Origin of the sequence: Pseudomonas entomophila (genome assembly GCF_018417595.1) — a bacterium.
GTDB lineage: Bacteria > Pseudomonadota > Gammaproteobacteria > Pseudomonadales > Pseudomonadaceae > Aquipseudomonas > Aquipseudomonas entomophila_C.
Map to the genome: position 1 here is coordinate 1392634 of NZ_CP070982.1, position 56716 is coordinate 1449349.

The following is a 56716-nucleotide window of genomic DNA, read 5'->3' on the forward strand; positions in this document are numbered from 1 at the left end:
TGGAGGGTGAAAGGTCGACGTTCCTGTCCATGTACGGGCGACTCCTTCGACAGCCGTCTTCCGCCCGAGCCTGGGGGAAGGTTCACTCAGGATAGGCCAGCCTGAGCGTCGTGGCGCCGCCGCGGGCGAAATTGACCTGATCGCGCCCCTGGTGCTTGGCCGCATAAAGCGCTCGGTCAGCCTCCGCCAGCCAGTGCTCCGGGGCGGGAAGTCCTGGTTGAAATGCCGCCAGACCGATACTCAAGCTGATGCGCAGGTCCGGCAGTTGCGGGTTGCGGTAGTCACCCACACGTTCGCGCAGGCGTTCCATGGCCTGGCAGGCATGGGCTTCCTGTGTGCCGGGGAGGATCACGCAGAACTCGTCGCCACCGTAGCGTCCGGCCAGGTCATCCTCGCGCAGGCTGCGCTTGAGCTCCTGGCTGAGTTGGCGCAGCACGCAGTCGCCGACCACATGGCCGTAGGTGTCGTTGATGGTCTTGAAGTGGTCGATATCGATCAGGGCGATGACCGCTGGCAGTTGCTGCTGCTGGCAGATCTGGAACTTGAGCAGCAGCAGGTCCTTCCACGAACCATGGTTGAGCAGGCCGGTAAGGCTGTCGGTGCGGCTCAGGGCGCTCAGGCGGCGCTTGTGCTCGGCCAGCTTGATCGCCAGCTGGTAGCACACCCAGCCCAGGGCCAGCGGGTAGAGCGTGAGCATGGGCAGGCAGGCGAACACCTGCAGCTGCGTGGCTTGTGGCTGATAGCCGGTGCCCAGAAGGGCGCTGGCCAGCAGCATCCCGCATGACTGGGCCAGCAAGCCCCGCAGCAGCAGGTGTTTGCCACCGGCGGCGACGTTGTTCATGGTCATCATCGACAGGATGGTGACTGTGGGCAGCGGATTGAAATGCATGGCCGCGGTCCAGAAGCCGCCCATGAGCGAATCGATCAGCAGGTTGCGCTGTTCGGCCTGGTAGGGGGTGACCGAGCGCAGTGCCCATTGGTAGGCCACGTGCGGCCATGCCAGGCCGTTGAACAGCAACAGCGCCCAGGCCCAGTGCGGCAAGGCCAGCGGTGCGACGGCGGCCATCACGCTGAACAGGCCGATGCCCAGGCCGATGATCCGCGGCAGATAGATGCGCCTGACGAATGAAAGCCCCTTGCCGCTGCGGTTGTCGATCATGGTTGTCGTTCTTCTGTGAGGCGCCGTTTATCGCATAAGTCGTGTGAATATTGTTGAGCAATCGTTCATCGGCGAAAAATGACCTTGCAAGCCAATTCACGGTTGATCCGATCCCTGGGCGGTAACGTGAAGGCTTTCTTTTTGCTCGGAATGCTCTCGCTCATGGCCCCCTGGCTATCCACCCCTGGCGAGTCGGCACCGCGCCGAGATGGACGTTCCAGCAACTCGGCCGCGGCACGTCAGGTGTCGTTTTTCGAGGGTTTTGCATCCTTCGACAGCTTTGAAGGCGGCTTGCCGCTGTCACTGCGGACCTGGGCGTGGCTGATGAGGGCGAAGATGAAACTGCCGCCCATGATATTGCCGGCCAGGGTGGGCAGGGCGAAGTCCAGCCAGAATGCGCGCCAGCTCTGCTCTCCGGCCCAGACCAGGTAAGACACCTCCACCGAGCCCACTACTATATGAGTGAAGTCGCCCAGTGCCATCAGGTAGGTGATCATCAGGATGATCCAGATCTTGGCGTGCTCCATGGACGGTATCATCCAGACCATGGTGGCAATCATCCAGCCCGAAACGATGCCCTTGGCGAACATCTGGAAAATGCCGTTCTCCATCACCTTGCGCCCCACTTCAAGGAAGGCGCTGTCGGTCTTGGCATCGAAGATCGGCAGTTCGAGCATCACCCAGGCCACCAGCAACGTGCCCGCCAGGTTCCCCAGCAGGACGATGCTCCATAGACGCAGCAAGCGGCCAAGGTTGGCCAGGGTAGGGGTGGTCATGACCGGCAGTACCGCGGTCAGGGTGTTTTCAGTGAACAGTTGCTGGCGAGCCAGGATCACCGCGAGAAAACCCGCGGCATAACCCAGGCTGGCAATTACCTGGGCGCTGTCGCCTTCTGGCAGGCGGGCATAGAACAACCCCATGGCCATCAACGACAGGCCCATGGTCAGGCCGGCCGCCAGCGCCGACCACCATAATGCGGCGAGGGTACGTTCCAGTTCCTGATCGCCCTGGGAGCGGATGATCTCGTGCAGCACCGCAGCCCTGGGGGGTTGATTGTGGCTGACTTCCTGCTCTTCGTCCGCCGATAGCCCAGGGGTCTTTTCGCTTTGTGCATCGCTCATGGCCATGGCGCTCCGCTTAGGTGTTTCTCTACAGATCAGAGGTCATGGCGAATAGTTGCCGAAGGGGCGCCAAACGGCGATTTAAAGTTTTTTAGATCAAGGTGTTGACTCTGATTTCAAACGGCGTATTATTCGCCTCCTCGCAGCGTTGAACGCGACGAGGCAAGCGGTAAGTTGTTGAGGTTGAAGGTGTTTTTTAAAGGCAGCTTCGAAAAAACTTCGAAAATAACGCTTGACACGAAATGAGGCTGGCGTAGAATGCGCGCCTCGGTTGAGACGAAACGCTCTTAACCAATCGCTCTTTAACAAATTGAATCAAGCAATTCGTGTGGGTGCTTGTGAGTACGGACTGATAGTCAACAAGATTATCAGCATCACAAGTGGCCATGCGAGAAATCACATAGTCATTTGAGATTGCTGAGCCAAGTTTAGGGTTTCTTAAAAACCCAAGCAGTATTGAACTGAAGAGTTTGATCATGGCTCAGATTGAACGCTGGCGGCAGGCCTAACACATGCAAGTCGAGCGGATGACGGGAGCTTGCTCCTTGATTCAGCGGCGGACGGGTGAGTAATGCCTAGGAATCTGCCTGGTAGTGGGGGACAACGTTTCGAAAGGAACGCTAATACCGCATACGTCCTACGGGAGAAAGCAGGGGACCTTCGGGCCTTGCGCTATCAGATGAGCCTAGGTCGGATTAGCTAGTTGGTGGGGTAATGGCTCACCAAGGCGACGATCCGTAACTGGTCTGAGAGGATGATCAGTCACACTGGAACTGAGACACGGTCCAGACTCCTACGGGAGGCAGCAGTGGGGAATATTGGACAATGGGCGAAAGCCTGATCCAGCCATGCCGCGTGTGTGAAGAAGGTCTTCGGATTGTAAAGCACTTTAAGTTGGGAGGAAGGGCAGTAAGTTAATACCTTGCTGTTTTGACGTTACCGACAGAATAAGCACCGGCTAACTCTGTGCCAGCAGCCGCGGTAATACAGAGGGTGCAAGCGTTAATCGGAATTACTGGGCGTAAAGCGCGCGTAGGTGGTTCGTTAAGTTGGATGTGAAAGCCCCGGGCTCAACCTGGGAACTGCATCCAAAACTGGCGAGCTAGAGTATGGTAGAGGGTGGTGGAATTTCCTGTGTAGCGGTGAAATGCGTAGATATAGGAAGGAACACCAGTGGCGAAGGCGACCACCTGGACTGATACTGACACTGAGGTGCGAAAGCGTGGGGAGCAAACAGGATTAGATACCCTGGTAGTCCACGCCGTAAACGATGTCAACTAGCCGTTGGAATCCTTGAGATTTTAGTGGCGCAGCTAACGCATTAAGTTGACCGCCTGGGGAGTACGGCCGCAAGGTTAAAACTCAAATGAATTGACGGGGGCCCGCACAAGCGGTGGAGCATGTGGTTTAATTCGAAGCAACGCGAAGAACCTTACCAGGCCTTGACATGCAGAGAACTTTCCAGAGATGGATTGGTGCCTTCGGGAACTCTGACACAGGTGCTGCATGGCTGTCGTCAGCTCGTGTCGTGAGATGTTGGGTTAAGTCCCGTAACGAGCGCAACCCTTGTCCTTAGTTACCAGCACGTTATGGTGGGCACTCTAAGGAGACTGCCGGTGACAAACCGGAGGAAGGTGGGGATGACGTCAAGTCATCATGGCCCTTACGGCCTGGGCTACACACGTGCTACAATGGTCGGTACAGAGGGTTGCCAAGCCGCGAGGTGGAGCTAATCTCACAAAACCGATCGTAGTCCGGATCGCAGTCTGCAACTCGACTGCGTGAAGTCGGAATCGCTAGTAATCGCAAATCAGAATGTTGCGGTGAATACGTTCCCGGGCCTTGTACACACCGCCCGTCACACCATGGGAGTGGGTTGCACCAGAAGTAGCTAGTCTAACCTTCGGGGGGACGGTTACCACGGTGTGATTCATGACTGGGGTGAAGTCGTAACAAGGTAGCCGTAGGGGAACCTGCGGCTGGATCACCTCCTTAATCGACGACATCAGCCTGCTGATGAGCTCCCACACGAATTGCTTGATTCAGATGTAAAGACGATCAAGACCCAAAGTTTTGCCTTACTAGGTCTGTAGCTCAGTTGGTTAGAGCGCACCCCTGATAAGGGTGAGGTCGGCAGTTCAAATCTGCCCAGACCTACCAATATGCGGGGCCATAGCTCAGCTGGGAGAGCGCCTGCCTTGCACGCAGGAGGTCAGCGGTTCGATCCCGCTTGGCTCCACCACTTTCGCAGTTGTGTCACTTGATCAGAACTTAGAAATGAGCATTCGTTGATGAATGTTGATTTCTGGCTTTTGTCAGATCGTTCTTTAAAAATTCGGATATGTGATAGAAATAGACTGAATGCCAGTTTCACTGCTGGTTATTCAGGCTAAGGTAAAATTTGTGAGTTCTGCTCGAAAGAGCGACGTGCGAATTTTCGGCGAATGTCGTCTTCACAGTATAACCAGATTGCTTGGGGTTATATGGTCAAGTGAAGAAGCGCATACGGTGGATGCCTTGGCAGTCAGAGGCGATGAAAGACGTGGTAGCCTGCGATAAGCTTTGGGGAGTCGGCAAACAGACTGTGATCCAGAGATCTCTGAATGGGGGAACCCACTCAGCATAAGCTGAGTATCTTGTACTGAATACATAGGTGCAAGAGGCGAACCAGGGGAACTGAAACATCTAAGTACCCTGAGGAAAAGAAATCAACCGAGATTCCCTTAGTAGTGGCGAGCGAACGGGGACCAGCCCTTAAGCTGGTTTGAGATTAGTGGAACGCTCTGGAAAGTGCGGCCATAGTGGGTGATAGCCCCGTACACGAAAATCTCTTGCCAGTGAAATCGAGTAGGACGGAGCACGAGAAACTTTGTCTGAACATGGGGGGACCATCCTCCAAGGCTAAATACTACTGACTGACCGATAGTGAACCAGTACCGTGAGGGAAAGGCGAAAAGAACCCCGGAGAGGGGAGTGAAATAGAACCTGAAACCGTATGCGTACAAGCAGTGGGAGCCTACTTTGTTAGGTGACTGCGTACCTTTTGTATAATGGGTCAGCGACTTATATTCAGTGGCGAGCTTAACCGAATAGGGGAGGCGTAGCGAAAGCGAGTCTTAATAGGGCGCTTTAGTCGCTGGGTATAGACCCGAAACCGGGCGATCTATCCATGGGCAGGTTGAAGGTTAGGTAACACTGACTGGAGGACCGAACCGACTACCGTTGAAAAGTTAGCGGATGACCTGTGGATCGGAGTGAAAGGCTAATCAAGCTCGGAGATAGCTGGTTCTCCTCGAAAGCTATTTAGGTAGCGCCTCATGTATCACTGTAGGGGGTAGAGCACTGTTTCGGCTAGGGGGTCATCCCGACTTACCAAACCGATGCAAACTCCGAATACCTACAAGTGCCGAGCATGGGAGACACACGGCGGGTGCTAACGTCCGTCGTGAAAAGGGAAACAACCCAGACCGTCAGCTAAGGTCCCAAAGTCATGGTTAAGTGGGAAACGATGTGGGAAGGCTTAGACAGCTAGGAGGTTGGCTTAGAAGCAGCCACCCTTTAAAGAAAGCGTAATAGCTCACTAGTCGAGTCGGCCTGCGCGGAAGATGTAACGGGGCTCAAACCATGCACCGAAGCTACGGGTATCACCTTTGGTGATGCGGTAGAGGAGCGTTCTGTAAGCCTGTGAAGGTGAGTTGAGAAGCTTGCTGGAGGTATCAGAAGTGCGAATGCTGACATGAGTAACGACAATGCGAGTGAAAAACTCGCACGCCGAAAGACCAAGGTTTCCTGCGCAACGTTAATCGACGCAGGGTTAGTCGGTCCCTAAGGCGAGGCTGAAAAGCGTAGTCGATGGAAAACAGGTTAATATTCCTGTACTTCCAGTTATTGCGATGGAGGGACGGAGAAGGCTAGGCCAGCTTGGCGTTGGTTGTCCAAGTTTAAGGTGGTAGGCTGAGATCTTAGGCAAATCCGGGATCTCAAGGCCGAGAGCTGATGACGAGTGCTCATTAGAGCGCGAAGTGGTTGATGCCATGCTTCCAAGAAAAGCTCCTAAGCTTCAGATAACTGGGAACCGTACCCCAAACCGACACAGGTGGTTAGGTAGAGAATACCAAGGCGCTTGAGAGAACTCGGGTGAAGGAACTAGGCAAAATGGCACCGTAACTTCGGGAGAAGGTGCGCCGGTGAGGGTGAAGCACTTGCTGCGTAAGCCCACGCCGGTCGAAGATACCAGGCCGCTGCGACTGTTTATTAAAAACACAGCACTCTGCAAACACGAAAGTGGACGTATAGGGTGTGACGCCTGCCCGGTGCCGGAAGGTTAATTGATGGGGTTAGCGCAAGCGAAGCTCTTGATCGAAGCCCCGGTAAACGGCGGCCGTAACTATAACGGTCCTAAGGTAGCGAAATTCCTTGTCGGGTAAGTTCCGACCTGCACGAATGGCGTAACGATGGCGGCGCTGTCTCCACCCGAGACTCAGTGAAATTGAAATCGCTGTGAAGATGCAGTGTATCCGCGGCTAGACGGAAAGACCCCGTGAACCTTTACTATAGCTTTGCACTGGACTTTGAGCTTGCTTGTGTAGGATAGGTGGGAGGCTTTGAAGTGGGGACGCCAGTTCTCATGGAGCCATCCTTGAAATACCACCCTGGCAACCTTGAGGTTCTAACTCAGGTCCGTTATCCGGATCGAGGACAGTGTATGGTGGGTAGTTTGACTGGGGCGGTCTCCTCCCAAAGAGTAACGGAGGAGTACGAAGGTGCGCTCAGACCGGTCGGAAATCGGTCGTAGAGTATAAAGGCAAAAGCGCGCTTGACTGCGAGACAAACACGTCGAGCAGGTACGAAAGTAGGTCTTAGTGATCCGGTGGTTCTGTATGGAAGGGCCATCGCTCAACGGATAAAAGGTACTCCGGGGATAACAGGCTGATACCGCCCAAGAGTTCATATCGACGGCGGTGTTTGGCACCTCGATGTCGGCTCATCACATCCTGGGGCTGAAGCCGGTCCCAAGGGTATGGCTGTTCGCCATTTAAAGTGGTACGCGAGCTGGGTTTAGAACGTCGTGAGACAGTTCGGTCCCTATCTGCCGTGGACGTTTGAGATTTGAGAGGGGCTGCTCCTAGTACGAGAGGACCGGAGTGGACGAACCTCTGGTGTTCCGGTTGTCACGCCAGTGGCATTGCCGGGTAGCTATGTTCGGAAGAGATAACCGCTGAAAGCATCTAAGCGGGAAACTTGCCTCAAGATGAGATCTCACTGGGATCTTGAATCCCCTGAAGGGCCGTCGAAGACTACGACGTTGATAGGTTGGGTGTGTAAGCGCTGTGAGGCGTTGAGCTAACCAATACTAATTGCCCGTGAGGCTTGACCATATAACACCCAAGCAATCTGCACACGAAGCAGATTGTGGTGGTGAAGATGATACGAACCGAAAGTTCGCAACGAACCACAAAGATCACATATCCGAATTCGCTGGAGTATCCATCTGGATCTTCTGGCAACAGAATTTCTTGACGACCATAGAGCATTGGAACCACCTGATCCCATCCCGAACTCAGCAGTGAAACGATGCATCGCCGATGGTAGTGTGGGGTTTCCCCATGTGAGAGTAGGTCATCGTCAAGATTCATTTCGCAAAACCCCTATCTGCGCGAGCAGGTAGGGGTTTTGTCTTTTCTGCGTTCCCAAAACCAACACCGCCCCCCTGTAGGAGCGGCCTTGCCGAGGCGTCGGACCGGCCGGAAAGGGCCGCAAAGCGGCCCCAGGATTTATGCATCAAGCAGATATCGCCGGGGCTGCTTCGCAGCCCATTCGCGACACAAGGCCGCTCCTACACGGGATCCGTTTGCTGACGATCATGCAAATCTCCTTTGCTCGTCGGCTACCTCACATCGCCTCGTCACAGGTGCGACAATATTGCCGTCACAATTACGTGACTTCCCCGTACCTACCCTGCGTCAAGGCTTAGGTTCGGGGCAATCCTGGCACCCGGACCGAGCGATGCCAGCGTACCGTGCTGCGCATTCCTGGACTTTCACCGTCCTATTACTTGAGGTTAGAAGCAAGATGGCCAAGGCCGCCGATGTCGTTGTGCAATGCCTGGAAAACGAAGGTGTCGAGTATGTGTTCGGCATTCCTGGTGAGGAAAACCTCGACCTGCTCGAGTCCCTGCGCAAGTCGAAGATCAAGCTGGTACTGACCCGCCACGAGCAATCCGCAGGCTTCATGGCTGCCACCTACGGCCGCCTGACCGGCAAGACCGGTGTCAGCCTGTCGACCCTCGGCCCTGGCGCGACCAACCTGGTGACCGCCAGCGCCTACGCCTACCTGGGTGGCATGCCGATGATGATGATCACCGGCCAGAAGCCGATCAAGAAGTCCAAGCAAGGCCGTTTCCAGATCATCGACGTGTGCGGCATGATGGACCCCATCACCAAGTACACCCACCAGTTCGCCTCGGCCGACAACATCCCTGCCCGTATGCGTGAGGCTTTCCGCCTGGCCGAGGAAGAGAAGCCGGGCGCCGTGCACCTGGAACTGCCGGAAGACATCGCCGCCGAGCAGACCGACGCCCTGCCGATCCCGCGCAGCCTGCACCGTCGCCCGCTGGCCGAACACGTGGCCATCGAAGCCGCCGTGCAGAAACTGCAGAACGCTCGCAACCCGATCCTGGTGATCGGCGCCGGCGCCAACCGCAAGATGACCGCCAAGGTCCTCAAGCAACTGATCGACAAGACCGGCATCCCGTTCATCACCACCCAGATGGGTAAAGGTGTGGTCGACGAGCGCCACCCGCGCTTCCTGGGCAACGCCGCGCTGTCTTCCGGTGACTTCGTTCACCGCGCTGTCGAAGCTGCCGACCTGATCGTCAACATCGGCCACGACGTGATCGAGAAACCGCCGTTCTTCATGGTGCGCGGCGGTACCGAGGTCATCCACGTAAGCTTCCGTTCGGCAGAGGTGGATGCCGTTTACTTCCCGCAGGTGGAAGTGATCGGCGACATCGCCAACGCTGTGTGGCAGATCAGCGAAGCGCTGACCGACACCAGCCACTGGGACTTCACTCGCCTGATGGCCATCCGCGAAGCGAACGAAGCGCAGATCGCCGAAGGCGCCGATGACGACCGCTTCCCGGTCTACCCGCAGCGCATGGTCGCCGATATCCGTCGTGCCCTGCCGTCCGAAGGCATCGTCGCCCTGGACAACGGTATCTACAAGATCTGGTTCGCTCGCAACTACAAGGCGCACAAGCCCAACACCGTGCTGTTGGACAACGCCCTGGCGACCATGGGCGCCGGCCTGCCTTCGGCCATGGCCTCGCACCTGGTCTACCCGGACCGCCCGGTGATTTCGGTGTGCGGCGACGGCGGCTTCATGATGAACAGCCAGGAGCTGGAAACCGCTGTGCGCCTGGGCATGCACCTGACGGTGGTGATCCTGCGTGACGACGGCTACGGCATGATCCGCTGGAAGCAGGCCAACATGGGCTTCACCGATTTCGGCCTGGACTACGGCAACCCTGACTTCGTCAAGTACGCCGAAGCCTATGGTGCCAACGGTCACCGCGTGGAAAGCGCCGAAGGTTTCTTGCCGCTGCTCGAGCACTGCATCAAGACCCCGGGTGTGCACGTGATCGACTGCCCGGTGGATTACAGCGAGAACGACCGCATCCTCAACAGCGAGCTGCGTGAGCGCGCGCTGGCGGTCTAAACGCTGACGACCCATCGCGGGATCAAGCCCGCTCCCACGCCATCCGTTCCCATAGCGTTATTACAGGCCTGTGGGAATGGGGGGCGGGGGAGCGGGCTTGCCCCGCGATAGCGTCAGTACAGGCAACGACACACGCAGCACCACCATACACATCTACCGTTCCCCACCTCCCTGCTCTCGGCATGCTCAGGCTCCTCACCCACCCTGAGAACCCGAGACCATGACCATCGGATCAACGCACAACCATCCCGCCGACCTGGCCGTCGAGCCACACCCCCCAGTGCTGCCATGGGCCGCACGATTCCCGAATCCGCCTGACCTGTGTTTCGACTACCGACGTCTTGTCGAACAGCAAGGCGGCATTGCCCAGGTTGCTCGTCCTGCACATCGCATCTGCATTGTCGGTGCTGGCGTCACCGGCCTCACCGTCGCACGTGAACTGCTGCGCTGTGGTTTCACCCAGATCACCCTGATCGAGCAAGCCCGGCGAATCGGGGGGCGTCATCTCACCGTGTCATCCTCTGCTGACAAGCCAACAGCACACACCGCTCCCTTCGAGATGGGCGCCATGCGCATGCCGTTCTTCAACCGAACCGGTGAACCGCCCAAGGCAGGCCGTTCATTGATGGCGTATTACGCAGATCTGTTCGACCTGCGGCTTTCCGACTTCCCCAACCCTGGCACGCCCTGGGTCAATGCGACAGGTATCTACCTGCGTGAAGGCCAACTTGAAGGGGAGGGTGATCCGAAGCTGCTGATCTGGAAGAATCCCGAAGGCCACACCCCGCCACCTACTGCGGTACTACAGAGGATTCATGGCAAGTGGCGGTGCTTTGCCGAGCGTTTCGCCGAACAGGTGGCCGCCATCTACGGCACAGAAGGCTGGCTGGCGATGTGGTCGGCAATCGTCGAGCGATATCACAGGCTGTCGTTCCGTGACCTGGTACTGCTGCCGATCCGGGAGGCTTGGGACCCTGGCAATCCAGGCGATTTCGGCGGCCTTGGCATGGACCGTGACGAGTCGGCGATCTTCTATGCAATCGGCATCGGTGATGGCAGCTGGGGCGCCTTCTACGACGTGTGTTGCCTCTATCCGCTGCGTACCGCCATTTTCGGGTTCAGCAGCCACCTGCAGCTTGTGCATGGGCGTGTAGATGAAAAGGGGCGAGTGTTTGCAGCACCCTATCAGGATGTCGAGACTGTGCCCGACAGCAAAGGCCTGTATTTCCAGGCGCCTGCCTACCTGGGGATCGCCGCGTTGGATGAGGCCCTGCTGTTCATGGACATCGCTGGCCTGGGCGAATCCTTGTACAGCCAATGCGTGGCGCGTAAGGATGGCCTGCTGACGGACAGCTCGGTTCATGGCCTGCACAAATTGGCCGATGGCCGCATCCGCGTCGATTACCGTTGGCGGCACAGCGATGACGCCAAGGCTCAGCCGATGAGCGATGTGTTCGACAGCGTGGTGCTTACCACGCCGTCCTGGTTGATCGAAACAGGGATGCGCCTTGAGGGCTTCTCCCGGAGCATGCTGCCACCGGCCATTGTCGAGGCCTGGAAGCATGCCCATTGGGAGACCAGCTGCAAGGTGTATGCGCCGCTGCGTAAAAGCTTCCTCGACCAGCATCCCCACCTGCCGCAGATCCTGGTCACCGACAGCTTCGTGCACGATGTCTATGCCTACCGTTACAACAATCAGCACACCCGCGATTGCATCTTGCTCAGCTACACCTGGGAGGACGATGCCACCAAGCTGGCGGCGTATTCAGACGCGGAGCTTGTGGAAAAATGCGTAGCGGAACTCGATCGGATTCTGTTGCGTTGCACCAACATCGGCGAACCCATCTCGCCCCATATCGATCTTGGAAACACCCGCATACAAAGATGGATGACAGACAGGAATGCACTTGGCTGTGCGAAATTGTACCGGGCGGGCACCTATTACGACGCGGTAAGCCTGATGAAGTACAACCGTGACCGGAGTGTCCATTCAGGGCTTTACCTCGCCGGGGAGTCTTTCTCTGTCGATGCCGGCTGGACCGAGCCGTGTCTGCGCACCGCCATCGACACCGTGATCAACCTCTGCAACAACACCGGCGCACATTTCAAGGGGGGCTTCAGCCTCGAGCACTATCCGCATTATCAGGTGCCTCGACAGGCGCTTTGAAACAACTTTGTAGGAGTGCTCCTCCACGTATTTTCGCAATCTCCCTCAGTTCCAGAGGATCCTGCTGACTGTCGCCCCACCTGCCATGCCCGTTCTACTGGCGGCCTTCCACAACTACCAGAACAGGAAGCCGCCATGCAGGAACACACCACTCCCGTCAGCCCCGTACGCATTGCCGTCATCCAGTACGACCCGCAGGTCGGCCTGGACCATTGCGATGGCAACCTGAGCCGTGGCTTGGCCCTGGCCCGCCGCGCCGCGTGTGAAGGGGCGAACCTGATCGTGTTGCCGGAGCTGGCCAACACCGGCTACACCTTCAACTCCCGCGCCGAGGCCTATGCCCACGCCGAGACGCTGGAGGATGGACGATGCCTGCAGGCCTGGGCGGAGTTCGCCCGTGAGCAGCAGGTGTATCTGGCCGCAGGCTTCGCCGAGCGGGACGGCCTCAAGCTCTACGACAGTGCCGTGCTGTTCGGCCCGCAGGGGCGGCTCGGGCATTACCGCAAGGCGCACCTGTGGAACCAGGAAAAGCTCTGGTTCACTCCCGGAGACCTGGGCTTCCCGGTGTTCGAAACGCCCATCGGCCGCATCGGCCTGCTGATCTGCTGGGACATCTGGTTCCCGGAGGTGCCACGGCTCATGGCCGCGCAGGGCGCCGACATCATCTGCAGCCTCAACAACTGGGTCTGGACACCGCCGCCGCTGTTCGACGAGGCCGGGCGCTGCATGGCCTCGTACCTGACGATGACCGCGGCCCACGTCAACAATGTCTATATAGCCGCCGCCAATCGCATCGGCTGCGAACGGGGCGGGCGCTTCCTCGGTTGTTCGCTGATTGCCGGTACCAACGGCTGGCCCATCGGCGAGGTGGCCAGTGCCGAGGAGGAATGCATCCTCTACGCCGACGTTGATCTAAGCGCCGCCCGCTCGGCGCCGATCTGGAACAGCCTCAACGACCTTCCGCGTGACCGGCGCACCGACCTCTACGACGCCACCCTGGGGTATCGGCTGCATGCGCCGATGCCACGTTGAGGAGGCGTCATGGAACAGCGCCTTTCCTTACCGCGACAACGGTCGTCGTCGCTGACACTCCTGGGCCTCGCGCTGCTTTGCGGTGCCAGCCTGATGTTGGGTGGATGGCCCGACTATGCGCAGCTCGTTGCAACCCTCGACCAGCCGTTGAGCAGGCTGCGCTGGATTGTCGGTGATATCAGCGAGGTCGCTTTCTACAAGCACGAGTTGCCGGCACTGGGGCTGCTGCTGGGGGCGAGCCTCGCGCATTGGGCCCAGCAGCGCGGGTATCGTTGGCAAGGCTTTGCCATCTGCTACGGCACTGGTCTGTGGCCCTGGCTGATCATCAGCTCGCTGCTCGGCCTGCTGCTCAGCCATGCGTTGTGGGGCTGGACGCTGGAGGGTGGTACCTGGCAGCCGACCTTTGTCGCCTTCGTCTCGCTGCCGGCGGCCATGGTCCTGCTGTTTGGCGGCGGTTGGCGCGTCGCGATCAATGGCGCGCTGCTCGGTGCCGTGCTGGTGACGCCGGCCAGCCTGCTGCTGGTCAACTACCTGTGCTACCCGCTGCAGTTGCCGGTGGTGATCGGCAATGTCAGTGGCATGGCCCTGGCCAGTGTGCTGGCATTCCTGCTGTGCAAGCGCTGTCCGGTGCTGGTTCGCGATGGACAGCACCCAGTGGTCGCCGTGACGGCCAGCCAGCCCGACTATGGTGTGGTCTGGACCCTGCGTCGGGTACTGGCCGATTTCAGCGAAGCGCCGTTCTTCGGCAATGAGCTGGCCAGTCTCGGCTTGCTGCTCGGCGTCTTGCTGGCTTATGTATTAGCCCCGGCGGCACCGGCCTACGGCTCGCAACTGGTGCTGCAGATGGTGGCCGGGCAGGCATTGGCATCGCTGGTCGGTGTGCTGTTCTGGCGACGGCAATGGCAAGAGCGGGGCTGGTATCCGACCTATATTCCCATCGTGTCGATCGTGCCCGCGGCCGTGCTGACACTGGGCGGCAGCTGGCAGGTGATCGTCGCCAGCGCCGTGCTCGGCGCGCTGATCGCACCACCGCTTGCCGTGGCCATCAGCCAGCGCTTGCCGGGCTATATGCACGGCTATATCGGCAATGTCCTGTCCATGGCCATCAGCACCCTGGGCATCGTGCCCCTGGTCGGCCTGCTTGCGGGAGGTAACTCATGACATCACCACGTGTTTCGATCGCCAGCCTGGGCGGCACGGTCAGCATGCAGTCCGCGGCGCCGGGGCAGGGTGTGACCCCTCGGCTCGATTGCGCCGCGCTACTGGCGTCCCTGCCTCAATTGCAGGCACTGGCGCAGATCAGCACCGCCACGTTGAGCCTGGTGCCGAGCGCCTCGCTGGCGTTCAGCGACATGCTGGATGTGCAGGCCTGGGCAAGCGCGCAAGTGCACGCGGGGGCTCAGGCCGTGGTCCTCACCCAAGGCACCGATACGCTGGAGGAGACCGCGTATTTCCTCGACCTGCTCTGGCCCCATGACACCCCGCTGATCCTGACCGGCGCCATGCGCTCGGCCAGCCAGCCGGGCGCGGATGGTCCGGCGAACCTGCTGGCGGCGGTGCAGGTTGCAATCGCCGATGGCAGTCGGGGGCGTGGCGTGCTGGTGGTGATCAACGACCAGATCCACCTGGCCGCGCGGGTGCGCAAGACTACCAGCCTGGCGATGGCGGCCTTCGAGTCGCCCGGCGCTGGGGCGATAGGGGAGGTCGTGGAGGGTAGACCACTTTATCGCCAGGCTGCCACGCCACGGCGGGTGTTACCCCTGCCGGTGCAGGTGGATCACCAGGTCGTCTTGCTGGAGGCCTGTCTCGATGCCGATACGAGGCTGCTGCAAGCGCTCGGAGGCCTGGGCTATTCAGGGGTGGTGGTTGCCGGCTTTGGCGCAGGTCATGTCTCTGAAGCCTGGGCCGAGGCGTTGGGGCGCATCGCCGGCAACATGCCGGTGATCATCGCCACCCGCACCGGCAATGGCCCGACAGCCCTGGGAACCTACGGATTTATCGGCGGCGAGATCGACCTGCAGAACCGGGGCCTGCACATGGCCGGCTGGCTCTGCCCGCGCAAGTGCCGACTCTTGCTGTGGCTGCTGATCGGCACCGGGCGGCAGGCCGACCTGGCGCACTGGCTGCAGCAATAGTCCGATGCCCGTTCCCGTGATGGGAGCGGGCAGGCGTTGCCTGTGCTAGGGTGCACGCAAATTTCCGCCCTAGGACACCCGCCCATGCTCCCCGCGCTCAGCGAAAAAGAACTCGACCGCCTCGAAGACCTGCTGATCACCTACGGCAACGACTATTCGGTGCTCAACCTCGCCGAGCTCAACGGTTTCTTCACCGCTCTGGCCAGCTCCCCTAGCAAGGTCAATCCCGAGCAATGGCTGCCCTCTGTCGCTGGTGGCAAGGTGCCGAAGTTCAAGAAGCCCGCCCATGAAGAGGCCTACACCGCGTTGATGCTGCGTTACGCCAGCCAGGTGGCGGAAGAGCTGGCCGACGACATTGAGCACTTCGAACCGCTGTTCGAGGAGAGCGAAGGCGAGGAAGGCCCGGCGATCATTCTCGAGGAATGGTGCTTCGGCTACATGCGCGGTACCCAGGTGGCCGAGTGGAGCGAGCTGCCGCCGGAGCAGGATCGTCTGCTCAAGGCCATTTCCCTGCATGGGTTGGAAGACAATTTCGAGCTGCTCGATTCGATGAGCTTCGATGAGCTCCAGGCTTGTGTACCGCTGGTAGTCGAGGCGGCGCGGGGGTTGTATCAGTACCAGAAACAGCACCGTCATTGAGATCGCCACCGCGGGCGTGTAGCAGCGGGCTTGCCCCCGCGAGTGTGATTATTCCACCTGCCGAAATACTGGATTGCTCCCAGCACCGATTCTGCTGTCGGACGATCCAGTGCAGCATGTCCTCCAGCAGCGCCACTCCCGGCGCTGACCAGGAGCCCCGCACATGCCAAGCCCGATCAAGCTCTACAACTTCCCCAAGTCCGGCCACGCCCACCGCATAGAGCTGATGCTGTCGCTGCTCGAACTGCCTACCGAGCTGGTATTCGTCGACCTGGCCAAGGGCGAGCACAAGCAGCCAGAGTTTCTCGCCATCAACCCCTTCGGCCAGGTGCCGGTGATCGATGACAACGGCATCGTCATCGCCGATTCCAACGCCATCCTGGTCTACCTGGCCAAGGCCTACGGCGGTGAGCGCTGGTTGCCTCAGGATCCGGTCGGTGCCGCCCGAGTGCAGCGCTGGTTGTCGGTGGCGGCCGGTCCCCTGGCCTTCGGCCCGGCGGCGGCACGTCTGGTGACGGTGTTCGGTGCCTCGTTCAACACCGATGAAGTCATTGGCCGCGCTCACACCCTGCTCAAGGTGATCGACGCCGAACTGGCCAAGGGCCCGTTCCTGGTCGGTGACCAGGCGACCATCGCCGATATCGCCAACTACTCGTACATCGCCCACGCGCCGGAAGGCAACGTGTCGCTGGAGCCGTACCCCAACGTGCGCGCCTGGCTGGCCCGTGTCGAGGCGCTGCCGGGCTTCGTGCCGATGCCGCGTACGGTCATCGGTTTGCAGACCACGCTCTGACTCCCGAGGGATGCCGCCATGCAATCGCCCTGGCATGCAGGTGAAAAACAGCTGCAGGAGCACGTCGGTGTTGCAGAGCGCATGGAGGCGTTCGGGCAGAAGGTCATTCGTGACTACATGCCCGACCAGCATCGCACGTTCTACCAGCAGTTGCCGTTCATGGTGGCCGGTGCCGTGGACGCCGCAGGCAAACCCTGGGCGACGCTGCTCGAAGGCCCGGAAGGCTTCGTCAGCTCGCCCGATCCACGGCAGCTGCTGATCGGCACCGATCTCGCCAGCGACGATCCAGCCACGCCCGGCCTGGTGGCGGGCGGCGCCATCGGCCTGCTGGGGATCGAGCTGCACACGCGGCGGCGCAATCGCCTCAATGGCCTGATCCGCAGGTCCTGCGCCGGCCAGCTGGAAGTGGTGGTCGAGCAGTCGTTCGGCAACTGCCCGCAGTACATCCAGCTGCGCGAGTACACCCGCGTCGACGAGCCGCCGCAGGGGCGCCGGGATTCAGTGGCGCTGGATGTCGCAACCCGCGCCTTGATCGAGAGCGCCGACACCTTCTTCGTCGCCAGCTACGTCGATCAGGATGGTGGCCAGCGCTCGGTGGACGTGTCCCATCGCGGTGGCCGGCCCGGTTTCGTGAGGGTCGAGGGCAATCGCCTGACGATTCCTGACTACGCCGGCAACCTGCATTTCAACACCCTCGGCAATCTGCTGGTGAACCCGGTCGCCGGCCTGCTGTTCGTCGATTTCACCACGGGCGATATGCTGCAGGTTTCCGGGCGCACCGAGATCATCCTCGACAGCCCGCTGATCAGCGCTTTCGAGGGCGCCGAGCGGATCTGGACCCTGGACATCGAGCAGGTGGTGCTGCGTCCCGCTGCCTTATCGCTGCGCTGGGCCTTCCAGGAATTGGCACCCACCAGCGTGATTACCGGCACCTGGCGCGAGGCCGAGCAACGCCTGCAACAGCGCGAACGGCAGCGCCAATGGCTGACCTGGCGGGTACTTCACATTGAGCAGGAGAGCCGCGATATCCGCTCGTTCCATCTGCAACCCGAGGATGGCGCCGCGGTGGCCTTCGCACCTGGCCAGCACATCCCCGTGCGTTTGCGCATCGATGGGAAGACGCCGCTGATCCGAACCTACAGCCTGTCCAGCGCGCCGTCCGATGGCTTCCTGCGCATCAGCGTAAAGGCGCAGGGGCCGGCGTCACACTATCTTCACCAACAGGTGAAGGTCGGCGATCATCTGGAGGTGCGCCAGCCCATGGGCAGCTTCATCCTGGATCAGCACAGCGACCGGCCCCTTGTGCTGATCGGTGCGGGCGTCGGCATCACCCCGTTGATCGCCATGCTTCGCGAGCAACTGGCCAAGGGGCAGGGGCGGCGAATCCACCTGTTCCACGGCGGGCGCACACTCGCCGACCTGCCGTTCCAGCAGGAGCTTGCCGCGCTCCAGCAACAGGCCAATGGCTTGCTGAGCATCCATCGTGCCCTGAGTCGGCCCGAACCGCAGGCTGTGTTGGCGCATGACTACGATTTCGCCAGCCGCCTGGGTATCGAGCAGGTCAAGGCCACGCTGGCATTGGATGATTACGACTTCTACCTCTGCGGCCCGGCCAACTTCACACAGGACTTGTACGAAGGCCTGCGCGGCGTGCATGTGCCCGACGCCCGTATCCATGCCGAAGCCTTCGGTCCTTCGACCCTGCGCCGCCACACCGACGACAACCAGCCCACGCTGCAACAGCCCCCACCCGCCAGCGAGCCGGTGCCGGTGTACTTCGCCAGCTCCGCGAAGGAAGCGCGTTGGGCGCCGGACAGCGGCACCCTGCTGGAACTGGCGGAAAGCCGTGGCCTGTCGCCGGACTTCAGTTGCCGAGGGGGCTCCTGCGGTACCTGCAGGACCAAGCTGGTCAGCGGCCAGGTCCACTACCCGAACCCGCCCGCCGAGCTGCCCGAGCCCGGCAACGTGCTGATCTGCTGCGCCATCCCCGCCCAGGCCGAGGACGGTGTGCAGCCCCTGGTACTGGAGCTCTAGCGTGACCACGGCGATAATCGCCCCACGACAACGCGTGGGGCGCGGCATGGACCAGATTCACCTGATGAAAGTGTTCGTGGCCGTGGGCGAGCTGGAAAGCTTCGCCGCCGCCGCACGCCGCCTGGCCATCTCGCCAGCGGCGGTGACCCGCGCCGTCAGCGCCCTGGAGGAACAGCTCGGGGTCAAGCTGCTGCTGCGCACCACTCGCAGCGTGCGCCTGACCGAGGCCGGCGGGCGTTACCTGGAGGATACCCGGCATATCCTCGCCAGCATCGTCGAGGCCAACGAAGCAGCCGCTGGCATCAATGCCGCGCCCAAGGGCGACCTGGCGGTGACCGCGCCGATCCTGTTTGGCAAGAAATTCGTCATGCCGTGCATCGTCCGTTACCTGCAGCAGTACCCCGAGGTGGATGTTTCGGCATATTTTCTCGACCGCGTGGTGAACCTGGTGGAGGAGGGCATGGATGTGGCGGTGCGCATCGGCCAGTTGCCCGATTCGGGGCTCAAGGCGTTGCGCGTGGGCAGGATGCGCCGATTGCTGTGCGCCTCGCCCGAGTACCTCGAACGCCACGGCACGCCGCGCCACCCTTCGGAGTTGCAAAAGCACGAAGTCATCGCCGCCGGGACCCTGTCGCCACGCACGGACTGGCGCTTCGGCGCCATCGACGACCCGACGCTGATCCGCATGAAGCCGCGCCTGACCGTGACCAGCAACGACGCCGCTATCGCCGCGGCCAGCGCCGGGCTCGGGATTGCACGGCTGCTGTCGTACCAGGTGGCGGATGAAGTGGCGGCCGGGCGCTTGCAGGTGATCCTGGCCGAGTATGAGGAAGCGCCGTGGCCGATCCATATCCTGCATCGGGAGAGCAAATATGGCTCGACCAAGGTGCGGACCTTTATCGATATGTTGGCCGAGCATTTGCGCAGCCAGGCACATCTGGCTTGATTCCGGACCCTGGGGCTGCTGCGCAGCCCTTTCGCGACACAAGGCCGCTCCCACATGGACCGCGCCAAGCCTGAGCTTCACTCCAAACCCGTAGGACCCCAGTTTTTCTGGCGATGCCCGGCATGGCCGGGTCAGCTTCCACAAAGAAGACAGTTGTTCCCACAGGAGCACGTATTCCCCTTTGGGAGCGGCCTTGTGTCGCGAAAGGGGCGCGCAGCGCCCCCAAGTGCCTCAAGCGTAATCAAGACCTCGAAAGCGCCGCACACTCCGCCACCACCCTCAACCCGCCCATCACCTCCGGCGTTATCACCCGCCCCAGGCATACCCGCAACCCAGTGCCGCATTCCCCATCGGCAAAGAACATCCCGCTGGCGCCGACATTGCAGCCACGCGCCGCCGCAAGCTGTTGCAGCGCCACCATGTCCGTCCCTTCCGGCAATTCGACCCAATGGATAAACCCACCCTGCGGCGCCCCATACCGCGTCCCCAGCGGAAACACCGAGCGCACCAGCGTCTCCATCACCCCGGCCTGCGCCGCCAGCCGCCCACGCAGCTTCGCGCAGTGCTCCTCCATGTACCCCCGCCCGATAAACTCATCCAGCACCCGCTGGGCCAGGCTCGACACCGCCAGGTTGCGCGAAAACAGCTGGGCCAGGATCGCATCCCGGTAGCGCCCCGCCACGCACCAACCCACCCGATACCCCGGCGCCACGGTCTTGGAGAACGACGAGCAATAGATCGTCTGCCCGGTGCTGTCGTAGTGCTTGATCGCCTTCGGCCGCTGCGCCTCGTCCACCAGGTCGAAGAAGATATCGTCCTCGATGATCGGCACATCCGCTGCCTGCGCCAGCTGTGAGAGCCGTGCCCGCGCCGCGTCGGGCATGATGAAGCCCCGTGGGTTCTGCAGCGTCGGGTTGAGGAACACCACATCGACCTTACCACGCTTGAGCGCCCATTCCAGGTGCTCGAGGTCCATGCCGCTGTCGGCGTGGGTGCGGATGGGCAGGGCGCGCATCCCCAGGCGTTCGATGGTCTGCAGGATGCCGTAGTAGGTAGGTGTCTCGATGGCCACCGTGGCGCCCGGCCGGGCGACGGCTTCGAGGGCCAGTTCCAGGGCCACGGTGTCGCCCGAGGTCACTAGGATGTCGTCCGGCCCGCAGGCCACGCCGCGTTGCAGCATCAGCCCGGCGATGCGCCGGCGCAGCGAGGCCAGGCCCGGCGGAGCGATCAGGCCGGCTAAGGGTAGGCCGGCCTTGGCGGCCAGCGTCGCCAGGCACTTGTTCAGCAGCACCTGGGGCGTGAGCTCGTCGTGCAGCACTGCCGAGCTCAACGACAGCGCGGTGTTGCTGGCCGCCTGGGCGAGCATGGCGACCACCGCGTGGTTGACGTTGACGGTGACACTGGCCAGGTCGAACCCCTGTACCTGGGCCGCGCCCTTGGCGACGAAATAGCCGATCCGCGGCGTGGCCTGTACATAGGCATTGGCCTCCAGCTCCGCCAGGGCCCGCTGCACGGTGGCGATGCTGCTGTCGAACAGCCGCGCCAGCTCGCGCACCGAGGGCAGTTGCGTGCCGCTGGGCCATTCGCCGCTGTCGATCTGGCGCAGCAGCCAGGCGTTGACGGTGTGCCAGCGTTTGTCGGGCTTGGGGTTCCGGTCCATGGGGGCCTTGTGTCGTGTCAGGCGGGAGCTCCCGAAAGGTAGAGCAAAAGCACGCCGGTTGCAGCCACGATGACGATATTCAGCAGCACCAGGGCGAAGCCGAAGCGGATCAGCCCAAGCTCTTCCTCACGGTCGGCCCCGGCCAGCCCGATGACCAGCGACAGGATCGACAACGAGCCCAACGCGCCATGCCCCGCGGCGCTGTTGGCCATGGCTGCCAGCCAGGGGCCATGGGCGCTGGATAATGCCGCAATGGACGGCATCACCAGCGTGGTGCCGCCGACATTGGAGCCTGTCACGTAACCGGCCAGCCCGGCCAGCAGCGACACCGTCGAAGCCAGCGACACCCCCGACATCGTTTGCAGCGCGCGTTGCGCCTCGACCAGGAAACCGGCCTTGACCATCACCTGGGAAAGCAGCAGGAACAAGAAGATCGTCGCCACCGGAAACTGCGCCCGGGTGACCAGCGCCTGCCATGGGAAGCCCGCGCCCTGGCGCCCGACCATCATCAGCACCACCAGCAGCAAGGCCAGCCCCGGCGAAGCCAGTGGCTTCCACGACACGTTGGTGCCATGCACCACCCATAGCCCGTCCCAGCCCGACAGCAGGAACAGCCCCCGGGAGGCGATGATCACGGCCAGCAAGGCCAGGTACGGCCACGCTGCCTGCGGCCAGCGCACCAGCGCCCCGCGCCGCGCCCAGGACATCCCCAGGCCCACGCCAGCCACCGCCAGCCCGGCCAGCACGCCCGACGCCTCCGGCCCGATCCAGCGGTTGACCGCATACAGCACCGCGCTGAACAGCAACGAGACCAGCGCCAACCCCAGCCAAGCCTGCAGACTGCGAATCCCCGTCAGCACCAGCGCCACGGCGGCCAGGCCGAGGAACACCGGTGCGCTGACCAGGGCCGAATGGCTGCCCAGTTCCTGCGCCGGCACATGGGCCAGCAGCGCGCCGATCACCGTGGCCAGCCCGAGGGTGCCCCAGGGCATCACCACCATGCCGGCCAGGGCCATCTTCATACCGATCTGGCGCGAAAACAGCCCCATCAGCAGCGGCACCGTGGCGATCAGCGACACGCCGAACCCGGTCATTGCCTCCAGCAGCGGCGCCAGGCCCAGCACGATGAAGATCACCTGCATCGGCGGCGTCCAGCCCAGCTCCCGCACCCAGGCGCCGATCGCCTGCGGTGCGTTGGCGCGTTCGACCAGGATGACGAAGGCCAGCCCCGGAACGATCACGCAGGCGGTGCTGAGGAACAGGATCAACGTGTCTTGCAGGATGGCGCCGGACACCGCCGCCGACAGCGGCTGCGCGGCGCCCAGGCCCCATAGCAGCAAGACACCGGCCACGCCGGCCAGCGCGGCCTGCACGGGCGGGCGGCGCAGCAGCAGGATCAGGGCGATCACCAGGCCAATGGGGGACATTTGCAGCAGCAGCGCAGCCATGATGCGGGTTCCTTCAGCCATCCAGGGAGTGAGGTGGAGGGTGAAGGGCGGGCGCCTGCTGAAACAGATACAGCGCCCGGGCGATTTTCAATACAGCCCGGGCGGGGTTACTGCGGTGTCAGCAACCGGTCCCGGCAGGCCTGGAGAATGTCGTCCGCCAGCGGCGAATCGTCCGGGCAGGCGCGGGAGAGCGTGATGGCGCCCACCAGGGTGGCGATCACGCCCAGGCGCCGGGCGCGTTCGGCCTGCTCGTCGGCGGCATCCGTCGGCTCGCTGGCGGCCTGGAGCGTTGCCAGCAAGCGCTCGAGCCCGTCGGCAAACACCGTCTTCACGGCGTCGGGCTGGCGCGCGGCATCGCTGGCCAGCGCCGCCAGGGTGCAACCTGAGGCCGGGTTGTCGCGGTGCTCCCTGGAGAGGTACTGGCGCAGGTAGTCCGCCACACCGCCACTGTCGGTGCCGGAGGTGTTCTGCGACAGCCCGCAGGCCGCCGCCTCGGCCATGAGGTCGGCCTTCGAGCCGAAATGCTTGTAGAAGCCGCCATGGGTGAAACCGGCGGCCGCCATCAACTCGGCGACACCGACCCCGTCGTAGCCGCGCTGGCGAAACAGCGAGGACGCCGTTTCGACGATATGGGCGCGGTTGGCCTGGGCTTGTGCCTTGGTGACTTTCATGTGGGCAACTCCTGCACCGGGGTGGTGGTGTTCATCATACATTGATGTCGTTCATCATCAAAATGTTGACTTAGTTAGATTATGGTCGTAATCATAATGGCCAGGCACGCCACTTCCGGGTGCCCCAATCGACATTGAGGATCTACCCATGAGTGCCTTGCCTTCCGTTCTTGTCACCGGCGCCTCCAGCGGTATCGGCGCCACCTATGCCGAGCGCTTCGCCCAGCGTGGCCACGACCTGGTGCTGGTCGCCCGTGACCAGGCGCGCCTGGAGACCCTGGCCGCTCGTTTGCGTGAGCGGTTCGAGGTGGCGGTGGAGGTGCTGGTCGCCGACCTCACCCAGGGCGATGCCCTTGCTCGGGTCGAAGCGCGGTTGCGTGAAGATGTGCGTATCGGCGTGCTGATCAACAACGCCGGGCAAGGCCAGTCAGGGGGCTTCCTGGGACAGCACGGCGAAGGCCTCGAACGCCTGATCGGGCTGAACGTCACTGCGGTCACCCGGCTGGCAGCCGCCATTGCACCGCGCCTGGCCGAGCAGGGCAGTGGCGCGATCGTCAACATCGGTTCGGTGGTGGGGCTGGCGCCGGAACTGGGCATGACCGTGTATGGCGCCACCAAGGCGTTCGTGCAATTCCTGTCCCAGGGGCTGGCGCTGGAGCTGGGGCCCAAGGGGGTCTATGTGCAGGCCGTGCTGCCGGCAGCCACCCGTACCGAGATCTGGTCCCGTTCCGGGTTGGACATCAACACGCTGCCTGAAGTGATGGAGGTGCAAGACCTGGTTGATGCCGCACTGGTGGGTTACGACCGCCGCGAAGCGATCACCATTCCGCCCTTGCAGCATGCCGAGCGCTGGGCCGCGCTGGATGGCGCCCGGCAGTTGCTGATGGGGGACCTGAGGCAATCCTTGGTTGCCGAGCGCTATCGCAGTGCGCAGTGAGTCACGGGAGACTTCAATGAAAGCGTTCATCATCGACCGTTACGGCAAGGATGCAGTGGGGCGTATCGCTGAAATGCCCGTGCCCACCCTGGGGGATGACGATGTGCTGGTGCAGGTCCACGCCGCCGGAGTGAACGCCCTGGACGTGAAGCTGCGTAACGGCGAGTTCAAACGGGTGCTGCCGTACCGCCTGCCGCTGATCCTGGGCAACGACCTGGCCGGTACCGTGCTGCGTGTAGGTGCCCGTGTTACCCGCTTCAAGCCCGGCGACGAGGTCTATGCACGGCCCGGGCAGGCACGTATCGGCAGTTTTGCCGAACAGATCGCCGTCACCCAGCAGGCGCTGGCGCGCAAGCCCGCCAACTTGAGCATGGAGCAGGCCGCCGCGCTGCCCATGGTGGCCTTGACCGCTTGGCAGGTATTGGTGGAAACCGCCCCGCTCAAGCCGGGGCAGAAGGTGCTGATTCATGCGGGCTCTGGTGGCGTAGGCAGCATCGCGATGCAGCTGGCCAAACACTTGGGTGCGTTCGTCGCCACTACCACCAGCACGGGCAATGTCGAATGGGTGAAGGCCTTGGGCGCGGATGTGGTCATCGATTACAAGCGCCAGGATTTCACCCGGGAATTGCGCGACTACGATGTGGTGCTCAGCGGGTTGGAGGCAGGCACCTTGGAGCGCTCGGTGCAGATTCTCAAACCGGGTGGCCAGCTGATTTCCATTTCGGGGCCGCCCACGCCTGAGTTCGCGGCCGAGCAAGGGATGGCTTGGCCATTACGGCAGGTACTTCGCCTGCTCAGCCGCCGCATCCGCAAGCGTTGTGAGGCCCAGGGCGTGCGTTATCGGTTCGTGTTCATGCGCGCCGATGGTCGACAGTTGGAGGCCATCACCCGGCTGGTGGAGGAGGGGATCCTGACGCCGGTGCTCGACCAAGTGTTCGCCTTCGAGGCTACCGCACAGGCGCTGGCGGCGGTGGCAGGTGGGCGGAGCAAGGGCAAGGTGGTGGTGCGGGTGGCTTGAGCTGCGCGTTCAGCCCTCGGGAGGGGCTTTTATTCAAAGCCCCTCGCCAAGATACAGGCGGTGTACTGCACCGATTCGCTTACTGGCTGAGATTGGTACCCCTGCGTCCTGGGCAAACTGCGGCCATTGTGCGATGGCTTCGCAGACTTCCTTGATGATCCGTCGTGCGTCCATGCCACGAACTTGGCTGGCAACGCTTAACAGATCGTCGAGGGTGAAGTCGTCGCGTTTGCCGTTCACGGTCATCTGGTGGGTATCGACCCAGAAACTACCTGGCAGGTAGGAGTAGGAGACGTCATAGGCTGGCGTGAGGTACCAGGTGCCGTCGGTGTCCATCATGAAGGCCGTATTCTTGGTGTGGTCGTCCTGGTTGCGTGCCACCAGGTTGAAGACCATGCGGCGGTAGAACTGTTCGGCGCCGTCGCGGGAAATCCGCAGTGCGCGCATCACCGCGAAGGCCTCGGCATAGGAGTATTGGCCAGGCTTGCGGAAGTCGGCGTGGTCGAGTGCGCACAAGGTCGCCACGTGGATCTTTTCACCTTCGGTCGTGCGGTCGAAGCGCCGGGTCATGAAGTGAGCGCGTCCACCTTCCTCCAGCAATCGGCACTCGGTCATGGTGATGCCGGCCGCCTTGGCCATCAGGTGGTAGGCGTACTCGATGCGCCCGTAGCCTTGCGAGTCCGCCAGTACGGTCGAGTCCTTGGCCACATCGAACTTGAGCAACCAGTACTCGAAGCCCGGCGGCGCGGTGACCTGGCCCGAACGGATCTCGCCTTCGGCATTCATGGCGATCACCGCCTTGGCCCGGGCACCGCCCGCGCTGGTACCGATCTGGATGAGGTGCTGCAGGGCGCTGTCGTCCAGCGACGGGTCATTGGCATCCAGGCGCTCGGCGATCGACTCGCGTTCGGACAACACCTCGCTGGCCAGGCGCACCAGGGCATCGATATGGATGCTCTCCCCCTTGTCCCGCTCGGTGGCCATCGCCGGACGATACTCCAGGGCGCCCATGCCGCGCTTGCCCTGGTACAGCAGGCGCTCGACCGGGGTAAACGTTGCCTTGTCACGCCCCTGCTGGGCCAGCCAGGCATCGATCAGCGCGTTGCCGAAATCATCGGGCAGGGAATCGGCGAGGATCGAGGGCAGGCCCTTGAAGGTTTCGCGGTCCAGCCCCTGGAACACGTAGGTGTAGTCCTGGCGCAAGGGCATATGGACCGGCGAGATCTCAAGGCCGGTCCTGACGAACTCGGGGGTGTATTCGAACTCTCCGATCTGGGTCTGCGTGTTCCAGTTGAGCGCGCCTACATACACATCCCAGAGATAGATCCGTGCAATCACCAGCTGTCATCCTTGTCGGGTTTCGGGCCACCAATGAGCGTGGGCTTGCCGATAGGCGTCCTGATTCCGTGTTCAGGCGCCGGCGGTGTAGCCCGTGTGACGGTCGCCCGCATCCGCTGTTTGCCCTGCATTTTCGCCAGTTGCACGGGGCTGGTCCTGACGTCCTCGATGAGGGAGGCGAGACGATCAAGCTCTCCCAGCACCCGCAGGACGGCAATCACGTTCACCAGGGTGCCTTTGCCTGCCGTGAGCTTGCGGTAGGTCTCCCGGGAAATCCCGGCTTCATGGGCGACGATGTCCTGGCCAATATTACGCTTCAGGCGGATAGCCTCAATGCGTTGGCCGATCTCGTTGGCGATAGCGTCGTCAGTCATTGATATGGCTTTCATAACGCCTGGGATCCTATGCTTAAAACGCCGTTATTGACCTGCATGCCTAGGATTCTAGGCTTTGTATAGTGTGCTTTAAAGAAAAATCCGCTACTGGATAAAGACTAATTTTCTAGGCGTTGAGTGTACATTTTAATTTTTATGCCAAGATTTCTAGGCGTTGTCAATCCTCGTTTTCGCGGCGGATTTCAGCGATTGGTTTACCACATTTCTTTTCGCGCAGAACGGGCTACCGCATCGAATGTCCCGAAGTGACCAGACCTGCCAGCACCTTCTCCAGTTTCACCACCGCTTCCCTCATTTCAGCGGGTGTCAGTGCCGCAAAGCCCATCAGCAAGCCGGCATCGTTCCTCGGCACCGCGTACAAGCTGCCCAGCCCCAATAGATCGATGCCCACCCCGCGTGCCGCCCTGACCACGGCGTCTTCAGACAGGGCCTGCACGAAATGGCAGGGCATCTGCAGCCCGCCGGCGGGCACCTGCGGCACGAGAAACGCCCCCAGGTGCCTGCGCAGCAGATCCGCCAGCACATCCCGGCGCTCGGCGTAGAGCGCGCGCATGGCCCGCACATGGGCGTTGAAGTGGCCGCCTTCCATGAACCGGGCCAGGGTCAGCTGGGCGATGGAGGCGTTATGCCCATCCTGCAGCGTGCGGGCGGCGGTCATCGGCGCGACGAGCTGGGGTGGCAGCAGCAGGTAGCCGATGCGCAGGCCGGCGAACAGCGATTTGGTGAAGGTGCCGATGTACAGCGTGCGGTCGTGTGGGTCCAGGCCCTGCACGCAGGCGGTGGGGCGGCCGGCGTAGTGGAACTCGCTGTCGTAGTCGTCCTCGATGATCCAGGCGCGTTGCTGGCGCGCCCATTCGATCACCAGCAGGCGCCGGTCCAGCGCTAGGGTCGCGCCGGTCGGGTACTGGTGCGAAGGGGTGAGGAACACCGCCCGGGCATCCGGTGCCAGCCGGGCCATGGCGTCCACCTGCAGGCCGTGTGCGTCCACCGGGACCGGCACGCATGCCAGGCCGGCGGCTGTGACAGCCTTGCGGGTGCCCTGGTACAGCGGGTCTTCGACCAGCACCTGGTCGCCTGCGTCCATGAGCACCTGGGCGCACAGGCCAAGGGCCTGCTGCGAGCTGGTGAGGATCAGGATGCGCTCGGCGGATGCCTGGGCCCCGCGCTCGAGGTTGAGGTAGTCGGCGATTGCCCTGCGCAAGGGGGCCATGCCCTGCGGCTCGCTGTGTTCCAGCGCCCGCGTGCCGTATTCCTTGTACACCTGCCGTTCCAGCTTCTCCCAGATGGCCAGGGGGAAGTGCCGGGTTTCGGCCACGCCCGGGGCGAAGGGGCGGGGCGACTGGAAGTTGTGGACGCCACCACTGTGCAACACCGCTTCACCTCGGCGGCTCAACTGCACGGGGGCCTGCTGATGCGCCGGTCGCTGGCGCTTGCGCGACGGCAGGCATCGGGCCCGTTGCGACACGAAACTGCCGCTGCCCACGCGCCGTTCGATAAAGCCCTCGGCGTGCAACTGGCTGTAGGCCGACTCCACGGTATCCCGCGAAACGCCCAGGGACTGGGCCAGCGGGCGCGAGGCGGGCAACGCCTTGCCCACCGGCAGTGCGCCGTCGAGGATCAACTGACGGATCGCCCGTTGAATACGCACATGCAAGGCCAGCGCGGCGTGTGCCGGGTCGTTGATCCAGGCTTTCACCGATTCCAGCTGCGCGTGTTTGAACATTGGCCTGATTCCCTGGCTGATGGACCTGATTAATGGCTGCCAATGCTGGGGCCGCTTCGCGACACAAGGCCGCTCCAGTCGACCGCGATCCCCTGTAGGAGCGGCCTTGTGTCGCGAAAGGGGCGCAAAGCGCCCCCGGCAATCTCAAGCCTTACCCCTATCCAGAACCTCAAAATGGTCTGGCTATTACCAATCAATTGGCAGGTAAAAACCAACCATTTATCCGCTATAAAACCCAAGCCCGCAAGCAACCACCAAGGAAGGCAAGCGCTACGGGCAGGGCGGCCCCCTCACTCATCCACACTGCTTTGCCCAAAAAGGGGTTCCACTAATGACCACCACCCAACTACCTGTCTTCATCCGCGAAGTGAAGCAAACCGACCTCCAGCCCTGGCGTGACTACTGGTCGCAATACCAGGCCTTTTACCAGGTAGACCTGGGCCCAGCCATCAACGAGCGCACCTGGGCCCGCTTCTTCGACCCGGCCGAACCCATGCACTGCGCCGTGGCCACGGACGGCGAACGGCTCTTCGGCTTCGTCCACTATGTGTTCCACCGCTCGACCTGGGGGCGCAACGACTTCTGCTACCTGGAAGACCTGTACGTGTGCCCGAGCGCCCGAGGGCGGATGATCGGCAAGCAACTGATCGAGTTCGTCCAGGACCAGGCCCGGCAGCAGCAGTGCGACCGGCTGTACTGGCATACCCAGGAGACCAACCGGACTGCGCAGCGGTTGTATGACTGGATTGCCGAGAAGCCGGGGGTGATTGAGTATCGGATGGCGCTGGATGTTGCTCACTAAGGCCATTGTGAGCAGATGAGGGCGTGGGAGCGGGCTTGCCCCGCGAAGGATGGCACCGGCTTCGCGGTGTAACCCCCTGCGGCGTGGCGCCGCTCGCACGCCTCATTCATCAGAAATTGTCCTCGGACACTTTCTTAAGACGCACTCGGTGCTCAGTGGCGAAGGAAGCGGGGGAGGACATCGGCACATCCTGGAACACCTCATCAAGCAAACCCAGATGCCACAGCGCGATCATGTAGCTGCGCATCTCTACAGTAGGTGTACCTGCCTCGATTTTAGCGAGCGTGGTGATGGACAACCCGGATTGGGCGGCGAGATCTTTCTGGCGAATCTTTCGCTCAAGACGCCTGGTTCTGGCCAGAAGCCCTATTTTCATTAGCCTGTCGGCGCATGCCAATGGAAAAACGTTCATCTTAAGATCTTCTATAGCAGTGCTTACGAGTCATAAGCACTATTTTAGCAGCGCTTATGAGTCATAAAAATCAGGGTTTCTGAAACCACTCCCAATGCCCGAATCGGGAAGTGGGAGGTATGGCACCGACTTTGTCGGTGAAGTCGTGAGCCAATCTACTTCTATAGGTCCGAGTAGGAAAAAGCTCGAGATACGTAAATTAAATCCATTTTTTTATGTGTTAAATGAAGGTTACCTAGATAATGACAAAAATATAGGAATTAACTCCTAAGCATCCTGCTCAATAAAACCTATAATCTGTGCTTTAAGCGTCGATTCGCAGGTTAAGCCTCGTCATGTTGGATTTAAGCTTCAGCAAGCCCAGTGAGATCGTCAAACGACTCTGCGAGCGTCTTCGCACCGAGCGCCTTGCGCAACAGATGACCCAGGCCGATGTGGCAGGCCGGGCCGGTATTGCCACCAACACGGTCTCCAATCTGGAAGCCGGACGTAATGTCGGTTTCGAAAACCTGGTCAGGGTGGCGATGGTGCTGGGCCGTGGCAAGGAGTTGGAAAACCTGTTCGTGCCCAAGCTGGACAGCCTTGCGGACCTGCAACGCTATGAAGAGGGCGCCAAGCGTCAACGCATCAGGAGAAAACACGGCGATGCCTGAAAAAGTGCGTGTGTACTACGAGGGCTGGGGCGAGCGCTGGCTCTGGGGCACTCTGGCGACTTCCACCACTGTCAGCCAGCGCCCACAGATCATCTTCGAATACAGCCCTGAGGCCAGACAGCGGGGCTTCGAACTGTCATCCCATCTACTGCCCCTGCAAGGCGATGCAGTGCGCAGAGGCTTCCCCGGGCATCAGATCGGTGTACCGGGGCCAGTCTATGATGCGCTGCCGGACGGCTGGGGCATGTTGCTGATGGACCGACTGTTCAAACGTCGTGGCCTGAATGCTGCCCGCATAGGCCCCCTGGAGCGGTTGGCGTATATCGGTGACAACGCCATGGGCGCCATGTCGTTCGAGCCGGTGGCACCCGAAGGTTTGATAGCGCAAGACCACATCCCCCTGGAGCAACTGGCGGCCGAGGTGCAGGATGTGCTCAAAGGGGAGGGTGGGGCGTTTTTGCAACAACTGTTGTTGGTAGGCGGCTCCCCGCAAGGCGCGAGACCCAAGGCGCTGGTGTATCGCGACCCGCACACCAATACGTTCACCACCTTGGCCAAGCCAGAGCTTGAGGCCTGGCTGATCAAGTTTCCTGCTCGGGAAGAGCATCCCGAGGTCTGCGCCATCGAGATGGTCTATGCAGAGTGCCTGCGCCTTTGCGGCATCCCGACACCGGACACCCAGCATTTCAGCCTGCCCAACGGGTTGGCGGCCTTTGCCAGCAAGCGCTTTGATCGACAAGGTCAAATACGCGTGCCCATGCAAAGCCTCGCGGCGTTCACCGGTGCGGATTTCCGGTCACCTGGCGCACTGGATTATGTGAATTTCCTGCGCGCAACTCATCTCTGCACCAACGACCTGCGCGAGAAAGCACGGGCATTTGAGCGTGCGCTGTTCAATGTGGCCTTCAACAACCGCGACGACCACCCCAAGAACTTCGCTTACCTGATGTCGCGCACGGGGCAGTGGACGCTGGCGCCGGCCTACGATGTGACCTTCTGCGAAGGCCCTGGGGGGTATCACCAGATGGATGTGATGGGCGAGGCCCTGGCGATTGATCGCTCGACGATGCTGGCGCTAGCCAGCGAAGCAGAGATTTCACCAGCGGCTGCCGAACAACTGATCGAGCGCATATGCGGGGTAGCCAGCCAGTTTGCCGCATTGTCTGAGAAGCACTATCCGCGGATGATCAGCTCGGAGACGCTTCGTACCGTACAAGGCCGGATCGATGAGAACATCGCCCTGCTTCTCTGAAAATGTATAGGCGCAGGTCAGTCACTCGTTCAGGCTGCGTTGTCGGCGATAAGGTAGGGGCGTGGAAGCAATCTCACCCGCGATCACTGGTGAAACCGGCCCCATCCACCATCTTGCGCATCCACCGAGGCATCCTGCAGCGCATCAAGCTCTCTGCCTCCCCGGTATCGAGCCTGGACAGAATCGTCTGAACCATCGCGCCCGTCAGTTCGCGTCTGCCGATATAGAAAAGCGCACACAGCGCCAAGCCGGCCTGACTACCTGCACATTGCAGCTTATCCGCTGATACATGCCGCAAGTGGACGACCGCATCACCCACCCGTAGATCACGACTGGAGCCACTGGTGTAGTACATCGGCCGCACCTGAACCTGCGTGCTGAGCCTGAACCATCGAACTGCTTCGGCCCCATGCACTTGGATGATCTCGCCGCGTGCCTTGGCCATTGCCATCCTCACGGTGACAGGTCCCGGTCGCATCTTGCCCACATAGGGGCTGCTCTTTGGGCGTATGTACACACCTCGCGCCACCCGCTCCAAGGCGCCCGCCCGGACAAGGCGGGCCAGAGCCTTGTCCACGGCGGAGCGTGATCCGAACTTCGTGAAGTGTTGAACAGAGAACGGCTTGCCTCGGGCCAGATAACGAATGTGGCTGGCAATCGCCTGCGCTACCGACACGCTTGCCTTCTCATCGGCTTGGGTTGAAGCCTCCAGCTGGTCAATCCCCCACCCCATGCAACCGCAACGCCCGCTGCGCACATTCCTTCCAGCTCAGCTTGCGCCGCTCGGGCACCACCACGGGCTTCTCCGCTGCCATCACCACCGGCATATCCCGCATTCGTACCCAAGGTTCACTCTGCCAATACAACAGACTCGCCGTATGCCCACCCGGCCAGCACATCCTGCCCAGGCGCGGCAGGTCTTCCAGCGCCGAGTCCTGCCCATCGCGCAGCACCGCCACCACCTCATGGGTCAGCCAGTGGCGCAGGTGGCGGTTTTCCGGAATGTGATGATGGGCCAGCAGGGTATAGGCACCGGACTCGCTGACCATCGTGGTCTCGCTGTACTGGCCGTAGCGCAGCAGCTGCACGGTGCGATGCTGGTCCGGGTCGAGCTTGCGGATGCAGTGTTCGTCGAAGAAGCGCCCGGTCAGCCGGCCGAGTTCGTGGGCGCAGAACCAGGCTTGGGATTCGAGCCAGAGGGGGTGGAGGGGGCGGTTGTGGCGGGTGAAGAGGGTGGAGGAGTAGCGAATCATGAAGGGCTATCCAGATCAGGAAAAGCCGTTTCTAACGGGAACGGGGTTCCGCTGCGTGAGCGTTCTTAGCGCTGTAGACACGTTACCGTGATCTGTTCGAGACAAACAGCGCTGGGCTCGTAGGACGATTCCGTTTTTGGGCAGCTTTGAAAATAGGTGCTTAATGATTGACCGGGAGGTCACTATCGATCTGCGTCGAGAGCAGTGGGATAGGCTCGAAATCTTCAGTGTCTTTGAGATCGAGCGTCGCCCGCGCGGCGCTCGATTTGCGCATCGCCAAAAAATCCGAGACAGGCACCTGGCAGGGGACTGTCAGATTTTTTGTGTGCGGGCCGGTAACGGCCTGCCGTCAGGCAGGCCCTGATTCTCACCAGGTCGGCCTGATGAACCGATCTCCGTACAGAATCGCAAATTGATTCATCGCGCTTTTCCAATCATGGGCCGGTTTTCCCCAATTGGCTGTTATGTTGCGCAATCCCAGCCAAATCAGTTTGGTCGCTGCGTCATCATTCGGGAAATGCCCGCGAGTCTTGATGACCTTGCGTAGCTGGGCGTTGATGCTCTCGATGGCGTTGGTGGTGTAAATCACCTTTCTGATGGCCGGTGGGAAGACGAAAAATGGAATCACTCGATCCCAGGCGCGTCTCCAGGCAGCCACCACCGTTGGATATTTCTCGCCCCACGGCCCGTTCTCAAACTCATCGAGTGCTTGCTCAGCCGCTTCAGCATTAATGGCTTGGTAAATCGGCTTCAGCTCCTTGGCCAGAGCCCGCCGCTTGTCCCAGGCCGCGAAGTCGAGGCTGTTGCGGATCAGGTGCACGATGCACGTTTGCAACGTCGTCTCTGGAAACACGGCACTGAGAGCCTCTGGCATACCTTTGAGGCCATCGGTCACGGCAATCAGCACATCTTCGACACCGCGCGTCTTGAGATCGTTAAAGACCTTCATCCAAAACTTCGCGCCCTCGGTGTTCTCGATCCAGATGCCCAGGATATCCCGCGTCCCGTCGGGGAGGACGCCCAGGGCCAGGTAAATGGCCTTGTTGCGCACCAGGCCCTCTTCGCGGATCTTCACCCGCAGTGCATCGAAGAAAATGACCGGGTACATCGGCTCCAGTGGCCGCTGTTGCCACGCGCCAATCTCGTCCATGACCTCGTCTGTCACAGAGCTGATGAAGTCGGGTGAGACCTCTGTTCCATACTGCTCGGACAAAAAGGCTCGGATCTCTCTGACCGTCATTCCACGGGCGTACATGGCGATGATCTTGTCATCGAAACCGGTGTACCGCCGCTCGTGCTTGGGGATCAGAATGGGCGAAAAACTGCCGTCTCGATCGCGAGGAATTTCCAGCCGCAGTGGGCCATCCCCCGTTAAAACCGTCTTGCCACTCTTGCCGTTACGCTGGTTGGTTTCATCCTCTGGGCGCTGCGCGCCCGGCGGATAGCCCAGGTGGTGGCCAAGCTCGGCATGCAGAGCGCGTTCGATCAGGGCCTTCTTGAACGCCGCAGAGGCATCCTCGATAGCTTCTGCGGTCATCAGGCCCTCACCGAACTGCTCCAGCAGCTCTTTGGGGATTTTGGGCAGGTCACGCAAGGGTTTCTTTTTGGTTGGCATACATGCACCTCTTACTCATGTTATGCCCGAACACAAAATTTCTGACACCCTCCCTGGCAGCCATCACTCAACTTTTCGAGCGTAGCCAATCCTCTCCAGAATTTCGTGACGGCCCATAAAAAAAGGCTGCCCAGAGGCAGCCTTTTTGGTTAGCTGGATGATCAGTCCCAGCTCAGAGCACCACCAGTCTGGTACTCGATAACGCGCGTCTCAAAGAAGTTCTTCTCCTTCTTCAAGTCCATGATCTCGCTCATCCAAGGGAACGGGTTAGTAGTCCCCGGATACTCTTCCTTCAACCCAATCTGGGTCAGTCGACGGTTGGCAATGAACTTGAGGTAGTCCTCCATCATCGCCGCATTCATGCCCAGCACGCCGCGTGGCATGGTGTCACGGGCGTATTCGATCTCCAGCTGGGTACCCTGCAGAATCATCTGGGTAGCCTCTTCCTTCATCGCGGCATCCCACAGGTGCGGGTTCTCGATCTTGATCTGGTTGATCACGTCGATGCCGAAGTTCAGGTGCATGGACTCGTCGCGCAGGATGTACTGGAACTGCTCGGCGACGCCGGTCATCTTGTTGCGGCGGCCCATGGACAGGATCTGGGTGAAGCCGCAGTAGAAGAAGATGCCTTCCAGGACGCAGTAGTAGGCGATCAGGTTGCGCAGCAGCTCTTTGTCGGTCTCGACGGTGCCGGTGTTGAACTCCGGGTCCGAGATGGCGCGGGTGTACTTCAGGCCCCAGGCTGCCTTTTTGGCGACCGATGGGATCTCGTGGTACATGTTGAAGATCTCGCCTTCATCCATGCCCAGCGACTCGATGCAGTACTGGTAGGCGTGGGTGTGGATCGCCTCTTCGAAGGCCTGGCGCAGGATGTACTGGCGGCACTCCGGGTTGGTGATCAGGCGGTACACGGCCAGGGCCAGGTTGTTGGCAACCAGGGAGTCGGCGGTGGAGAAGAAGCCGAGGTTGCGCATGACGATGCGGCGCTCGTCTTCGGTCAGGCCGTCCATGCTCTTCCACAGGGCGATGTCGGCGGTCATGTTGACCTCTTGCGGCATCCAGTGGTTGGCGCAGCCATCGAGGTACTTCTGCCAGGCCCAGTCGTACTTGAAGGGTACGAGCTGGTTGAGGTCGGCGCGGCAGTTGATCATGCGCTTTTCGTCAACGGCGACGCGGGCCGAGGAGCCTTCCAGCTCGGCCAGGCCTTCGGCGATGTCCAGGGCGTCCAGCGCAGCCTTGGCGCGCTTGACGGCGTCGGAGTCAGAAGCGGTAGCGGCGCGGGCTTCCAGGGCGGCGGCACCGCCGGCGCTGTCGAGCTTGTCCAGGGTGGTGGTGGCAGCGGCCTGTGCGGCGGTGTTGCCTTTGGCGGCGACTTCGCCGTCTTCTTTGTCGAATTCGTCCCAGCTCAGCATGGTGAGATCTCCTGCTTGAGGGCCATCAATGAGTATGGCCGGTGGATCTTGGTTGCGATGCGGTGCACGCAAATCTGGAATGCCCGAGGGAGGGCTGACCGGGGCGTTGGGCCCCGGCTTGTTATGTCTGGCTGTGGGGAGGTGCTGGCAGTGCCGGCCTCATCGCTGGCAAGCCAGCGCCCACAGGGTTCTGCGCTGTGGCGCAGAAAAGAGGCTACCCGGGGGTAGCCTCTGCGTGCCTTATTGGCAGGCTTCGCAATCCGGTTCGTCGATGGCGCAAGCCTTCGGTACCGGGGCAGGACCCGCCGCCTGGACCGGGGCGCTGTCGCCGCCGCTCGACACGGCGTTGAGCTTGCCGGTGTTGATGGTCGACTTCTCGGTGCTGGTCGCGGCCAGGGCACGGAGGTAGTAGGTGGTCTTCAGACCACGGTACCAGGCCATGCGGTAGGTCACGTCCAGCTTCTTGCCCGAAGCGCCGGCGATGTACAGGTTCAGCGACTGGGCCTGGTCGATCCACTTCTGGCGACGGGAGGCGGCATCGACGATCCATTTGGTTTCGACTTCGAACGCGGTGGCGTACAGGTCTTTCAGCTCTTGCGGGATACGCTCGATCTGCTGCACGGAACCATCGTAGTACTTCAGGTCGTTGATCATCACCGAGTCCCACAGGCCACGGGCCTTCAGGTCGCGGACCAGGTACGGGTTGATCACGGTGAACTCGCCCGACAGGTTCGATTTCACGTACAGGTTCTGGTAGGTCGGCTCGATCGATTGCGACACGCCGGTGATGTTGGCGATGGTCGCGGTCGGCGCGATGGCCATGATGTTCGAGTTGCGAATACCTTTCTTGACGCGCTCGCGCACCGGTGCCCAGTCCAGGCTCTCGGTCAGGTCGACGTCGATGTACTTCTGGCCACGGGCCTCGATCAGGATCTGTTGAGAATCCAGCGGCAGGATGCCCTTGGACCACAGCGAACCCTGGAAGGTCTCGTAGGCGCCGCGCTCGTCGGCCAGGTCGCAGGAAGCCTGGATCGCGTAGTAGCTGACCGCTTCCATCGACTTGTCGGCGAACTCGACGGCAGCGTCCGAACCGTACGGAATGTGCTGCAGGTACAGTGCGTCCTGGAAGCCCATGATGCCCAGGCCGACCGGGCGGTGCTTGAAGTTCGAGTTGCGCGCTTGCGGCACCGAGTAGTAGTTGATGTCGATCACGTTGTCGAGCATGCGCACGGCGGTGTTCACGGTGCGTTGCAGCTTGGCGGTGTCCAGCTTGCCGTCGACGATGTGGTTCGGCAGGTTGATCGAGCCCAGGTTGCAGACCGCGATCTCATCCTTGTTGGTGTTCAGGGTGATCTCGGTGCACAGGTTCGAGCTGTGGACCACGCCCACGTGCTGCTGGGGCGAGCGCAGGTTGCACGGGTCCTTGAAGGTCAGCCATGGGTGGCCGGTCTCGAACAGCATCGACAGCATCTTGCGCCACAGGTCTTTGGCCTGGATGGTCTTGAACACCTTGATCTTGTTGTACTCGGTCAGGGCTTCGTAGTACTCGTAGCGCTCTTCGAAGGCCTTGCCGGTCAGGTCGTGCAGGTCAGGCACTTCCGATGGCGAGAACAGGGTCCACTTGCCGTCATCGAAGACGCGCTTCATGAACAGGTCAGGGATCCAGTTGGCGGTGTTCATGTCGTGGGTACGACGACGGTCATCACCGGTGTTCTTGCGCAGCTCGATGAATTCTTCGATGTCGAGGTGCCAGGTTTCCAGGTAGGCGCACACGGCGCCCTTGCGCTTGCCACCCTGGTTCACGGCGACGGCGGTGTCGTTGACCACTTTCAGGAACGGCACGACGCCTTGCGACTTGCCGTTGGTGCCCTTGATGTACGAGCCCAGGGCGCGCACCGGGGTCCAGTCGTTGCCCAGGCCACCGGCGAATTTCGACAGCATGGCGTTGTCGTGGATCGCGTGGTAGATGCCCGACAGGTCGTCCGGCACGGTGGTCAGGTAGCAGCTCGACAGCTGCGGGCGCAGGGTACCGGCGTTGAACAGGGTCGGGGTCGAGGCCATGTAGTCGAAGGACGACAACAGGTTGTAGAACTCGATCGCACGGGCTTCTTTATCTTTCTCTTCCAGCGCCAGGCCCATGGCCACACGCATGAAGAACACCTGCGGCAGCTCGAAGCGCACGCCATCCTTGTGGATGAAGTAGCGGTCGTACAGGGTCTGCAGGCCCAGGTAGGTGAACTGCTGGTCGCGTTCGTGGTTGATCGCCTTGCCCATGCGCTCCAGGTCGTAGCCTTTCAGCGCTGGGTCGAGCAGTTCGAACTCGACGCCTTTCTCGACGTAGGCCGGCAGCGCTTTGGCGTATAGGTCGGCCATCTCGTGGTGGGTGGCGCTGTCGGCGACGTTCAGGAAGCCCAGGCCTTCGGCGCGCAGGGTGTCCATCAGCAGGCGGGCGGTGACGAACGAGTAGTTCGGCTCACGCTCTACCAGGGTGCGGGCGGTCATCACCAGGGCGGTGTTGACGTCTTTCAGGGCCACGCCGTCGTACAGGTTCTTCAGGGTTTCGCGCTGGATCAGCTCGCCATCGACCTCGGCCAGGCCTTCGCAGGCTTCGCTGATGATGGTGTTCAGGCGGGCCATGTCCAGAGGGGCCAGGCTGCCGTCGGCCAGGGTGATGCGGATGCTTGGGTGCGGCTCGACCACGGCGTCGGTGTTGGCGCGGGTGGCGCGCTCTTTGGCGCGCTGGTCGCGGTAGATCACGTAGTCGCGGGCGACTTTCTGCTCGCCGGCACGCATCAGGGCCAGTTCGACCTGGTCCTGGATTTCTTCGATGTGGATGGTGCCACCCGATGGCATGCGACGCTTGAACGTGGCGGTGACCTGCTCGGTCAGGCGCGCGACGGTGTCGTGGATGCGCGACGAGGCGGCGGCGGTGCCGCCTTCAACTGCGAGGAACGCCTTGGTGATGGCCACGGTGATCTTGTCGTCGGTGTAGGGGACGACAGTGCCGTTGCGCTTGATCACGCGCAGTTGGCCCGGAGCGGTGGCAGCCAGATCCTGGTTGGATTCGGCCTGCGGCGCCAAAGCCTGCGGGTTCTCGCGAGTCGTGTCGGTTTGCATGGGTGGGTGTCTCCACAGTTTCTAGTTTGTTCAGGCGCTTTATAAGGCGCCCACCGTTCCGTCCACTTGCTCGATGGCCCGGGCGGGGACGCGCGTGAAACACACGCATCCGCCCGCTCGGGCATACCGACTTCGGGACAGACTCAGGAATAAGGGGCAATAACCTGCCGCTCCCTGGCCGAAGTCAAAGGTTCTGGGCGTACCCAAAATCTGTTGCTGAATGAGTGCGAGGTGGTGCCTGCAACACTCATACCCGAACAAGGCCGTCTTGGGGCTTGCATCGGTGGCCTCCGCAGGAGCGGTTTGGCTGCTGGAATCACGTTAAGTTCAGTCGGTAAATTCGCTTGAATTTGCCTGTTGACTTGTGTTTGTGATTTTGCACGAAACCCAACATCTAGTGGTTCGCTGCGATAGGGATACAAGATAATGCGGTCTGGGGGGCTTTGCAAGGCGAGCGCCTGTGGATAACTTGTGGGTACTTTGTGGGTTTTTGCTGTAAGCCTTATCCCAAGAGGTTTGCACTATTTTTTACCTGTGCTACGTCTCTGCGCAGAATTTTGCGGGCGCGAACCCTATCACAAAAAACGGTTCAGTCGAGGGGCGTTTTGCGTGGTTGGCAGGGGTGGGGGCGGGACGTAGTATCCGCAAGCCATGTTGCGCTTTGGTTAAGGTGGATTCTCGCTGGAATCAAAGGGTTGTGGAGCCAGTACCGGCCTCTTCGCGGGCAAGCGTAGCCAACAGAAATACCCGACCAGAATCACAAATCTAAGAAAGGGTAAGGCCATGGACCAGCCAGCAAACCGTATCCTCATCGTCGAGGACGACCAGCGCCTCGCCGAGCTCACCGCCGAATACCTCCAGGCCAACGGTTTCGAAGTGGCGGTGGAAGGCGATGGTGGCCGTGCCGCGCGGCGCATCATCGACAGCCAGCCAGACCTGGTGATCCTCGACCTGATGCTGCCCGGCGAGGACGGCCTGAGCATCTGCCGGCGCGTGCGTGGCCAGTACGCCGGCCCCATTCTCATGCTCACCGCCCGCAGTGACGAGCTCGACCAGGTCCAGGGCCTGGACCTGGGCGCCGACGACTACGTCTGCAAGCCGGTACGCCCACGCCTGCTGTTGGCGCGCATCAGTGCCCTGCTGCGCCGCAGCGAGGCCCCCGAGCGGCGCCAGGACCTGACCTTCGGCCCGCTGCATATAGACAGCCGCCAGCGCGAGGCGCATCTGGACGGCCAGCTCATCGAACTGACCGGCGCCGAATTCGACCTGCTCTGGCTGCTGGCCAGCAACGCCGGGCGGGTGCTGTCCCGCGAGGAGATCTTCACCTCGCTGCGCGGCGTCGGCTACGACGGGCAGGACCGCTCCATCGATGTGCGCATCTCCAAGATCCGCCCCAAGATCGGCGACGACCCGATCACCCCACGCCTGATCAAGACCTTGCGCAGCAAGGGCTACCTGTTCGTCGGCGAGGCGTCATGAACTCGATCTTCCTGCGCATCTATGGCGGCATGCTCGCTGTGCTGGTGCTGGTGGCCGTGCTGGGTGTGCTCAGCCTGCACCTGGTCAACGAGATCCGCGCCGGCCAGCACCGCGAGCGCCTGGCCCAGGGCACCTTCAGCCTGATGGCCGACAACCTGGCGCAGCAGAACGCGGTGGAGCGCACCCGTTCGCTGGTGATCTGGGAGCGTTTGCTCGGCGTGCCGCTGGACCTGCAGCCGATGTCGGGGTTCACCCTCGACGGCGGGCAGCGTGCGCGCCTGTACCGCGACTTGGTCGTGGTCGAGAAGACCGGCCCGCATGCCGCCCGGGTACTGCGCCGGGTCGGCCACGAAGATGTGCTGCTGGTGGCAGAGGTGAAACAGATCAGCGAGCAGTTGGCCCGCGCGACCCTTTATCTATTGGCCGATGAACTCGTGCGCTACCCGGTGACCGAGCAGCAAGCGCGCCTGGCACAGCTCAGGCAGAGCAAAGGCTTTGGTTTCGACATCGCCTTGCAGCGCATCGAGCGGGCGGCGCTGGACGACGATCAGCGCCGCCGGGTGGAGGAGGGCGATACGGTGATGGCGCTGGGCAAGGACGGCGACTCGATCCGCGTGTTCTCGGGGCTTGCCGGGTCGCCCTGGGTGCTGGAGATCGGCCCGCTGTACCAGCTCAACCCCTATCCGCCGCAATTGCTGATCCTGATCGCCTTCCTCGGGCTGTGCCTGATCGGGCTGGTGGTCTACCTGCTGGTGCGCCAGTTGGAGCGACGCGTGTCGGGCCTTGAAGTGGCGGCTTCACGTATCGCCCAGGGCAGCCTGGATACTCGGGTACCAGCGGGCGACGCCGACTCGGTCGGGCGCCTGGCCGCGGCCTTCAATGGCATGGCCGAGCACTTGCAGCGCTCGCTGACCATGCAGCGCGAGCTGGTGCGGGCGGTGTCCCACGAACTGCGCACGCCGGTGGCGCGGCTGCGTTTCGGCCTGGAGATGATCGAGAGCGCCAGCACCGAGCAGGCCCGGGCCAAGCACCTGGCCGGCATGGATGGCGATATCCAGGACCTGGACCGGTTGGTCGACGAGATGCTCACCTACGCCCGCCTGGAGCAAGGCGCGCCGGCCCTGCATTTCCGAGTAGTGGACCTGGACGAGCTGCTGGCGCGGGTGATCGAGGAGCTGGCGCCGCTGCGGGCCGAGGTGAGGGTGGTGCGGGGGGAATGCCAGGGCCTGGAAGGCAGTGATGCCCGAGTCGAAGCGGAACCGCGCTATCTGCACCGCGCCTTGCAGAACCTGGTAAGCAATGCCATGCGCCATGCCGAATCCGAAGTGCGCCTGAGTTATCAGATCGGCCAGCAGCGTTGCCGCATCGATGTCGAGGACGACGGGCCGGGGATTCCGGAAGGTGTCTGGGACCGGATTTTCACCCCGTTCACCCGCCTCGACGACAGCCGTACCCGGGCATCGGGCGGGCATGGGCTGGGCTTGTCGATCGTGCGCAGGATCATCTACTGGCATGGCGGCCGCGCCTTGGTCGGGCGCAGTGAGCAGTTGGGCGGCGCCTGTTTCAGCCTGAGCTGGCCGCGTGAGCAGCCACGCGACTAGACGCTGACCAGGCTGAGCAGGTGGCGATCCTGCACGCAGAACTGGCCATCAAGCTCGACGCCGTGGTGCCACTCGGCTGACAGGTCGGTAAGCAAGCGCAGGCGCGCATGGCCGTCGGCGGACCAGGCCAGCAGTTCGGCGTGCTCGAAGTAGAAGCGCTGTTTGGTCAGCGGATAGAGCGTCTTGAACAGGCTCTCCTTGAGCGAGAAGGTCAGGGTCACGACCAGGGCCTGCTGGCTGCGGTCCAGGCGCTCCATCTCCGGGGGCGTGAGAATTTCGCCGGCCAGGCGTTCGGCGCGCTCCTCGCTCAGCAGGGTTTCCTGGTCCAGGCCCAGGCCACGGCACTGGCCATCGGCGGCGACCACCGCCGCAGCCCAGCCTTGGCCGTGGGTGATCGAACCATGGATGCCGGCCGGCCAGATGGGAGAGCGGTCCTCGTGGCTGGCCGGCGCATGGTCTCGGCCGTCCAGGATCCTCAGGGCCTCGCGGGCGCAGACCCGGCCGGCCAGATATTCGGCCTGGCGCTTGGCAACAGAGCGCTGCAGGCTGGCGGTCTGGGTGATGCCGGCGCGCTGGAAGTCGTCGGGCGCAAGGTTGGCCGGGTCGAAGGCGCAACTGACCAGCACCGCGCCAGGGACCGGGTGGGGCAAGGGCCAATGGTGTTGAAGGGGGGCGCAGCAGGTCGGGAGTCTGTTCATGGTGGGTATTGTGCCAGTCGCGACAGCCGGCGCAAATCATGGCGAGGTCATCGCGGGGCAAGCCCGCTCCCACGACCCGGACGTGCGTATCTTGGCGTGGGAGCGGGCTTGCCCCGCGATGGGGTCAATCGAACGCGGCCTTGAGGAACGCCTGCATATCCTTCCACGAGCTTTCATCCGCCGCCTTGTCATAGCCGATATCCGGCCCGCCATGCCCGCCATGGCTCAAGCGGTCGGCATCGGGGTTGGTGAACCCGTGCTTGGCCCCCGGAATCCCGACGAACTTGTAGTCCGCCCCGGCCGCATCCATTTCTGCCTTGAACGCCGCCACCTGGTCCGGCGTGACCATGCTGTCGGCCTCGCCATGCTCCACCAGGATCTTCGCCCGGATCACCCCCGGCTTGGCCGGTGTCTGGGTCACCAGCGCGCCATGGAAGCTCACCACGGCATCGAGCTTCTCGCCCCGGCGCGCGGCGTCGAGCACCACCTTGCCACCAAAGCAGTAGCCCACGGCGGCCAGCTGGTGTTGCCGGGTGTTGGGCTGCAGTTTCAATAACTCCAGCCCCGCATCGAAGCGTTTGGCGGCCGCCTGTGGGTCCTTCATCGCCGCTGCCATGAATGCCTGGGCGTCGGTGGGGTGTTCGGTGTGCTTGCCATCGCCATACATGTCGATGGCCAGGGCGTTGTAGCCCAGCGCGGCGAGGTCACGGGCGCGGCGCTTGGCGTAGTCGTTCAGCCCCCACCATTCATGCACCACGACCACCCCTGGGCGCTTGCCGTCGAGGGCGTCGTCATAGGCGTAGTAGCCGATCAGGGCGGTGCCGTTGGCATCCTGGTAGCGGATCTCGCGTGTCTGCACCGCCGCCTGGGCGAGGGCGGTACTGCACAGCAGGGCCAACGCAAGCAGGTAACGCATGGTCAAAGCTCCTTCTTTCGACATCGGTCGGTTCGTTCAGCCGAGGTTCAGGCTGGGTTCAGCGGCGGTTCAGGGCGTCCTCCCTACTCTAGCCCCCAGACAGCAACAACGCATTCAACGGGAGTACCTGAACCATGAAAACCCTCAATACTTTGATCGCCGCCATGGCCGTTTGCGCCGCCGGCCTCGCCACCGCCGCCCAGGCCGACGACAACTTCGCCAGCCTGACTTACGGCCAGACCAGCGACAAGGTGCGCAAATCCGGCCTGCTGCAGCGCAACACCGACCACCTGAACGCCGACGGCATCATCGGCAAGGACGACACCTGGGGCGTGCGCGTGGGCAAGATCAACGACCAGGGCCGCTACTACATGACCTACGACAACGTCTCGGGCGACCACAGCGGCGTCAAGCTGCGCCAGGAAAACCTGCTCGGCAGCTACGACCTGTTCCTGCCGATCGGCGATACCACCAAGCTGTTCGGCGGCGGCAGCTTGGGCATGACCAAGCTGACCCAGGACTCGCCGGGCGCACGCCGCGACACCGACTACGGCTATGCCGTCGGCCTGCAGGCCGGCGTGATCCAGGAAGTGACCGACAACACCTCGGTGGAGCTGGGCTACCGTTACCTGCGCAGCAATGCCAGCACCGAGATCGGCAGCCACGGCGGGCCGAAAGATGGCACCCTGCGCCTGACCAGCAGCGCGCAGACATACCTGGCGGCTACCTACAAGTTCTGAGGTCGCTGTTATCCTGTACCGGCCTCTTCGCGGGTAAACCCGCTCCCACAGGTGGTGCACAACCCTGTAGGAGCGGGTTTACCCGCGAAGAGGCCGGCACAGGCATTCCCCATCGAAAGGAGATCCGCATGAAATTGCTGGTGGTCGAGGACGAGGCGCTGCTGCGTCATCACCTGTTCACGCGCCTGGGCGAAGGCGGGCACGTGGTCCAGGCGGTGGCCAACGCGGAGGAAGCCCTGTACCAGGCCGAGCAGTACAACCACGACCTGGCGGTGATCGACCTGGGTCTGCCGGGCATGAGCGGGCTGGACCTGATCCGCCAGTTGCGCAGCCTTGGCCAGACCTTCCCGATCCTGATTCTCACCGCCCGCGGCAACTGGCAGGACAAGGTCGAGGGCCTGGCCGCCGGGGCCGACGACTATGTGGTCAAACCCTTCCAGTTCGAAGAGCTCGAGGCACGCCTGAACGCCTTGCTGCGCCGCTCCAGCGGCTTCACCCAGTCGACCATCGCCGCCGGCCCCCTGGTGCTCGACCTCAACCGCAAGCAGGCCACTTTGGACGACGCGCCGCTGGCGCTGACCGCCTACGAGTACCGCATCCTCGAATACCTCATGCGCCATCACCAGCAGGTGGTGGCCAAGGACCGGCTGATGGAGCAGCTGTACCCGGATGACGAGGAGCGCGACCCCAATGTCATCGAGGTGCTGGTCGGCCGCCTGCGGCGCAAGCTCGAGGGGGACAACGGCTTCAAGCCGATCGACACCGTGCGTGGCCTGGGCTACCTGTTCACCGAGCGCTGCCGATGATCCGCTCGCTGCGCGTACGCCTGATGCTGGCGGCGGCGGTGCTGGCGCTGTTGTTCATGCTGGCGCTGCTGCCAGCCTTGCAGAAGGCCTTCAGCCTGGCGTTGCAGGAGTCGATCGAGCAGCGCCTGGCCTCTGACGTGACCACCCTGATTTCCGCGGCGCGAGTCGAGCATGGCCAGTTGCAGATGCCGGCCCTGTTGCCTGACGAGCGCTTCAACCTGCCGTACACCGGGCTGCTGGGTTACATCTTCGATCGCCAGGGCAAACTGGTGTGGCAATCGCGGGCCACGCGCAACCAGAACATCAACTACCTGCCGCGTTACGACGGGCGCGGCAACGAGTTCGCGCGCATCCACCAGACCGATGGCGAGGAGTTCTTCGTCTATGACGTGGAGGTCAAGCTGCTGGGGGGCAAGAGCGCGGCATTCAGCATCGTGGCGCTGCAACCGGTAAGCGAGTACCGCGCCACCCTGAGCGGTTTGCGCGAAAAGTTGTACCTGGGCTTCGGTGCGGCCCTGTTGGCGCTGATGGTGCTGCTCTGGGCCGGGCTGACCTGGGGCCTGCGCTCGTTGCGTCGGCTCAGCCGTGAGCTCGATGAAGTGGAGTCCGGCGCCCGCGACGGCCTGAGCCGCGAGCACCCGCGTGAGCTGCTGCGGCTGACCGGTTCGCTCAACCGCCTGTTGCGCAGCGAGCGTGAGCAACGCCAACGCTATCGCGATTCCCTTGACGACTTGGCCCACAGCCTGAAAACGCCCTTGGCGGTGTTGCAAGGCGTGGGCGAGGGCATGGCCCAGGGCAAGAGCGAGCCTGAGCAGGCGCGGGTGCTGCAAAGCCAGATCGACCGCATGAGCCAGCAGATCGACTACCAGTTGCAGCGCGCCAGCCTGCGCAAAAGTGGCCTGGTGCGGCACCAGGTCGAGCTCAAGCCGTTGCTCGACAGCCTGTGCAGCACCTTGGCCAAGGTCTATCGCGACAAACGCGTCGAGGTCAGTCTCGACTTGCCTGCCCAGGCACGGGTGCCGATGGAGCAGGGGGCGTTGCTCGAACTGCTCGGCAACCTGCTGGAGAACGCCTACCGGCTGTGCCTGGGGCAAGTGCGGGTGAGCCTGCGCGAGGTACCGGGGCGGTTGGACCTGTGGGTCGAAGACGATGGCCCGGGCGTGCCGCCTCACCAGCGCGAGCGCATTCTCGAGCGTGGCGAGCGGTTGGATCGCCAGCACCCGGGGCAGGGGATTGGCCTGGCGGTGGTCAAGGATATCATCGACAGCTATGACGCCGAGTTGAGCCTGGGGGATTCGGTGTTGGGCGGGGCCGCGTTCCGCATTTCTTTCCGTTTGGAATGACTCGCTGGTTTGCGCGGGTGCTTGTAGGAGCGGCTTCAGCCGCGATCATCCGCCAAGCGGATGCCAGGCACCGTGATGCCCGCATCGCGGCTAAAGCCGCTCCTACAGGGGGCGTGCAGTCAGGACAGGAGCATGCACCTCAGGCGGATTCCCGCCAACACATCTTGTACGATTTCCGCCATCGGGCGGAAAACCGCCATTCTTCTTGTAAGCCTTTGCCCCGTCCGAGGGCATACACACCCTGAAATCACTGGCCGTGCACCTCAAGCGGGCACTTTGGCATCGCCCTTGCTATTCACCTGGCAGAGGCCTGACCAGGCGCTCGACCACAACGACAAATCCCTCCGGGTGCAGGAGGGTTCGCGATTCAGGTGCCCCGACATCCTGGGAAGGATGCGCCGGCACACTTGAGGAAAAATGAGCCATGACGAAACGTCAGCCGCTGTACAAATCCCTGTATGTCCAGGTGTTGGTCGCCATCACCATCGGTATCCTGCTCGGCCACTACTACCCGGAGACTGGCGTCGCCCTCAAACCCCTGGGTGACGGCTTCGTCAAACTGATCAAGATGGTCATCGCGCCGATCATCTTCTGCACCGTGGTCAGCGGCATCGCCGGCATGCAGAGCATGAAGTCGGTCGGCAAGACCGGCGGCTACGCGCTGCTGTACTTCGAGATCGTTTCCACCATCGCCCTGATCATCGGCCTGGTCGTGGTCAACGTGGTCCAGCCGGGCGCCGGCATGCATGTCGACGTCAGCACCCTGAACGCCAGCAGCGTGGCCGCCTATGCCGCCGCCGGCGCGCAGCAGACCACCGTGGGCTTCCTGCTCAACGTCATCCCCAACACCGTGGTCGGCGCCTTCGCCAACGGCGACATCCTGCAGGTGCTGATGTTCTCGGTGCTGTTCGGCTTCGCCCTGCATCGTCTGGGCAGCTACGGCAAGCCGGTGCTGGACCTGATCGACCGCTTCGCCCATGTCATGTTCAACATCATCAACATGATCATGAAGCTGGCGCCGATCGGTGCCTTTGGTGCCATGGCCTTCACCATCGGCCAGTACGGCGTGGGCTCGCTGGTTCAGCTGGGCTACCTGATGGCCTGCTTCTACATCACCTGCATCCTGTTCGTTCTGGTGGTCCTGGGTGGCATCTGCCGCGCCCACGGTTTCAGCGTGATCAAGCTGATCCGCTACATCCGTGAAGAGCTGCTGATCGTGCTGGGCACCTCGTCCTCGGAATCGGCCTTGCCGCGCATGCTGGCCAAGATGGAGCGCCTGGGCGCGAAGAAGTCCGTGGTTGGCCTGGTGATTCCGACCGGCTACTCGTTCAACCTGGACGGTACCTCGATCTACCTGACCATGGCCGCGGTGTTCATCGCCCAGGCCACTGACACCACCATGGACATCACCCACCAGATCACCCTGCTGCTGGTGCTGCTGGTGGCCTCCAAAGGTGCTGCCGGCGTCACCGGTTCGGGCTTCATCGTGCTGGCCGCGACCCTGTCGGCCGTCGGCCACCTGCCGGTTGCCGGCCTGGCGCTGATCCTGGGTATCGACCGCTTCATGTCCGAAGCCCGCGCCCTGACCAACCTGATCGGCAACGCCGTGGCCACCGTGGTGGTGGCCAAGTGGGTCAAGGAACTGGACACCGACAAGCTGCAGGCGGAGCTGGCTTCCGGTGGTTCGCCGCTGGTCGACACCCGTCCGACCGACGACCTGGGTGTGGCAGAAGGCCCGGCGCGTTGATCGAACGCCTGTAGTACACAATAAAAAGCCCATCTTCGGATGGGCTTTTTATTGCGCAGATGCCCTGCATGCCAATGGGTACTTCTTAACCCTGTATATAAATAGTTACCGCATGCTGGCGGGCGGCGGACGTTAAATTGTGATCCTGCTGTGAGGGGCAGTGAAAGCACGATCCTTTCGCAGCGGGTCCAATTCACGCTGTACAGGAATAAAAGTAATGATCAAACCCAGTGATACAAAAGCCCAATCCAAGATGTTGCTCGAAGGTGGTAAAGGCAATGACCGCTTGGTCGGTGGAAACAAGGACGATCTGATCAGGGGGCATGCCGGGCACGATGAACTGGAAGGCGGCAAGGGCGATGACATTCTGCTCGGTGGCAAGGGTAGTGATGTGCTCGATGGCGGTGAGGGCGATGATTATCTGCACGGAGGGGATAGTGCCGATGTGCTCATCGGTGACACTGGCAAGGATGTCCTGGTGGGGGGCAAGGGCGATGACCTGCTCGAGGGTGGGCCGGGCGCCGATGTGCTGAGTGGTGGTCGAGGTGCCGACCTGTTCGTGTTCGCCAAATTGAGCGATATGGGCGTCGGTGGTCAGCGGGATATCGTCACCGACTTCAAGGGGGGAAAGGGTGATCGCATTGATCTACGTGGATTGGCAAAGTCCACTGGGCTTGCCGGTTTCACTTTTATCGGTGATGCAGCCTTCACCGAAGCGGGTCAGTTGCGTTTTGAAAATGAACTGCTGTCGGGCAATGTGCGGGGTAGCCACAAGGCGGATTTCGAGATTCAACTGGTTGGCGTTACATGTTTCAAGGCTGAGTATTTGATGCTCTGATGTCCCCGTCCAAAGATGACGCTGGCCGAGGGTGCAGCGGTGTTTACTCAACCCGGGTCTCGCCGCTGTACACCAGAATCTCCCGGCACCGCCGGCACAGGTAGCGCCGCCCCTGGCGCACCAGTTTGTGCCGCTGCGCGGTGAACGGGAAATCGCTCTGAGGGCACGGGCAACGGTAGATGTAGCGCGTCGCCACGCGCCGTTGCACCTCATAGTTGTGGCAGCGGTTCGGCGGCAGCTCATAGACCCCGCGCATGATCAGTTGCCACTCCTCGCCGTGGGCCTGGATCTTGTCACCAAACAGCTGGTGGGCCACCAGGTGCGCCACTTCATGGGCCACGGTCTGGCGCAGGAAATCGTCCTGGTTCTCGCGGTACAGCTGCAGGTTGAAGCGCAGCAGGTTCTCGTGCAGATGAGCGACGCCGGCCTTCTGGCCGCGCAGCCTGAAGCTGACCTGTGGGCGCGGGAAGGGGCGTTTGAAGAACATCTCGGCTTGCTGGTAACAGGTTTCGACGCGTTGTTTGAGCAGCTCGGGCATGGCGGGGTAATTCTCCTGACCGGGCATTATGCCGCAGGTGGCGAGCGGCTGCCGAGCCGCCGGTCAGGCACACGAAACGAAGCCGCCTTGCGGCGGCTTCGGGTGATGCCCCAGTGTTGGTTGGATCTGATTTTGATGCGTCAGTTGGTGTAGACGGGCCCCACGCCCAGTCCCCAGATGATCACGGTCGCGGCCATGATCGCCACCAGTACCACCAGGCCCACCGCCAGCACCGAACTGGAGAACAGGAAGCCTTCGTCCGACGGGATGTTCATGAACGTCGGCAAGCCGACATACAGCAGGTACACGGTGTAGCAGATGGCCGCCGTGCCGATCAGCATGCCCAGCCACAGGTGCGGGTACAGCGCCGCGAGACCGCCGATGAACAGCGGGGTGGCGGTGTAGGTGGCGAAGGCGATGCATTGCGCCATGCTTGGGTTGGCGTCGTAGGTGCGGGCCATCCAGTGGATGAAGGCGCCCATCACCGCTACTCCGGCGAGCATTGCCAGGTAGGACATGATGCTCATCCACAGGGCGCTTTCCATGGTCAGCATCACCGCTGGCCGGTCGCCGATCACCCAGCCGACCTGGGTGGTGCCGATGAACGCCGACACGGCGGGGATCGCCGCGAGGATCAGCGTGTGGGTCAGGTACATGTGGCTGATGCTTTCTTCCTCGCCACGAATCTCCCGCCACTCCTGGTCAGGGTGGGTAAACAGCCCTACAACGTGATGAATCATGCCGGTCACTCCTATCGTCGTTGCCAAACGCCCCCCAGATGGAGCGCTTGTGGCCCGAGGCCTGAACACCGATGCAAGCGGTCGTGTGGCCTTATGTCGCAGTATAGGAAGCGGATCCTGGCACAAACCCGGCTTTTTAGAGCAAATTGCGCTGTCAGGCCCGGTGCTGATTCCCTTGAAGTCTTTATCGGAATGCCCTACTGCACTGCCAGGTTTGTGCGTAAAATAGCCGGCTTTTGTCACACCTTGCGGATCCAAGCGCTATGGGCACCCTTTCGGTCAACCAGAACAAACTGCAAAAACGCCTGCGTCGTCTCGCCGGCGAAGCCATCACCGACTACAACATGATCGAGGATGGCGACAAGGTCATGGTCTGCCTGTCCGGCGGCAAGGACAGCTACACCATGCTCGACGTTCTGTTGCACTTGCAGAAGGTGGCGCCGATCAAGTTCGACATCGTCGCGGTGAACATGGACCAGAAGCAGCCGGGCTTCCCGGAGCATGTGCTGCCGGCGTATCTCAAAGAGCTGGGCGTCGAGTACCACATCGTCGAGAAGGACACCTACTCGGTGGTCAAGGAGCTGGTGCCCGAGGGCAAGACCACCTGCTCGCTGTGCTCGCGCCTGCGTCGCGGTACCTTGTACACCTTCGCTGACGAGATCGGCGCGACCAAGATGGCCCTGGGGCACCACCGCGATGACATCGTCGAGACGTTCTTCCTCAACATGTTCTTCAACGGCGCGCTCAAGGGCATGCCGCCGAAGCTGCGCGCCGACGACGGCCGCAACGTGGTGATCCGTCCGCTGGCCTACTGCAGCGAGAAGGATATCCAGGCCTATTCGGACATGAAGGAGTTCCCGATCATCCCGTGCAACCTGTGCGGTTCGCAGGAGAACCTGCAGCGCCAGGTGGTCAAGGATATGCTGGTGGAGTGGGAGCGCAAGCACCCGGGCCGTACCGAAAGCATCTTCCGCGCCCTGCAGAACGTCGCGCCGTCGCAACTGGCCGACCGCAACCTGTTCGACTTCACCAGCCTGAAGATCGACGAGAGCGCCACCCCGCGTTTCCTCGACGTGCTGAACATCTGACCGCATGCGCGATTATCAGTGGTTGCATGAGTACTGCCTGAACCGTTTCGGTTCGGCCCAGGCGCTGGAAACCTTTCTGCCGCAGCCGCGCACGCCCACGCAATTGCGCGATATCCCTGACGATCGTTACCTGTCGACGCTGGCCCTGCGCGTGTTTCGCGCCGGGCTCAAGCACAGCCTGGTGGATGCGAAGTGGCCGGCGTTCGAACAGGTGTTCTTCGGTTTCGACCCGGAGAAGGTGGTGCTGATGGGCGCCGAGCACCTGGAGCGACTGATGCACGACGAACGCATCATTCGCCACCTGGGCAAGCTCAAGAGCGTGCCGCGCAATGCGCAGATGGTGCTGGACGTGGCGAAGGAGGCGGGCAGTTTCGGCGCGTTCATCGCCGATTGGCCGGTGACCGATATCGTCGGTTTGTGGAAGTACCTGGCCAAGCACGGTAACCAGCTGGGCGGGTTGTCGGCGCCGCGGTTCCTGCGCATGGTCGGCAAGGATACCTTCATTCCCACCGATGACATGGCGGCGGCGCTGATCGCGCAGAAGATCATCGACAAGCCACCGACCAGCCAGCGTGACCTGGCGTTGGTGCAGCAGGCGTTCAACCAGTGGCATGCCGAGAGTGGTCGGCCGCTGTGCCAACTGTCGGTGATGCTGGCGCATACCGTCAATCATTGAGATAGGTGTCGCCCTCTTCGCGGGTAAACCCGCTCCCACAGGTACTGCGCTGTTTTCAGAGGCAGTGAAGATCCTGTGGGCGCGGGTTTACCCGCGAAGCATTCAACCCCCTTCGCCCGCCATACGCCGGTCGAACTGGAACCGCCAGCGCACGAACAGCAACCCGCTGACGAACAACCCCAGGCTTACCAGCACCTCCACCCAGCCGAACACCGCCCGCGCCGGGTCGAACGCCGCCAGCACGCCCTTGATGAAGTAGATGTTGACCACGAAGCAGGTCCAGGCATGCGCCCGGGCGCTGCCCATGAGCATGCCCGGCAGCAACAGCAGCAGGGGGATCAGCTCGATGGCCATGATCACCTCGACCCGCGCCCCGTGCAGGTCGGCGAACCACAGGTTGTTCACCACCAGCAGGGCGATCAGGCCGAAGAAGCAGGCCAGGCTCAGGGCGCGGGTGAAGCGCACGCGTGGTGCCAGCCAGTCCAGCGGCGGCAGTACCTTGGGCTTCCTAGCCACGTTGCCCCTCCAGGGCCTTGGCGGTGTTCGCCAGGCGTTGGCCAAGGGCACGGCACAGGGTGATCTCGTGGGCGTCCAGCTCGCGCTTGCCGTCGGCGCCGGCGTGGTGGCTGGCGCCATAGGGGGTGCCGCCGCCGCGGGTCTCGAGCAGTGCCGATTCGCTGTAGGGCAGGCCCATCACCAGCATGCCGTGGTGCATCAGCGGCAGCATCATTGACAGCAGGGTGGTCTCCTGGCCGCCGTGCAGGCTGGCGGTGGAGGTGAACACGCCGGCCGGCTTGCCCACCAGCTCGCCACCCAGCCACAGGCTGCTGGTGCCGTCGAGGAAGTACTTGAGGGGCGCGGCCATATTGCCGAAGCGGGTAGGGCTGCCCAGCACCAGGCCTGCGCAGTGGCGCAGGTCGTCGAGGGTGGCGTACAGCGCGCCGCTGGCCGGGATGTCCGGGGCCACGGCTTCGCATTCGGTGGAGATCGCCGGCACGGTGCGCAGGCGCGCCTCCAGGCCGGCCATCTCGACGCCACGGGCGATATGCCGGGCCATCTCGCTGGTCGAACCGTGGCGGCTGTAATACAGCACCAGGATGTAGGGTTCGCTCACGGCAGGATCTCCAGGACTTTCTCCGGTGGGCGGCCGACCACGGCCTTGTCACCGACAACGAGAATCGGACGTTCGATCAGCTTGGGGTGCTTGACCATGGCATCGATCAGCTGGGTGTCGGTCAGGGCTGGGTTGGCCAGGTCGAGGGTCTTGTATTCGTCTTCGCCGGTGCGCAGCAATTGGCGCGCGCCGATGCCCAGCTTGCCGAGCAGTTGCGCGAGGGTGGCGGCGTCGGGCGGGGTCTCGAGGTAGCGCACGATGGTCGGCGCCAGGCCGCGAGCCTCGAGCAGTTCCAGGGCGCCGCGGGATTTCGAGCAGCGCGGGTTATGATAGAGGGTCAGATCGGTCATGACGGGTCGCATCCAGCTGGGTGTGGCGGCTATTCTAACCGCAGCGACCGACTTCAATGCTTGAAAACTTCGAGAAGGATTGACCCATGGCAAGGCGTTTGGCAGCTGCACTGGCCATCACCGCGAGCCTGTTGCTCGGCGGCTGCGGTGCGGACTACGGCGTGGACCAGCACGGCAATACGGTAAAGGCCGAGCAGATCGACGGGCACTGGCTGGTGCTCAACTACTGGGCCGAATGGTGTGGCCCGTGCCGCACGGAGATCCCCGAACTCAATGCCGCTGCCAAGCAGTGGGAGGCCCAGGGCATCAAGGTGGTGGGGGTGAACTTCGACGGCCTGCAGGGGCCGGACCTGAAGACCGCCGCCGACACGCTGGGCATCGGTTTCACCGTGCTCGCCCAGGACCCGGCCGAACGCTATGAGCTGCCGCGCAGCGAGGCGTTGCCGGTGACCTACATCATCGACGACAAGGGCAAGGTGCGTGAGCAACTGATGGGCGAGCAGACGCTCGAAGGGCTGCAGGCGAAGATCAAGGCGCTCAAGGGCGGCGCCTGAAATCATTCGCGGTAGCGGATGATTTGTTGCCCGAGCCGGCCTCTTCGCGGGCTTGCCCGTGAAGAGGTCGGAACGGTCGAGGACGAACCTCAGCCTTCTTCAGGCCAGAAGCGCAAAGGCTTGCCTTCAACCGGCCAAAAGCGGATCTGCTCGATCGGCGACACATCCCAGCGTTGCACCGTTTCCAGCGCCTGCAGGAAGCGCTTCTCCTGGTCCATCAACGCGGGTGCACACAGCTTGCGGGTCTTGCCGACCTTGCCGAAGCTGATGCGCTCGCCCTCCAGCGTGTAGGGGGCGAACCAGTGGTTGCAGCCGGCGTTACCGTAGGCGCGGCCGTCATTGGCCAGGGTCAGCGTCAGGTGGCTGTAGTCGATCAGCGGGCGCTCCCCGATCCATTCCAGCACATAGCTCTGCTCCTGTTGCAGCTTCGAAGGCTCCGACGCACAGCCGGCCAGGGCCGCGGCGATCAGCGCGGTGGTCAGCAGCTGTTTCACTCAGGCACGCTCCCGGCACTGCGGGCACAGGTGTTTGTCACCCTGGCTGGTCCAACCCAGCTCCGCCACGCGGGCACTGGCGGCCGGAGCATGGCCTTTCTTGCCCAGCTTGGCGTCGACGGCGAACTCGAAGTCCAGCACCGCTTCGCAGCTGTCGCACTTGGCCTGCCAGTTGAGAATCTCCAGCTCGTTGAACACCGGGCCCTTGGCCACGGCGACCCACTGGCCGCGCGGGTTGATCAGGTGGCGCACGGTCTCGACGGTCAGGCGCATGGACAAGTCCTTGCTGCCCTTGAGGGTGACCAGGAGTACGTCGTCCTTCTGGATCGAGCCACCGTTGCCGGTGACCTGGTAGCGGCCCGGCACCAGTGCGCGGCACTCGATCAGGGTGTGTTGCGGGTTGAAAAGGGTGTAGCGGAAATCGTGTTCGACCATGGGTCCTCCAGAATTGCCGCGTATCCTAGCATCAACTTTCGACGATGTTCTGCGGATTGCCTGCCGCCCAGCGGTTGATGTTGTCGAGCGTGGTGCTGGCGATCGCATCGAGCGCCTCGCGGGTCAGGAACGCCTGGTGCGCGGTGACGATCACGTTGGGGAAGGTGAGCAGGCGTGCCAGCACGTCGTCCTGCAGCGGCAGGTCGGAGCGGTCCTCGAAGAACAGTTGCGCTTCCTCTTCATAGACATCCAGCCCCAGGTAACCGAGCTGGCCGCTCTTGAGCGCGTCGACCAGCGCCGGTGTGTCGACCAGCGCACCGCGGCCAGTGTTGATCAGCATGGCGCCGGGTTGCAGTTGGGCCAGGCTTTGGGCGTTGATCAGGTGGCGGGTGTGCTCGGTCAATGGGCAGTGCAGGCTGATGATCCGCGACTCGCGCAGCAGCTCGGGCAGTTCCAGGTAGCGGGCGCCCAGGGCCAGCAGTTCGGGGTTGGGATAGGGGTCGTAGGCCAGCAGCTGGCAGCCGAAACCGGCCATGATGCGGGCGAAGGCGGCGCCGATCTGGCCGGTGCCGATCACGCCGACGGTCTTGCCGTGCAGGTCGAAGCCGGTCAGCCCGTGCAGGGTGAAGTCGCCCTCGCGGGTGCGGTTGTAGGCGCGGTGCAGGCGGCGGTTGAGGGCCAGGATCAGCGCCACGGCGTGTTCGGCGACGGCGTGGGGCGAGTAGGCCGGCACCCGCGCCACGGCCAGGCCCAGGCGTTTGGCAGCAGCCAGGTCGACGTGGTTGTAGCCGGCGGAGCGCAGGGCGACCAGGCGCGTGCCGCCGGCGGCCAGGCGTTCGAGTACCGGGGCATCGAGCTCGTCGTTGATGAATGCACAGACCACTTCGAAGCCCTGGGCCAAGGGGGCCGTGTCGAGGGTCAGGCGGGTGGGTTGGAAGTGCAGGTCAAAGGTGCCGTTGGCGGCGCGTGTGAAGCTTTCCTGATCGTAGTGCTGGCTGCTGAACAACAGGGTGCGCATTGTCGACCTCCTCGAATCAAGGGATGCTAAACAGTCCGGGTGGATCGCCGAGCGAGATACCTGTGGGAGCGGGTTTACCCGCGAATGCGGCAG

At 62.3% G+C, this 56716-nt stretch carries 49 protein-coding genes, 2 tRNA genes and 3 rRNA genes (1 of these 54 cut by a window edge); 29 read left to right on the forward strand and 25 right to left on the reverse strand.

Annotated elements, in window-relative coordinates; translation table 11 throughout:
• The 3 genes from JYG34_RS06110 to JYG34_RS06120 all read right to left on the reverse strand — a co-directional run.
• Positions 1-31 carry the beginning of a bifunctional diguanylate cyclase/phosphodiesterase gene (locus JYG34_RS06110; protein ID WP_213659896.1) on the reverse strand. 2552 nt of this gene lie to the left of the window's left edge, so 31 of the gene's 2583 nt are visible here — the first part of the coding sequence; its start codon is at positions 29-31; its stop codon lies off the left edge, out of view.
• 51 nt (positions 32-82) lie between these two features.
• Positions 83-1159, reverse strand: a complete 1077-nt coding sequence (locus JYG34_RS06115) for a diguanylate cyclase (RefSeq protein ID WP_213659897.1) — start codon at positions 1157-1159, stop codon at positions 83-85.
• Between the two features lie 239 nt (positions 1160-1398).
• The gene (locus JYG34_RS06120) at positions 1399-2280 is read right to left on the reverse strand and encodes a formate/nitrite transporter family protein (RefSeq protein ID WP_213659898.1); all 882 of its coding nucleotides are present in this window, start codon (positions 2278-2280) and stop codon (positions 1399-1401) included.
• A gap of 458 nt (positions 2281-2738) precedes the next feature.
• Here JYG34_RS06120 and JYG34_RS06125 point away from each other — a divergent pair.
• The 14 genes from JYG34_RS06125 to JYG34_RS06190 all read left to right on the forward strand — a co-directional run bounded on the left by JYG34_RS06125 (position 2739) and on the right by JYG34_RS06190 (position 19742).
• Positions 2739-4275, forward strand: a 16S ribosomal RNA gene (locus JYG34_RS06125).
• Between the two features lie 88 nt (positions 4276-4363).
• A tRNA-Ile gene (locus JYG34_RS06130) sits at positions 4364-4440 on the forward strand.
• A gap of 6 nt (positions 4441-4446) precedes the next feature.
• Positions 4447-4522 (forward strand) — tRNA-Ala (locus JYG34_RS06135).
• Between the two features lie 243 nt (positions 4523-4765).
• Positions 4766-7658 (forward strand): 23S ribosomal RNA (locus tag JYG34_RS06140).
• Positions 7659-7795: 137 nt separating this feature from the next.
• Positions 7796-7911 (forward strand): 5S ribosomal RNA (gene rrf / locus JYG34_RS06145).
• Together the 16S, 23S and 5S rRNA genes with 2 tRNA genes alongside form the textbook arrangement of a ribosomal RNA operon.
• Before the next feature lie 441 nt (positions 7912-8352).
• A complete protein-coding gene (locus tag JYG34_RS06150) occupies positions 8353-9996 on the forward strand; it encodes an acetolactate synthase large subunit (RefSeq protein WP_213659899.1) in 1644 nt (547 codons plus the stop codon).
• A 220-nt stretch (positions 9997-10216) separates the two neighbouring features.
• Positions 10217-12163: a flavin monoamine oxidase family protein gene (locus JYG34_RS06155; protein WP_213659900.1), complete on the forward strand. Its 1947-nt coding sequence runs from the start codon at positions 10217-10219 to the stop codon at positions 12161-12163.
• A 135-nt stretch (positions 12164-12298) separates the two neighbouring features.
• Complete coding sequence (locus JYG34_RS06160; RefSeq protein WP_213659901.1) at positions 12299-13195, forward strand: nitrilase family protein; 897 nt, start codon at positions 12299-12301, stop codon at positions 13193-13195.
• A gap of 93 nt (positions 13196-13288) precedes the next feature.
• Entirely contained in the window at positions 13289-14356 is a 1068-nt protein-coding gene (locus JYG34_RS06165; RefSeq protein WP_249746220.1) for a hypothetical protein, read from the forward strand.
• On the forward strand, positions 14353-15330 hold the full coding sequence (locus tag JYG34_RS06170) for an asparaginase (protein WP_213659903.1): 978 nt from the start codon (positions 14353-14355) through the stop codon (positions 15328-15330). Before JYG34_RS06165 ends, JYG34_RS06170 begins: the two co-directional genes overlap by 4 nt.
• 84 nt (positions 15331-15414) lie before the next feature.
• Positions 15415-15969 carry a UPF0149 family protein gene (locus tag JYG34_RS06175; protein ID WP_213659904.1) on the forward strand — a complete coding sequence of 185 codons (555 nt, stop codon included), beginning with the start codon at positions 15415-15417 and terminating at the stop codon, positions 15967-15969.
• 163 nt (positions 15970-16132) lie between these two features.
• On the forward strand, positions 16133-16762 hold the full coding sequence (locus tag JYG34_RS06180; RefSeq protein ID WP_213659905.1) for a glutathione S-transferase family protein: 630 nt from the start codon (positions 16133-16135) through the stop codon (positions 16760-16762).
• 18 nt (positions 16763-16780) lie between these two features.
• Positions 16781-18796, forward strand: coding sequence for a pyridoxamine 5'-phosphate oxidase family protein (locus JYG34_RS06185; protein WP_213659906.1), 2016 nt, complete (start codon positions 16781-16783; stop codon positions 18794-18796).
• A gap of 46 nt (positions 18797-18842) precedes the next feature.
• The gene (locus tag JYG34_RS06190; protein ID WP_110736331.1) at positions 18843-19742 is read left to right on the forward strand and encodes a LysR family transcriptional regulator; all 900 of its coding nucleotides are present in this window, start codon (positions 18843-18845) and stop codon (positions 19740-19742) included.
• Between the two features lie 241 nt (positions 19743-19983).
• Here JYG34_RS06190 and JYG34_RS06195 read toward each other — a convergent pair whose 3' ends face one another.
• The 3 genes from JYG34_RS06195 to JYG34_RS06205 all read right to left on the reverse strand — a co-directional run bounded on the left by JYG34_RS06195 (position 19984) and on the right by JYG34_RS06205 (position 23521).
• The gene (locus JYG34_RS06195; RefSeq protein ID WP_213659907.1) at positions 19984-21402 is read right to left on the reverse strand and encodes a PLP-dependent aminotransferase family protein; all 1419 of its coding nucleotides are present in this window, start codon (positions 21400-21402) and stop codon (positions 19984-19986) included.
• 17 nt (positions 21403-21419) lie between these two features.
• Entirely contained in the window at positions 21420-22850 is a 1431-nt protein-coding gene (locus tag JYG34_RS06200; RefSeq protein WP_213659908.1) for a transporter, read from the reverse strand.
• Positions 22851-22957: 107 nt separating this feature from the next.
• The gene (locus JYG34_RS06205) at positions 22958-23521 is read right to left on the reverse strand and encodes a TetR/AcrR family transcriptional regulator (RefSeq protein WP_213659909.1); all 564 of its coding nucleotides are present in this window, start codon (positions 23519-23521) and stop codon (positions 22958-22960) included.
• Between the two features lie 148 nt (positions 23522-23669).
• Here JYG34_RS06205 and JYG34_RS06210 point away from each other — a divergent pair, with 148 nt between their 5' ends.
• A complete protein-coding gene (locus tag JYG34_RS06210) occupies positions 23670-24458 on the forward strand; it encodes an SDR family NAD(P)-dependent oxidoreductase (protein WP_213659910.1) in 789 nt (262 codons plus the stop codon).
• Positions 24459-24474: 16 nt separating this feature from the next.
• Entirely contained in the window at positions 24475-25476 is a 1002-nt protein-coding gene (locus JYG34_RS06215) for an NADP-dependent oxidoreductase (protein ID WP_213659911.1), read from the forward strand.
• A 33-nt stretch (positions 25477-25509) separates the two neighbouring features.
• Here JYG34_RS06215 and JYG34_RS06220 read toward each other — a convergent pair whose 3' ends face one another.
• From JYG34_RS06220 to JYG34_RS06230, 3 genes are all read right to left on the reverse strand, one after another.
• Entirely contained in the window at positions 25510-26814 is a 1305-nt protein-coding gene (locus JYG34_RS06220; protein WP_213659912.1) for a type II toxin-antitoxin system HipA family toxin, read from the reverse strand.
• Positions 26811-27188, reverse strand: a complete 378-nt coding sequence (locus JYG34_RS06225) for a helix-turn-helix domain-containing protein (RefSeq protein ID WP_186599698.1) — start codon at positions 27186-27188, stop codon at positions 26811-26813. Before JYG34_RS06225 ends, JYG34_RS06220 begins: the two co-directional genes overlap by 4 nt.
• Before the next feature lie 244 nt (positions 27189-27432).
• Positions 27433-28932, reverse strand: a complete 1500-nt coding sequence (locus tag JYG34_RS06230; RefSeq protein ID WP_213659913.1) for a PLP-dependent aminotransferase family protein — start codon at positions 28930-28932, stop codon at positions 27433-27435.
• Between the two features lie 331 nt (positions 28933-29263).
• Between JYG34_RS06230 and JYG34_RS06235 the strand changes: the two genes are divergently transcribed.
• Complete coding sequence (locus JYG34_RS06235; RefSeq protein ID WP_213659914.1) at positions 29264-29734, forward strand: GNAT family N-acetyltransferase; 471 nt, start codon at positions 29264-29266, stop codon at positions 29732-29734.
• A 109-nt stretch (positions 29735-29843) separates the two neighbouring features.
• On the opposite strand, the gene JYG34_RS06240 is transcribed toward JYG34_RS06235, so the two are convergent.
• Positions 29844-30146, reverse strand: coding sequence for a helix-turn-helix domain-containing protein (locus tag JYG34_RS06240; RefSeq protein WP_213659915.1), 303 nt, complete (start codon positions 30144-30146; stop codon positions 29844-29846).
• Positions 30147-30481: 335 nt separating this feature from the next.
• On the opposite strand from JYG34_RS06240, the gene JYG34_RS06245 reads away from it, so the two are divergent.
• Together JYG34_RS06245 and JYG34_RS06250 are read left to right on the forward strand one after the other, a co-directional pair.
• Entirely contained in the window at positions 30482-30799 is a 318-nt protein-coding gene (locus tag JYG34_RS06245; RefSeq protein ID WP_213659916.1) for a helix-turn-helix domain-containing protein, read from the forward strand.
• On the forward strand, positions 30792-32051 hold the full coding sequence (locus tag JYG34_RS06250; RefSeq protein WP_213659917.1) for a type II toxin-antitoxin system HipA family toxin: 1260 nt from the start codon (positions 30792-30794) through the stop codon (positions 32049-32051). The genes JYG34_RS06245 and JYG34_RS06250 overlap by 8 nt, the downstream gene beginning before the upstream one ends.
• Positions 32052-32124: 73 nt before the next feature.
• On the opposite strand, the gene JYG34_RS06255 is transcribed toward JYG34_RS06250, so the two are convergent.
• The 5 genes from JYG34_RS06255 to JYG34_RS06275 all read right to left on the reverse strand — a co-directional run bounded on the left by JYG34_RS06255 (position 32125) and on the right by JYG34_RS06275 (position 39448).
• On the reverse strand, positions 32125-32784 hold the full coding sequence (locus JYG34_RS06255) for a DUF6088 family protein (RefSeq protein ID WP_249746221.1): 660 nt from the start codon (positions 32782-32784) through the stop codon (positions 32125-32127).
• Positions 32768-33304 (reverse strand): BRO-N domain-containing protein, encoded by a 537-nt coding sequence (locus JYG34_RS06260; RefSeq protein WP_213659918.1) that lies wholly within the window; start codon positions 33302-33304, stop codon positions 32768-32770. The genes JYG34_RS06255 and JYG34_RS06260 overlap by 17 nt, the downstream gene beginning before the upstream one ends.
• Before the next feature lie 367 nt (positions 33305-33671).
• Positions 33672-34919 carry an IS256 family transposase gene (locus JYG34_RS06265; RefSeq protein ID WP_213657248.1) on the reverse strand — a complete coding sequence of 416 codons (1248 nt, stop codon included), beginning with the start codon at positions 34917-34919 and terminating at the stop codon, positions 33672-33674.
• Positions 34920-35080: 161 nt separating this feature from the next.
• Entirely contained in the window at positions 35081-36331 is a 1251-nt protein-coding gene (locus JYG34_RS06270; RefSeq protein WP_084941718.1) for a ribonucleotide-diphosphate reductase subunit beta, read from the reverse strand.
• Between the two features lie 240 nt (positions 36332-36571).
• Entirely contained in the window at positions 36572-39448 is a 2877-nt protein-coding gene (locus JYG34_RS06275) for a ribonucleoside-diphosphate reductase subunit alpha (protein ID WP_213659919.1), read from the reverse strand.
• A gap of 783 nt (positions 39449-40231) precedes the next feature.
• On the opposite strand from JYG34_RS06275, the gene JYG34_RS06280 reads away from it, so the two are divergent.
• Both JYG34_RS06280 and JYG34_RS06285 read left to right on the forward strand, forming a co-directional pair.
• The gene (locus JYG34_RS06280) at positions 40232-40927 is read left to right on the forward strand and encodes a response regulator transcription factor (RefSeq protein WP_213659920.1); all 696 of its coding nucleotides are present in this window, start codon (positions 40232-40234) and stop codon (positions 40925-40927) included.
• On the forward strand, positions 40924-42528 hold the full coding sequence (locus JYG34_RS06285) for an ATP-binding protein (RefSeq protein ID WP_213659921.1): 1605 nt from the start codon (positions 40924-40926) through the stop codon (positions 42526-42528). Before JYG34_RS06280 ends, JYG34_RS06285 begins: the two co-directional genes overlap by 4 nt.
• Here JYG34_RS06285 and JYG34_RS06290 read toward each other — a convergent pair.
• Positions 42525-43226, reverse strand: coding sequence for a 4'-phosphopantetheinyl transferase family protein (locus tag JYG34_RS06290; RefSeq protein ID WP_213659922.1), 702 nt, complete (start codon positions 43224-43226; stop codon positions 42525-42527). The genes JYG34_RS06285 and JYG34_RS06290 overlap by 4 nt on opposite strands.
• A gap of 124 nt (positions 43227-43350) precedes the next feature.
• Entirely contained in the window at positions 43351-44142 is a 792-nt protein-coding gene (locus JYG34_RS06295) for a dienelactone hydrolase family protein (RefSeq protein ID WP_213659923.1), read from the reverse strand.
• Positions 44143-44276: 134 nt separating this feature from the next.
• Here JYG34_RS06295 and JYG34_RS06300 point away from each other — a divergent pair, with 134 nt between their 5' ends.
• From JYG34_RS06300 to JYG34_RS06320, 5 genes are all read left to right on the forward strand, one after another.
• Positions 44277-44882 (forward strand): outer membrane protein, encoded by a 606-nt coding sequence (locus JYG34_RS06300; protein WP_213659924.1) that lies wholly within the window; start codon positions 44277-44279, stop codon positions 44880-44882.
• Positions 44883-45010: 128 nt separating this feature from the next.
• Positions 45011-45688 (forward strand): response regulator, encoded by a 678-nt coding sequence (locus tag JYG34_RS06305; protein ID WP_011532638.1) that lies wholly within the window; start codon positions 45011-45013, stop codon positions 45686-45688.
• Positions 45685-47031 carry an ATP-binding protein gene (locus JYG34_RS06310; protein ID WP_213659925.1) on the forward strand — a complete coding sequence of 449 codons (1347 nt, stop codon included), beginning with the start codon at positions 45685-45687 and terminating at the stop codon, positions 47029-47031. The genes JYG34_RS06305 and JYG34_RS06310 overlap by 4 nt, the downstream gene beginning before the upstream one ends.
• 424 nt (positions 47032-47455) lie before the next feature.
• Complete coding sequence (locus JYG34_RS06315; RefSeq protein WP_213659926.1) at positions 47456-48778, forward strand: dicarboxylate/amino acid:cation symporter; 1323 nt, start codon at positions 47456-47458, stop codon at positions 48776-48778.
• A 217-nt stretch (positions 48779-48995) separates the two neighbouring features.
• Positions 48996-49616: a calcium-binding protein gene (locus JYG34_RS06320; protein WP_213659927.1), complete on the forward strand. Its 621-nt coding sequence runs from the start codon at positions 48996-48998 to the stop codon at positions 49614-49616.
• 43 nt (positions 49617-49659) lie between these two features.
• Here the strand turns inward: JYG34_RS06320 and JYG34_RS06325 are convergent, their stop codons facing one another.
• Both JYG34_RS06325 and JYG34_RS06330 read right to left on the reverse strand, forming a co-directional pair.
• Positions 49660-50154, reverse strand: a complete 495-nt coding sequence (locus JYG34_RS06325) for a SprT family zinc-dependent metalloprotease (protein WP_213659928.1) — start codon at positions 50152-50154, stop codon at positions 49660-49662.
• Positions 50155-50294: 140 nt separating this feature from the next.
• Complete coding sequence (locus tag JYG34_RS06330; RefSeq protein WP_011532642.1) at positions 50295-50894, reverse strand: Yip1 family protein; 600 nt, start codon at positions 50892-50894, stop codon at positions 50295-50297.
• A 263-nt stretch (positions 50895-51157) separates the two neighbouring features.
• On the opposite strand from JYG34_RS06330, the gene ttcA reads away from it, so the two are divergent.
• Positions 51158-51982: a tRNA 2-thiocytidine(32) synthetase TtcA gene (ttcA, locus tag JYG34_RS06335; RefSeq protein ID WP_011532643.1), complete on the forward strand. Its 825-nt coding sequence runs from the start codon at positions 51158-51160 to the stop codon at positions 51980-51982.
• Between the two features lie 4 nt (positions 51983-51986).
• Complete coding sequence (locus tag JYG34_RS06340) at positions 51987-52658, forward strand: DNA-3-methyladenine glycosylase I (protein ID WP_213659929.1); 672 nt, start codon at positions 51987-51989, stop codon at positions 52656-52658.
• A 102-nt stretch (positions 52659-52760) separates the two neighbouring features.
• On the opposite strand, the gene JYG34_RS06345 is transcribed toward JYG34_RS06340, so the two are convergent.
• The 3 genes from JYG34_RS06345 to arsC are packed head-to-tail and all read right to left on the reverse strand — an operon-like array spanning position 52761 to position 54122.
• Entirely contained in the window at positions 52761-53174 is a 414-nt protein-coding gene (locus JYG34_RS06345) for a DUF2069 domain-containing protein (RefSeq protein WP_213659930.1), read from the reverse strand.
• Positions 53167-53772 carry an NAD(P)H:quinone oxidoreductase gene (gene wrbA / locus JYG34_RS06350; RefSeq protein ID WP_213659931.1) on the reverse strand — a complete coding sequence of 202 codons (606 nt, stop codon included), beginning with the start codon at positions 53770-53772 and terminating at the stop codon, positions 53167-53169. Before wrbA ends, JYG34_RS06345 begins: the two co-directional genes overlap by 8 nt.
• Entirely contained in the window at positions 53769-54122 is a 354-nt protein-coding gene (gene arsC / locus JYG34_RS06355; protein WP_213659932.1) for an arsenate reductase (glutaredoxin), read from the reverse strand. The genes wrbA and arsC overlap by 4 nt, the downstream gene beginning before the upstream one ends.
• 86 nt (positions 54123-54208) lie before the next feature.
• On the opposite strand from arsC, the gene JYG34_RS06360 reads away from it, so the two are divergent.
• Positions 54209-54676 carry a TlpA disulfide reductase family protein gene (locus JYG34_RS06360; protein WP_011532648.1) on the forward strand — a complete coding sequence of 156 codons (468 nt, stop codon included), beginning with the start codon at positions 54209-54211 and terminating at the stop codon, positions 54674-54676.
• A gap of 89 nt (positions 54677-54765) precedes the next feature.
• Here the strand turns inward: JYG34_RS06360 and JYG34_RS06365 are convergent, their stop codons facing one another.
• Genes JYG34_RS06365 through JYG34_RS06375 form a run of 3 tightly spaced genes read right to left on the reverse strand, consistent with a single transcriptional unit; the run spans position 54766 to position 56623 of the window.
• The gene (locus tag JYG34_RS06365) at positions 54766-55170 is read right to left on the reverse strand and encodes an META domain-containing protein (RefSeq protein ID WP_213659933.1); all 405 of its coding nucleotides are present in this window, start codon (positions 55168-55170) and stop codon (positions 54766-54768) included.
• Entirely contained in the window at positions 55171-55605 is a 435-nt protein-coding gene (locus JYG34_RS06370) for a hypothetical protein (RefSeq protein WP_213659934.1), read from the reverse strand. It lies immediately after the preceding gene.
• A 31-nt stretch (positions 55606-55636) separates the two neighbouring features.
• Complete coding sequence (locus JYG34_RS06375) at positions 55637-56623, reverse strand: 2-hydroxyacid dehydrogenase (RefSeq protein WP_213659935.1); 987 nt, start codon at positions 56621-56623, stop codon at positions 55637-55639.
• Positions 56624-56716 lie beyond the last annotated feature (93 nt).

What these genes read in the sequence shown, in the direction of transcription:
- JYG34_RS06225 (WP_186599698.1), bottom strand. Translation starts at nt 27,188, where the DNA reads ATGACTGACGACGCTATCGCCAACGAGATCGGCCAACGCATTGAGGCT.
- JYG34_RS06230 (WP_213659913.1), bottom strand. Translation starts at nt 28,932, where the DNA reads ATGTTCAAACACGCGCAGCTGGAATCGGTGAAAGCCTGGATCAACGAC.
- JYG34_RS06160 (WP_213659901.1), top strand. Translation starts at nt 12,299, where the DNA reads ATGCAGGAACACACCACTCCCGTCAGCCCCGTACGCATTGCCGTCATC.
- JYG34_RS06275 (WP_213659919.1), bottom strand. Translation starts at nt 39,448, where the DNA reads ATGCAAACCGACACGACTCGCGAGAACCCGCAGGCTTTGGCGCCGCAG.
- JYG34_RS06320 (WP_213659927.1), top strand. Translation starts at nt 48,996, where the DNA reads ATGATCAAACCCAGTGATACAAAAGCCCAATCCAAGATGTTGCTCGAA.
- JYG34_RS06185 (WP_213659906.1), top strand. Translation starts at nt 16,781, where the DNA reads ATGCAATCGCCCTGGCATGCAGGTGAAAAACAGCTGCAGGAGCACGTC.
- JYG34_RS06290 (WP_213659922.1), bottom strand. Translation starts at nt 43,226, where the DNA reads ATGAACAGACTCCCGACCTGCTGCGCCCCCCTTCAACACCATTGGCCC.
- JYG34_RS06115 (WP_213659897.1), bottom strand. Translation starts at nt 1,159, where the DNA reads ATGATCGACAACCGCAGCGGCAAGGGGCTTTCATTCGTCAGGCGCATC.
- JYG34_RS06305 (WP_011532638.1), top strand. Translation starts at nt 45,011, where the DNA reads ATGAAATTGCTGGTGGTCGAGGACGAGGCGCTGCTGCGTCATCACCTG.
- JYG34_RS06240 (WP_213659915.1), bottom strand. Translation starts at nt 30,146, where the DNA reads ATGAACGTTTTTCCATTGGCATGCGCCGACAGGCTAATGAAAATAGGG.
- JYG34_RS06330 (WP_011532642.1), bottom strand. Translation starts at nt 50,894, where the DNA reads ATGATTCATCACGTTGTAGGGCTGTTTACCCACCCTGACCAGGAGTGG.
- JYG34_RS06210 (WP_213659910.1), top strand. Translation starts at nt 23,670, where the DNA reads ATGAGTGCCTTGCCTTCCGTTCTTGTCACCGGCGCCTCCAGCGGTATC.
- JYG34_RS06375 (WP_213659935.1), bottom strand. Translation starts at nt 56,623, where the DNA reads ATGCGCACCCTGTTGTTCAGCAGCCAGCACTACGATCAGGAAAGCTTC.
- JYG34_RS06315 (WP_213659926.1), top strand. Translation starts at nt 47,456, where the DNA reads ATGACGAAACGTCAGCCGCTGTACAAATCCCTGTATGTCCAGGTGTTG.
- JYG34_RS06190 (WP_110736331.1), top strand. Translation starts at nt 18,843, where the DNA reads ATGGACCAGATTCACCTGATGAAAGTGTTCGTGGCCGTGGGCGAGCTG.
- ttcA (WP_011532643.1), top strand. Translation starts at nt 51,158, where the DNA reads ATGGGCACCCTTTCGGTCAACCAGAACAAACTGCAAAAACGCCTGCGT.
- JYG34_RS06325 (WP_213659928.1), bottom strand. Translation starts at nt 50,154, where the DNA reads ATGCCCGAGCTGCTCAAACAACGCGTCGAAACCTGTTACCAGCAAGCC.
- JYG34_RS06340 (WP_213659929.1), top strand. Translation starts at nt 51,987, where the DNA reads ATGCGCGATTATCAGTGGTTGCATGAGTACTGCCTGAACCGTTTCGGT.
- JYG34_RS06245 (WP_213659916.1), top strand. Translation starts at nt 30,482, where the DNA reads ATGTTGGATTTAAGCTTCAGCAAGCCCAGTGAGATCGTCAAACGACTC.
- JYG34_RS06120 (WP_213659898.1), bottom strand. Translation starts at nt 2,280, where the DNA reads ATGAGCGATGCACAAAGCGAAAAGACCCCTGGGCTATCGGCGGACGAA.
- JYG34_RS06255 (WP_249746221.1), bottom strand. Translation starts at nt 32,784, where the DNA reads ATGGGGTGGGGGATTGACCAGCTGGAGGCTTCAACCCAAGCCGATGAG.
- JYG34_RS06300 (WP_213659924.1), top strand. Translation starts at nt 44,277, where the DNA reads ATGAAAACCCTCAATACTTTGATCGCCGCCATGGCCGTTTGCGCCGCC.
- JYG34_RS06310 (WP_213659925.1), top strand. Translation starts at nt 45,685, where the DNA reads ATGATCCGCTCGCTGCGCGTACGCCTGATGCTGGCGGCGGCGGTGCTG.
- JYG34_RS06295 (WP_213659923.1), bottom strand. Translation starts at nt 44,142, where the DNA reads ATGCGTTACCTGCTTGCGTTGGCCCTGCTGTGCAGTACCGCCCTCGCC.
- arsC (WP_213659932.1), bottom strand. Translation starts at nt 54,122, where the DNA reads ATGACCGATCTGACCCTCTATCATAACCCGCGCTGCTCGAAATCCCGC.
- JYG34_RS06370 (WP_213659934.1), bottom strand. Translation starts at nt 55,605, where the DNA reads ATGGTCGAACACGATTTCCGCTACACCCTTTTCAACCCGCAACACACC.
- JYG34_RS06180 (WP_213659905.1), top strand. Translation starts at nt 16,133, where the DNA reads ATGCCAAGCCCGATCAAGCTCTACAACTTCCCCAAGTCCGGCCACGCC.
- JYG34_RS06165 (WP_249746220.1), top strand. Translation starts at nt 13,289, where the DNA reads ATGTTGGGTGGATGGCCCGACTATGCGCAGCTCGTTGCAACCCTCGAC.
- JYG34_RS06170 (WP_213659903.1), top strand. Translation starts at nt 14,353, where the DNA reads ATGACATCACCACGTGTTTCGATCGCCAGCCTGGGCGGCACGGTCAGC.
- JYG34_RS06175 (WP_213659904.1), top strand. Translation starts at nt 15,415, where the DNA reads ATGCTCCCCGCGCTCAGCGAAAAAGAACTCGACCGCCTCGAAGACCTG.
- JYG34_RS06360 (WP_011532648.1), top strand. Translation starts at nt 54,209, where the DNA reads ATGGCAAGGCGTTTGGCAGCTGCACTGGCCATCACCGCGAGCCTGTTG.
- JYG34_RS06200 (WP_213659908.1), bottom strand. Translation starts at nt 22,850, where the DNA reads ATGGCTGCGCTGCTGCTGCAAATGTCCCCCATTGGCCTGGTGATCGCC.
- JYG34_RS06260 (WP_213659918.1), bottom strand. Translation starts at nt 33,304, where the DNA reads ATGATTCGCTACTCCTCCACCCTCTTCACCCGCCACAACCGCCCCCTC.
- JYG34_RS06205 (WP_213659909.1), bottom strand. Translation starts at nt 23,521, where the DNA reads ATGAAAGTCACCAAGGCACAAGCCCAGGCCAACCGCGCCCATATCGTC.
- JYG34_RS06155 (WP_213659900.1), top strand. Translation starts at nt 10,217, where the DNA reads ATGACCATCGGATCAACGCACAACCATCCCGCCGACCTGGCCGTCGAG.
- JYG34_RS06195 (WP_213659907.1), bottom strand. Translation starts at nt 21,402, where the DNA reads ATGGACCGGAACCCCAAGCCCGACAAACGCTGGCACACCGTCAACGCC.
- JYG34_RS06280 (WP_213659920.1), top strand. Translation starts at nt 40,232, where the DNA reads ATGGACCAGCCAGCAAACCGTATCCTCATCGTCGAGGACGACCAGCGC.
- JYG34_RS06235 (WP_213659914.1), top strand. Translation starts at nt 29,264, where the DNA reads ATGACCACCACCCAACTACCTGTCTTCATCCGCGAAGTGAAGCAAACC.
- JYG34_RS06265 (WP_213657248.1), bottom strand. Translation starts at nt 34,919, where the DNA reads ATGCCAACCAAAAAGAAACCCTTGCGTGACCTGCCCAAAATCCCCAAA.
- JYG34_RS06270 (WP_084941718.1), bottom strand. Translation starts at nt 36,331, where the DNA reads ATGCTGAGCTGGGACGAATTCGACAAAGAAGACGGCGAAGTCGCCGCC.
- JYG34_RS06285 (WP_213659921.1), top strand. Translation starts at nt 40,924, where the DNA reads ATGAACTCGATCTTCCTGCGCATCTATGGCGGCATGCTCGCTGTGCTG.
- JYG34_RS06215 (WP_213659911.1), top strand. Translation starts at nt 24,475, where the DNA reads ATGAAAGCGTTCATCATCGACCGTTACGGCAAGGATGCAGTGGGGCGT.
- JYG34_RS06150 (WP_213659899.1), top strand. Translation starts at nt 8,353, where the DNA reads ATGGCCAAGGCCGCCGATGTCGTTGTGCAATGCCTGGAAAACGAAGGT.
- JYG34_RS06250 (WP_213659917.1), top strand. Translation starts at nt 30,792, where the DNA reads ATGCCTGAAAAAGTGCGTGTGTACTACGAGGGCTGGGGCGAGCGCTGG.